The 56,065-nt window shown below is 56.8% G+C and carries 55 protein-coding genes and 1 tRNA gene (2 of these 56 cut by a window edge); 30 read left to right on the top strand and 26 right to left on the bottom strand.

The features are described 5' to 3' along the window. On the bottom strand, window positions 1–615 hold the start of the coding sequence (locus tag N879_RS16745) for a hypothetical protein (protein ID WP_022983487.1). 2,034 nt of this gene lie to the left of the window's left edge; only the first 615 of its 2,649 coding nucleotides appear in the window; the start codon lies at window positions 613–615; its stop codon lies off the left edge, out of view. Window positions 616–723: 108 nt separating this feature from the next. On the opposite strand from N879_RS16745, the gene N879_RS16740 reads away from it, so the two are divergent. Beyond that, window positions 724–1,536 carry a TOBE domain-containing protein gene (locus tag N879_RS16740; protein ID WP_009461326.1) on the top strand — a complete coding sequence of 271 codons (813 nt, stop codon included), beginning with the start codon at window positions 724–726 and terminating at the stop codon, window positions 1,534–1,536. On the opposite strand, the gene N879_RS16735 is transcribed toward N879_RS16740, so the two are convergent. From N879_RS16735 to modA, 3 genes are read right to left on the bottom strand one after another with little or no spacing between them, the layout of a single operon-like run. Then, on the bottom strand, window positions 1,526–2,227 hold the full coding sequence (locus N879_RS16735; RefSeq protein ID WP_022983485.1) for a sulfate/molybdate ABC transporter ATP-binding protein: 702 nt from the start codon (window positions 2,225–2,227) through the stop codon (window positions 1,526–1,528). The two genes, N879_RS16740 and N879_RS16735, sit on opposite strands and share 11 nt — an antisense overlap. After that, a complete protein-coding gene (gene modB / locus N879_RS16730) occupies window positions 2,224–2,904 on the bottom strand; it encodes a molybdate ABC transporter permease subunit (RefSeq protein WP_009461324.1) in 681 nt (226 codons plus the stop codon). The genes N879_RS16735 and modB overlap by 4 nt, the downstream gene beginning before the upstream one ends. Window positions 2,905–2,922: 18 nt before the next feature. After that, the gene (gene modA / locus N879_RS16725) at window positions 2,923–3,672 is read right to left on the bottom strand and encodes a molybdate ABC transporter substrate-binding protein (protein ID WP_009461323.1); all 750 of its coding nucleotides are present in this window, start codon (window positions 3,670–3,672) and stop codon (window positions 2,923–2,925) included. Window positions 3,673–3,848: 176 nt separating this feature from the next. Here modA and xerD point away from each other — a divergent pair, with 176 nt between their 5' ends. The 3 genes from xerD (at window position 3,849) to N879_RS16710 (ending at window position 6,764) form a co-directional block, all read left to right on the top strand. Next, entirely contained in the window at window positions 3,849–4,745 is an 897-nt protein-coding gene (gene xerD / locus N879_RS16720) for a site-specific tyrosine recombinase XerD (protein WP_009461321.1), read from the top strand. 15 nt (window positions 4,746–4,760) lie between these two features. Beyond that, the gene (gene ybaK / locus N879_RS16715; RefSeq protein ID WP_009461319.1) at window positions 4,761–5,255 is read left to right on the top strand and encodes a Cys-tRNA(Pro) deacylase; all 495 of its coding nucleotides are present in this window, start codon (window positions 4,761–4,763) and stop codon (window positions 5,253–5,255) included. A gap of 285 nt (window positions 5,256–5,540) precedes the next feature. After that, window positions 5,541–6,764, top strand: coding sequence for an MFS transporter (locus N879_RS16710; protein WP_022983484.1), 1,224 nt, complete (start codon window positions 5,541–5,543; stop codon window positions 6,762–6,764). 221 nt (window positions 6,765–6,985) lie between these two features. On the opposite strand, the gene N879_RS16705 is transcribed toward N879_RS16710, so the two are convergent. Together N879_RS16705 and N879_RS16700 are read right to left on the bottom strand one after the other, a co-directional pair. Then, window positions 6,986–7,465, bottom strand: a complete 480-nt coding sequence (locus N879_RS16705) for a nuclear transport factor 2 family protein (protein WP_031232991.1) — start codon at window positions 7,463–7,465, stop codon at window positions 6,986–6,988. A gap of 16 nt (window positions 7,466–7,481) precedes the next feature. Further along, window positions 7,482–8,093: an NAD(P)-dependent oxidoreductase gene (locus N879_RS16700; protein ID WP_009461315.1), complete on the bottom strand. Its 612-nt coding sequence runs from the start codon at window positions 8,091–8,093 to the stop codon at window positions 7,482–7,484. 151 nt (window positions 8,094–8,244) lie between these two features. Between N879_RS16700 and N879_RS16695 the strand changes: the two genes are divergently transcribed. Continuing rightward, a complete protein-coding gene (locus tag N879_RS16695) occupies window positions 8,245–8,634 on the top strand; it encodes a winged helix-turn-helix transcriptional regulator (protein WP_009461313.1) in 390 nt (129 codons plus the stop codon). Between the two features lie 62 nt (window positions 8,635–8,696). Here N879_RS16695 and N879_RS16690 read toward each other — a convergent pair whose 3' ends face one another. Then, complete coding sequence (locus N879_RS16690; RefSeq protein ID WP_009461311.1) at window positions 8,697–9,122, bottom strand: PACE efflux transporter; 426 nt, start codon at window positions 9,120–9,122, stop codon at window positions 8,697–8,699. Between the two features lie 325 nt (window positions 9,123–9,447). On the opposite strand from N879_RS16690, the gene N879_RS16685 reads away from it, so the two are divergent. Then, a complete protein-coding gene (locus N879_RS16685; protein ID WP_009461309.1) occupies window positions 9,448–10,059 on the top strand; it encodes a hypothetical protein in 612 nt (203 codons plus the stop codon). Window positions 10,060–10,086: 27 nt separating this feature from the next. Here the strand turns inward: N879_RS16685 and N879_RS16680 are convergent, their stop codons facing one another. Next, window positions 10,087–10,566, bottom strand: coding sequence for a low affinity iron permease family protein (locus N879_RS16680; RefSeq protein ID WP_009461307.1), 480 nt, complete (start codon window positions 10,564–10,566; stop codon window positions 10,087–10,089). Window positions 10,567–11,532: 966 nt separating this feature from the next. Next, window positions 11,533–11,607: transfer RNA gene (locus N879_RS16675), tRNA-Arg, on the bottom strand. A gap of 552 nt (window positions 11,608–12,159) precedes the next feature. Here N879_RS16675 and dctP point away from each other — a divergent pair. The 6 genes from dctP to N879_RS16640 are packed head-to-tail and all read left to right on the top strand — an operon-like array spanning window position 12,160 to window position 18,165. Next, window positions 12,160–13,218: a TRAP transporter substrate-binding protein DctP gene (gene dctP, locus N879_RS16665; RefSeq protein ID WP_022983481.1), complete on the top strand. Its 1,059-nt coding sequence runs from the start codon at window positions 12,160–12,162 to the stop codon at window positions 13,216–13,218. 26 nt (window positions 13,219–13,244) lie between these two features. Beyond that, complete coding sequence (locus N879_RS16660) at window positions 13,245–13,766, top strand: TRAP transporter small permease subunit (RefSeq protein WP_009461299.1); 522 nt, start codon at window positions 13,245–13,247, stop codon at window positions 13,764–13,766. Continuing rightward, on the top strand, window positions 13,763–15,082 hold the full coding sequence (locus N879_RS16655) for a TRAP transporter large permease (protein ID WP_009461297.1): 1,320 nt from the start codon (window positions 13,763–13,765) through the stop codon (window positions 15,080–15,082). Before N879_RS16660 ends, N879_RS16655 begins: the two co-directional genes overlap by 4 nt. Before the next feature lie 24 nt (window positions 15,083–15,106). Further along, window positions 15,107–15,757 carry a GntR family transcriptional regulator gene (locus N879_RS16650; protein WP_009461295.1) on the top strand — a complete coding sequence of 217 codons (651 nt, stop codon included), beginning with the start codon at window positions 15,107–15,109 and terminating at the stop codon, window positions 15,755–15,757. Between the two features lie 35 nt (window positions 15,758–15,792). Further along, a complete protein-coding gene (gene dapA / locus N879_RS16645) occupies window positions 15,793–16,680 on the top strand; it encodes a 4-hydroxy-tetrahydrodipicolinate synthase (RefSeq protein ID WP_009461293.1) in 888 nt (295 codons plus the stop codon). Beyond that, on the top strand, window positions 16,681–18,165 hold the full coding sequence (locus tag N879_RS16640) for an aldehyde dehydrogenase (protein ID WP_009461291.1): 1,485 nt from the start codon (window positions 16,681–16,683) through the stop codon (window positions 18,163–18,165). 218 nt (window positions 18,166–18,383) lie between these two features. Here the strand turns inward: N879_RS16640 and N879_RS16635 are convergent, their stop codons facing one another. Then, window positions 18,384–19,361: a LysR substrate-binding domain-containing protein gene (locus tag N879_RS16635; RefSeq protein WP_022983480.1), complete on the bottom strand. Its 978-nt coding sequence runs from the start codon at window positions 19,359–19,361 to the stop codon at window positions 18,384–18,386. A 167-nt stretch (window positions 19,362–19,528) separates the two neighbouring features. On the opposite strand from N879_RS16635, the gene N879_RS16630 reads away from it, so the two are divergent. After that, a complete protein-coding gene (locus N879_RS16630; protein WP_009461289.1) occupies window positions 19,529–21,817 on the top strand; it encodes an NADP-dependent malic enzyme in 2,289 nt (762 codons plus the stop codon). 71 nt (window positions 21,818–21,888) lie between these two features. Here N879_RS16630 and N879_RS16625 read toward each other — a convergent pair whose 3' ends face one another. Next, entirely contained in the window at window positions 21,889–22,827 is a 939-nt protein-coding gene (locus tag N879_RS16625) for a tripartite tricarboxylate transporter substrate binding protein BugE (protein ID WP_022983479.1), read from the bottom strand. A gap of 208 nt (window positions 22,828–23,035) precedes the next feature. Between N879_RS16625 and N879_RS16620 the strand changes: the two genes are divergently transcribed. From N879_RS16620 to N879_RS16610, 3 genes are read left to right on the top strand one after another with little or no spacing between them, the layout of a single operon-like run. Beyond that, the gene (locus tag N879_RS16620) at window positions 23,036–23,932 is read left to right on the top strand and encodes an AEC family transporter (RefSeq protein ID WP_009461286.1); all 897 of its coding nucleotides are present in this window, start codon (window positions 23,036–23,038) and stop codon (window positions 23,930–23,932) included. 9 nt (window positions 23,933–23,941) lie between these two features. After that, window positions 23,942–24,442, top strand: coding sequence for a bifunctional alanine racemase/tRNA (adenosine(37)-N6)-threonylcarbamoyltransferase complex ATPase subunit type 1 TsaE (locus tag N879_RS16615; protein ID WP_009461285.1), 501 nt, complete (start codon window positions 23,942–23,944; stop codon window positions 24,440–24,442). After that, window positions 24,406–25,773 carry an N-acetylmuramoyl-L-alanine amidase gene (locus tag N879_RS16610; RefSeq protein ID WP_009461284.1) on the top strand — a complete coding sequence of 456 codons (1,368 nt, stop codon included), beginning with the start codon at window positions 24,406–24,408 and terminating at the stop codon, window positions 25,771–25,773. The genes N879_RS16615 and N879_RS16610 overlap by 37 nt, the downstream gene beginning before the upstream one ends. Before the next feature lie 627 nt (window positions 25,774–26,400). Here N879_RS16610 and N879_RS16605 read toward each other — a convergent pair. Then, window positions 26,401–27,051, bottom strand: a complete 651-nt coding sequence (locus tag N879_RS16605) for a VTT domain-containing protein (RefSeq protein WP_009461283.1) — start codon at window positions 27,049–27,051, stop codon at window positions 26,401–26,403. Window positions 27,052–27,196: 145 nt separating this feature from the next. Between N879_RS16605 and mutL the strand changes: the two genes are divergently transcribed. Further along, complete coding sequence (mutL, locus tag N879_RS16600) at window positions 27,197–29,068, top strand: DNA mismatch repair endonuclease MutL (protein ID WP_022983478.1); 1,872 nt, start codon at window positions 27,197–27,199, stop codon at window positions 29,066–29,068. Beyond that, on the top strand, window positions 29,065–30,003 hold the full coding sequence (miaA, locus tag N879_RS16595; RefSeq protein ID WP_009461282.1) for a tRNA (adenosine(37)-N6)-dimethylallyltransferase MiaA: 939 nt from the start codon (window positions 29,065–29,067) through the stop codon (window positions 30,001–30,003). Before mutL ends, miaA begins: the two co-directional genes overlap by 4 nt. Before the next feature lie 102 nt (window positions 30,004–30,105). On the opposite strand, the gene N879_RS16590 is transcribed toward miaA, so the two are convergent. Both N879_RS16590 and purM read right to left on the bottom strand, forming a co-directional pair. After that, window positions 30,106–31,566, bottom strand: a complete 1,461-nt coding sequence (locus N879_RS16590) for an NCS1 family nucleobase:cation symporter-1 (protein ID WP_022983477.1) — start codon at window positions 31,564–31,566, stop codon at window positions 30,106–30,108. 285 nt (window positions 31,567–31,851) lie between these two features. Further along, window positions 31,852–32,901, bottom strand: a complete 1,050-nt coding sequence (purM, locus tag N879_RS16585; protein ID WP_022983476.1) for a phosphoribosylformylglycinamidine cyclo-ligase — start codon at window positions 32,899–32,901, stop codon at window positions 31,852–31,854. Between the two features lie 54 nt (window positions 32,902–32,955). On the opposite strand from purM, the gene hda reads away from it, so the two are divergent. The 4 genes from hda to folK are packed head-to-tail and all read left to right on the top strand — an operon-like array spanning window position 32,956 to window position 36,231. Continuing rightward, window positions 32,956–33,654, top strand: coding sequence for a DnaA regulatory inactivator Hda (gene hda / locus N879_RS16580; protein ID WP_022983475.1), 699 nt, complete (start codon window positions 32,956–32,958; stop codon window positions 33,652–33,654). Window positions 33,655–33,657: 3 nt separating this feature from the next. Continuing rightward, complete coding sequence (locus tag N879_RS16575; protein ID WP_009461280.1) at window positions 33,658–34,359, top strand: HAD family hydrolase; 702 nt, start codon at window positions 33,658–33,660, stop codon at window positions 34,357–34,359. 10 nt (window positions 34,360–34,369) lie between these two features. Then, window positions 34,370–35,749, top strand: a complete 1,380-nt coding sequence (gene pcnB / locus N879_RS16570) for a polynucleotide adenylyltransferase PcnB (RefSeq protein WP_009461279.1) — start codon at window positions 34,370–34,372, stop codon at window positions 35,747–35,749. A 29-nt stretch (window positions 35,750–35,778) separates the two neighbouring features. Next, window positions 35,779–36,231 (top strand): 2-amino-4-hydroxy-6-hydroxymethyldihydropteridine diphosphokinase, encoded by a 453-nt coding sequence (gene folK, locus N879_RS16565; protein ID WP_039942399.1) that lies wholly within the window; start codon window positions 35,779–35,781, stop codon window positions 36,229–36,231. On the opposite strand, the gene N879_RS16560 is transcribed toward folK, so the two are convergent. From N879_RS16560 to N879_RS16540, 6 genes are all read right to left on the bottom strand, one after another. Beyond that, complete coding sequence (locus tag N879_RS16560; protein WP_022983474.1) at window positions 36,215–37,735, bottom strand: UdgX family uracil-DNA binding protein; 1,521 nt, start codon at window positions 37,733–37,735, stop codon at window positions 36,215–36,217. The genes folK and N879_RS16560 overlap by 17 nt on opposite strands. Before the next feature lie 52 nt (window positions 37,736–37,787). Further along, a complete protein-coding gene (locus N879_RS16555) occupies window positions 37,788–38,993 on the bottom strand; it encodes a putative DNA modification/repair radical SAM protein (RefSeq protein ID WP_009461276.1) in 1,206 nt (401 codons plus the stop codon). A 139-nt stretch (window positions 38,994–39,132) separates the two neighbouring features. Then, window positions 39,133–39,411 carry a hypothetical protein gene (locus N879_RS16550; RefSeq protein WP_022983473.1) on the bottom strand — a complete coding sequence of 93 codons (279 nt, stop codon included), beginning with the start codon at window positions 39,409–39,411 and terminating at the stop codon, window positions 39,133–39,135. Between the two features lie 219 nt (window positions 39,412–39,630). Then, window positions 39,631–40,284, bottom strand: a complete 654-nt coding sequence (locus tag N879_RS20815; RefSeq protein WP_022983472.1) for an MFS transporter — start codon at window positions 40,282–40,284, stop codon at window positions 39,631–39,633. Continuing rightward, on the bottom strand, window positions 40,272–40,796 hold the full coding sequence (locus tag N879_RS20810) for an MFS transporter (protein ID WP_022983471.1): 525 nt from the start codon (window positions 40,794–40,796) through the stop codon (window positions 40,272–40,274). The genes N879_RS20815 and N879_RS20810 overlap by 13 nt, the downstream gene beginning before the upstream one ends. A gap of 24 nt (window positions 40,797–40,820) precedes the next feature. Continuing rightward, the gene (locus N879_RS16540) at window positions 40,821–42,023 is read right to left on the bottom strand and encodes an MFS transporter (RefSeq protein ID WP_022983470.1); all 1,203 of its coding nucleotides are present in this window, start codon (window positions 42,021–42,023) and stop codon (window positions 40,821–40,823) included. Window positions 42,024–42,156: 133 nt separating this feature from the next. Between N879_RS16540 and N879_RS16535 the strand changes: the two genes are divergently transcribed. Beyond that, entirely contained in the window at window positions 42,157–42,744 is a 588-nt protein-coding gene (locus N879_RS16535) for a TetR/AcrR family transcriptional regulator (protein ID WP_009461272.1), read from the top strand. Window positions 42,745–43,070: 326 nt separating this feature from the next. Here N879_RS16535 and N879_RS16525 read toward each other — a convergent pair whose 3' ends face one another. The 3 genes from N879_RS16525 to N879_RS20680 are packed head-to-tail and all read right to left on the bottom strand — an operon-like array spanning window position 43,071 to window position 45,694. After that, entirely contained in the window at window positions 43,071–44,591 is a 1,521-nt protein-coding gene (locus tag N879_RS16525) for a fumarate hydratase (RefSeq protein WP_022983469.1), read from the bottom strand. 39 nt (window positions 44,592–44,630) lie between these two features. After that, window positions 44,631–45,398, bottom strand: coding sequence for a crotonase/enoyl-CoA hydratase family protein (locus N879_RS16520; protein ID WP_022983468.1), 768 nt, complete (start codon window positions 45,396–45,398; stop codon window positions 44,631–44,633). 50 nt (window positions 45,399–45,448) lie between these two features. After that, on the bottom strand, window positions 45,449–45,694 hold the full coding sequence (locus N879_RS20680) for a hypothetical protein (RefSeq protein WP_162089543.1): 246 nt from the start codon (window positions 45,692–45,694) through the stop codon (window positions 45,449–45,451). Between N879_RS20680 and glyQ the strand changes: the two genes are divergently transcribed. The 7 genes from glyQ to N879_RS16485 all read left to right on the top strand — a co-directional run bounded on the left by glyQ (window position 45,641) and on the right by N879_RS16485 (window position 52,661). Then, entirely contained in the window at window positions 45,641–46,546 is a 906-nt protein-coding gene (gene glyQ, locus N879_RS16515; RefSeq protein WP_026485201.1) for a glycine--tRNA ligase subunit alpha, read from the top strand. The two genes, N879_RS20680 and glyQ, sit on opposite strands and share 54 nt — an antisense overlap. Continuing rightward, window positions 46,546–48,678, top strand: a complete 2,133-nt coding sequence (glyS, locus tag N879_RS16510) for a glycine--tRNA ligase subunit beta (RefSeq protein ID WP_009454971.1) — start codon at window positions 46,546–46,548, stop codon at window positions 48,676–48,678. The genes glyQ and glyS overlap by 1 nt, the downstream gene beginning before the upstream one ends. Continuing rightward, entirely contained in the window at window positions 48,678–49,217 is a 540-nt protein-coding gene (gene gmhB, locus N879_RS16505) for a D-glycero-beta-D-manno-heptose 1,7-bisphosphate 7-phosphatase (RefSeq protein ID WP_009454972.1), read from the top strand. Before glyS ends, gmhB begins: the two co-directional genes overlap by 1 nt. Window position 49,218: 1 nt before the next feature. Continuing rightward, complete coding sequence (locus N879_RS16500) at window positions 49,219–49,968, top strand: lysophospholipid acyltransferase family protein (protein WP_009454973.1); 750 nt, start codon at window positions 49,219–49,221, stop codon at window positions 49,966–49,968. Beyond that, entirely contained in the window at window positions 49,934–50,815 is an 882-nt protein-coding gene (locus N879_RS16495; RefSeq protein WP_009454974.1) for a M48 family metallopeptidase, read from the top strand. Before N879_RS16500 ends, N879_RS16495 begins: the two co-directional genes overlap by 35 nt. 29 nt (window positions 50,816–50,844) lie before the next feature. Beyond that, complete coding sequence (gene gloA, locus N879_RS16490) at window positions 50,845–51,240, top strand: lactoylglutathione lyase (protein WP_009454976.1); 396 nt, start codon at window positions 50,845–50,847, stop codon at window positions 51,238–51,240. Window positions 51,241–51,431: 191 nt separating this feature from the next. Then, complete coding sequence (locus N879_RS16485) at window positions 51,432–52,661, top strand: nucleoside recognition domain-containing protein (protein WP_009454978.1); 1,230 nt, start codon at window positions 51,432–51,434, stop codon at window positions 52,659–52,661. 162 nt (window positions 52,662–52,823) lie between these two features. Here the strand turns inward: N879_RS16485 and rsmA are convergent, their stop codons facing one another. The 3 genes in view from rsmA to N879_RS16470 are tightly spaced (at most 8 nt apart) and all read right to left on the bottom strand, a layout consistent with a single transcriptional unit that may run on beyond the window. Beyond that, entirely contained in the window at window positions 52,824–53,615 is a 792-nt protein-coding gene (gene rsmA / locus N879_RS16480) for a 16S rRNA (adenine(1518)-N(6)/adenine(1519)-N(6))-dimethyltransferase RsmA (RefSeq protein WP_009454985.1), read from the bottom strand. A gap of 8 nt (window positions 53,616–53,623) precedes the next feature. Next, window positions 53,624–55,075: a peptidylprolyl isomerase gene (locus N879_RS16475; RefSeq protein WP_009454990.1), complete on the bottom strand. Its 1,452-nt coding sequence runs from the start codon at window positions 55,073–55,075 to the stop codon at window positions 53,624–53,626. Then, window positions 55,068–56,065, bottom strand: the 3' portion of a protein-coding gene (locus N879_RS16470) for an LPS-assembly protein LptD (RefSeq protein WP_235484327.1). The gene runs 1,360 nt beyond the window's last position; 998 of the gene's 2,358 nt are visible here — the last part of the coding sequence; the start codon falls outside the window, past its right edge; its stop codon occupies window positions 55,068–55,070. Before N879_RS16470 ends, N879_RS16475 begins: the two co-directional genes overlap by 8 nt.

The following is a 56,065-nucleotide window of genomic DNA, read 5'->3' as shown; positions in this document are numbered from 1 at the left end:
CTCTACCCCCATGTCCTGCAAACCACTCAACAAACTTTGCAGGCGCGGCGAATATTCATGAAAACCATGCAGCACCATATGGCGATGACGCATGTGCAAGGCGCCTGCCTGCACCGCTTTGAGCACACGCTCCGCAGCCAGGTTTGCATCATCCAGATCTGCCTGCTCCAGGCTTTGCCGGTAGTGAGAGCGCCATTGCATGAAGCGTTCAAAATCCACGCTGGCCTCGCCGGGTTTCAGCTCGATATTCCACTCATCCAGCAAGGTATCGGCTTCACAAGCCAGACGCGCCGCCTGACCGACATCCAGAAAATAGCCCTCTTCCTCGCATTGCTCGATGCTGTGTTCCCAACGCTGCAAGGCGGCAAAGCGATCCATCTGGTGCGCGGCTGGTTGCCACTGTTCGGAAAAGCAGAGCTGATCACTGGCCTGCGCCAGCCAGGCGCCCAAAGGCACAATTTCCGGTACGGCAACTGTCCCGCCAGCACCCGCCAGACGGGCCGACAAATGTCCCAGCAGGCGGCGCGCATAGCGCTTGTTCACGGTCAAGACAACCGTCTCGGCACTATTGAGCTCCTGCAATTGAGCCATGGAAACAGCAGGGGTGTCGTACATAGAAAAAACCAGTTAAGGTTGCAAGAAAACAGAACGGCCAGCAGCGCTGATCCGGCCATTGTACCGGCGCTCTATCCCTAGTTTGTTCCCGCCCTTACACTTATCACCATGTCTAGTTCAAACACCCCCAATACCGAATTAACCGGCAGCCTGTCGCTGCGCACTGGCGACCATACCTGGGGTAGCGCCCGCCGTATGGCCTTGCTGGCCGCCATTGCCGAGCAGGGCTCGATCTCTGCCGCTGCCCGTCATATTGGCATCAGCTACAAGGCGGCCTGGGACGCCATCGACATCATGAACAATATGGCGGGCGAACCTCTGGTGCTGCGCAGTACGGGCGGTCATCGTGGTGGCGGTGCCACCCTGACGCCCAAAGCCGTCGAACTGCTGGAGCTGTATCAAACCTACGACCGGCTGCATCAACGCTTCATGAGCCGTATTGGTCGTTTAATGCCTTCCGTGGCGACTCAAATGGAGTTACTCCAAACCATGATCATGCAAACTTCGGCTCGCAACCAACTGCCCGGTATCGTTACCACGATTAAAACGGGAGCCGTCAACGACGAAATTCATGTGGATATTGGCCAGGGCCAAATCGTGGTCGCGTCCATCACACGAGAAAGCACGGAAAACCTGGGCCTGCGTGAGGGGCAGAAAGTTCTGGCCTTTCTGAAAGCGTCCTCGATCATGATTGGCACGGGCGACACCCGTAACTCCCTGTCCGCACGCAATCAACTGCCCGGCACGATTACCGATGTCATTACCGGTGCCGTCAATGCAGAAGTACGTCTGGAACTGCCACAGGGCCTGACAGTCACCGCCAGCATCACCCTGGACAGCACACAGCGCTTGCACCTGGAAGCAGGCCAGTCCGCCTATGCACTGTTCAAGGCATCCAGCGTGATGATCGCTACGCTGTAAGAGCTTCCAGATCCGCGCTGGTACAGCATTCGATAATGCATCCATCGCGAATACGATAGACCTCTTGGGCCAGGGCCCTGGCATCCTCAGGATCGTGCGTGATCAGGATAGTGGGAATATCGATCTGGCTTTGCAACTGAGCCAGTTCAGCCCGCAAACGCGCACGCAAGTCCTGATCCAGGGCCGCCAAAGGCTCATCCAGCAAAAGCAGCTGAGGTTCAATAGCCAAGGCTCGCGCCAAGGCACAACGCTGCTTTTGCCCGCCCGACAGTTGGGCGGGATAGCTGCTTAATACCGACTCCAGCTGAAACGCTTCTACCCAACGCTGGGCAGCCGCAGGCATGTCTCGCACGGAGCGGTTGAACAAGCCCGTGTTCAGACCAAAGCAAATATTCTGTGCTGCGGTCAGATGCGGGAACAGGCCGTAGTCCTGAAACAGGTACGCCACCCGACGCTCGCGTGGTTTCAGGTTGATGCCTTTTTCAGAATCAAAATAGACCTGATTGCCAATTTGAATGCGGCCATGGTCGGGCCGCAACAAGCCCGCCACGCTTTGCACCGTCAAGGACTTGCCCGAACCCGAAGGCCCGTACAGGGCAATATGACGGGCTTCGGTTTGAATCTGAATGTTCAAGTCGAAATGACGGGCCTCGCTGACCACGGTGCGTTGAATCTGTACAGTCAGGCTCATTGCATCCCTCTTTTACGGCGTACGTGACGGGGTGACAAGGCACTGGTACTCCACAGGACCAGCACACAAGTAATCGAAATAATAGCGACCAGCACCAATGCCTGCTGATCCTCCCCTGCCTGGACTGCCTCGTAAATGGCGATGGACATGGTTTGGGTGCGCCCCGGTATGCTGCCCGCGATCATCAACGTAGCGCCGAACTCGCCCAAAGCGCGGGCAAAGGCCAGCAAAACGCCTGCCATGATGCCACGCGCTGCCAAAGGCAGGCTGACACGAAAGAAGATGGCCAAGGGCTTCAGACCCAGCACGCTGGCCGCATTTTCCAGGCGGGGGTCCACATCCTCAAAAGCCGCACGCGCGGCCTTCAAAATCATGGGAAAAGCTACGACAGTCGCGGCAATCACCGCGCCCTGCCAGGTAAAGACCAGTTCAATCCCCATACTGGAGAGCCATTGCCCAAAGGCACTGCGCCGACCCAGCAAGACCAGCAGGTAATAGCCGATGACGGTAGGCGGCAAAACCATGGGCAAGGTCAAGATGGAATCAAGCAGATCACACCAGCGCGACTGCCAGCGCGACAAGGCATAGGCCACTCCTATACCCAGCACACAGGCAAACAAGGTCGCCCAACCGGCGACCTTGAGCGATAAGCACAGAGGAATCCAAAGTGAAGTCATCCGACGATCAAAATCCTGTCAAGGCTTGGCAAAACCGTATTTTGCCAGCACTTGCTGTCCGGATTCAGACATGACGAAATCCTGGAAAGCCTGAGCCTTGTCATTACGGCCTTCGCGCTGCACCAAGGCAATCGGGTAAGTGACAGGTTCCGTGGTCTTGAGCACTTCCAGCACTTCCACCTTGTCTTTCATGATGGCCGCGTCGGTCGCGAACACGAAACCGGCTTCCACTTCACCACGAGCGACATAATCCAGCACCTGACGCACGTTCTGGCCCAGAATTTCACGCTGTTTCACCGCATCCCACTGACCGGCCTTCTCCAGAGCGGCCTGAGTATAACGACCCACAGGGACGACAGTCGGATTACCCAAAGCAACGCGTTTAACTTCCGCCTTGCCTAGATCGCCAGCGTTCGTAACCCTGGCAGGGTTGTCGCTAGGCACAATCAGCACAACCTGATTCTGCACAAAATTCTTGCGGGTGGCAGGATCCACAGCCTTGGCCTCTTCGGCCTTGTTCATGGCTTTCTGATCTGCCGAAGCAAACACATCCACAGGAGCGCCATTGACGATCTGCTGCAACAGCACGTCCGATGCTGCAAAACTGGTCAGCACTTTGGTGCCCGGATGCTCTGCCTCAAACTGGCCAGCCAGTTCCTTGAAGGCGTTGGTCAGACTGGCGGCGGCGGCCACAACCAATTCATCGGCTTGCGCGGCGCCTTGCAAGAACAGGGATAAGGCAGCGACCGATACGACACGTTTGAACATTGTTTTCTCCTCCAAGGGCAGGTGTAACGAATTAGTATAATCAGGAAATATATATAGGTATATAGCGTAAATCTACCCGTCTGCTGAATGAAGCTCATCATCCCGGAGTGATAGCATGATGGCTTTCCAGCTTCATTCCGGCTGCCAAAAGCACGCTTTACGACTCTTCCATCCTCATGACGCAAGCCAGTCTGATTTCCGATTTCATCACCATGCTCTGGTTGCAGGACGGCCTGTCTGCCAACACCCAACAAGCGTATCGGCAGGATCTGGAACGCCTGGAGGAATGGGCTCAACAAGAGCGCGAAGGCAAAGCGCTGGAGCAGTTGGAAGCCAAGGATTTGCGGGAATGGATGGCCAGCCAGGCAGATCAGAGCAAGGCCAGCACAGCCAATCGCAGGCTGGCCACCTTACGTCGCTTTTACAACTGGACAGTGCAAGAAGGCATGCGGCAGGACGATCCCTGCCTGGAATTGAGCAGCGCCCGACAGGCCCCACGCGTCCCGCACACCTTGTCCGAAGAACAGGTAGAACGCCTGCTGGCTGCCCCGGACATACATAATCCCTTGGGGCTGCGCGATCGCTGCATGCTGGAAACCTTGTATGCCAGCGGTTTGCGCGTCACGGAACTGACTGAACTGCCCTTGCAGAACCTGAGCCTGAGCGATGGCGTGCTGCGCATCGACCAGGGCAAGGGGGGCAAGGACAGGCTGGTGCCCTTGGGGCAGGAGGCCCTGCACTGGATCGAACGCTATATGCAGGAATCCCGCCCTGCCTTGCTGGGCCAGCGCCGCAGCGATTTTGTCTTTATTACCGGGCGCGGCACCTGCATGAGCCGCCAATCCTTTTGGTTGATCGTCAAGAAATATGCGGTTCAGGCCGGTGTTCTGGCCCCCTTGTCGCCGCACGTTTTACGTCATGCTTTCGCGACCCATTTGCTCAACCACGGCGCCGACCTGCGCGTGGTGCAAATGCTCTTGGGACACGCCGACATTTCCACGACCCAGATTTATACTCATGTGGCACGTGAGCGCTTGAAAGCCTTGCACGCAGCCCATCATCCACGCGCCTGAGCGCACTACCAAGATATGGCTAAAGAAAAACACGTTAGCGAAACACCGGCCACACAGTGGCTACGTAAAAATGGCATTTCCTTTACCGAGCATAGCTACAACTATGTCGATCATGGCGGAGCCATGGAAGCGGCAGCCCAGCTGGGTCTGGATCTGCACCGGGTGGCCAAGACCCTGATAATGGAAGATGAAAGCGCCAAGCCCCTGATCATCGTGATGCACGGCGACCGTGAAGTCTCCACCAAGAATCTGGCCCGTCAGACCGGCGCGAAAAAGATCGCCCCCTGCAAGCCGGAGGTGGCCCAGCGTCATTCCGGCTATATGGTTGGCGGCACCTCGCCTTTTGCCACCCGCAAGGCCATGCCGGTGTGGCTGGAAGAAGAACTGCTGGAATTCGACACCATTTACATCAATGGTGGCCGACGAGGCTATTTGCTGGGCATCAATCCCCAGGTTCTGATCGACAAGCTGGGGGCACGCCCCGTACAGGCTGGCCTGGAAAAAGGCTGATTTTACTTGGCAGCAGGTATAAAAAGACGGCGCAGTCAGCCCGTCTTTTTTTGTCCCGCACTTGCTTGAGCCATCAAACGCCGCAATAGACAGCCTGGTTCTGCTCCCTGCACTTCCTGCTACGCGCAGCCACCACCTCCTCCTCCTCCTCCCTCTCCCGCAACTGGACCTGGATAGCAGCGGACTACAACACTGTCCGCTCCATCGCTCTTCACAAACGCAGGTGATTGCACCTCTTTGGCATTTCGCCAGATAATTCAAACCTGAATAATAAGAGGGGCCCCCATGTTTCAATCCTTGCGCCAGCCCGCCATCATGACGGTGACTTTGGCGGCTGCTGGCATCCTGATGGTTACCATGGGGATACGCCAATCCTTTGGCCTGTTCGTCGGCCCCGTTGATAAGGCAACCGGCATGGGCATCATGTCCATCAGCTTTGCCATGGCCGTGGGCCAGCTTGCCTGGGGGGCCATCCAGCCTATTGCCGGTGCCTGCTCCGACCGCTGGGGCCCGGACCGGGTTCTGATCGCGGGCCTTCTGATTCTGGCACTGGGCTGTGCCGTAACACCATTTATTGGTACCGGGCTAGGGCTGACCCTGACGCTGGGCCTGCTGGCCAGTATTGGCTCGGGCGCGGCCAGTTTCTCCACCTTGATTGGCGCTGCCGCCCAACGTATTCCGGATCACGCCCGCGGTCAGGCCTCGGGCCTGATCAATGCCGGCGGCTCCTTCGGGCAGTTCGTCTTTGCCCCCGTGGTGCAAAAGCTGATCGGCTGGGTCGGCTGGATGTCGACCTTTTGGGTTCTGGCCCTGACCGCCCTGCTGACCCTGCCTCTGATTCGCAAGCTAAGTCCGGGCAGCAAGCCCGAAAAAGCCGCAGCCACCCCAGCCCCTGTTGTCAGCGGTCCCGGTCTGGCCGAGACACTGAAAAGCGCCATGAAGGATCGCAGTTACTTGCTGCTGAGTCTGGGCTTTTTCACCTGCGGTTTTCACATTGCTTTTCTGGTCACCCACTTACCGGGGGAAATTGACTTGTGCGGGCTGCCACCTTCGGTAGCAAGCTGGTCGCTGGCCTTGATCGGCCTGGCCAATATCTTTGGCAGTATTGCCGCCGGTTCCTGCATTGCCCGCTGGCGCAGCAAATACGTGCTGGCCCTGATGTATGCCTCGCGCGCCGTGCTGATCCTGTGGTACTTGATGATGCCTAAAACCGATCTGGTGTTTTACATCTTTGCCATCGGCCTGGGGCTGACCTGGCTGGCTACCGTGCCCCCTACCGCCAATATCGTCGCCAAGCTGTTTGGCACGCGCTATCTGGCAACCCTGTTTGGTCTGGCCTTGTTCTCGCACCAGATCGGCGGCTTTCTGGGCGCATGGCTGGGGGGTATCGCCTTGACCCGCTTTGGTGACTACAGCTGGATGTGGTGGGCTGATATTGCCTTGGCCGTACTGGCGGCCATCGTCAACCTGCCGATTCGCGAAGCCAGGATCAAGATGCAAACAGCTTAGACAACTCGCAATCGAAACTTCGCCAAGCAACAGCACAAACGGTTGCCCAAAGAAGAACTCCGTTTACCCCTCATCAAAAAGACCCGCCATGGCTGGCGGGTCTTTTATTTGGCGTAAGCATAAGTCCTCGTTATAACGGGGCAAAGTCTCGCCCCCCTTTCGGCGCCGCGCAAGGCTGCTGCCGTATCGGTGGTAAAGAACGGGTTGCCCGAATAGTGAGCTTAGAACATGGTATTGCTATTGGCCGCCTGCTCCGGCACGGCCTGAATCACATCCCAGTGCTCCACAATCTTGCCGTCTTGCACCCGAAAAATATCCATCACAGCCTGCCCGCGATCGGCCTTGCCATTGGTCGAATGCACATGCAGATAAACCAGATCGCCGTCTGCGGCACTACGCACAATCCGTGCGCGAGACTGCGGGTTCTCTTTGAAATAGCCATCAAAATACCCCACGAAAGGCGCTTTTCCGTCCGGCACCTCCGGGTTGTGCTGGATATAGTCCTCAGCTACGACCGACGCCGCTTCCTGCACCTGATGCTTGTTAAAGAAGCTGTCGTAAAAATCGACCACCAGCTTGCGATTGCTCTCTTCCTGAGCCACATCACGAGTCGGCGAATTGGCAGCCAACGCTGCATTTGTGCTCAACAAGAAAGAGCCCACTAATAAAACTGGAGATACCCATCGGATTAAACCTTTCATCAGTCCCACTCCCTATTCAATAACCTACGGTGAAGCGCTGGCGCGAATGGGCAGGACGTTCAATCTCGTCCACCAAAGCGATGGCGTAATCCTCATAAGAAATCTTGCTGCCTTGGTCGGAGACCAAAAGGCTGTCTTTGCCGATACGGAATTTGCCTGTGCGCTGGCCGGGGCCAAACTCTGCCGAGGGCGACAGGAAAGTCCAATCCAGTTCTTTTTCCTGACGCAACTGATCCAGAAAGGCAATGCCACCCAAGGCCTCGGTCCGGTAAGCGTCCGGGAACGCAGGCTGATCAATCAATCGCTGACCGGGGGCCACTTCAAGGCTGGCGGCACCGCCTACCACCAGATAACGCGGCACACCGGCCGCACGAACCGCCGTAATCAGCTTGGAAGGATCTGACGACGCAAAACGAACCGCACTAATTGCAATATCGTGCCCTTTCAATAGCGCAATCAAACCATCCAGATCATTCACATCGCCCTGAACTGCGGTGACATTGGGCAGGCTGGCAATTTTTTCAGTATGGCGAGCAATCGCTGTCACCGTATGACCGCGATCCGAGAGTTCTTTCAAAAGGCGCGAACCGACTTCGCCAGAAGCACCTATCAATGCAATACGAGACATAACAGCTCCTTGTGTGCTCAAATAAAGACTTGGTCTAGAAAGTAGACCATTAAGCGTGATGCTAGACAGTTTTTTGACCGTCCACAAGAAGTCACGCAGGCCATACCAGGTCACACGGAAGTGACTATTGAACACAGGAAAGCAAGCCGCCATGTCCTCATCAAGCTCAGCCACACTGGCTTCCAGCCCCATACAGGAAGAATTTGAGCAACCCTGTCCCATCCGGGATGTACTGGATCGGATTGGCGACCAATGGAGCCTGCTGATCCTGGAGTCGCTGGCACCGGGCACCCTGCGCTTTAATGAGCTGGGCCGGGAAATCGGCGATATTTCCCGTCAAATGCTCTCACGCACACTCAAGCGGCTGGAAACTGATGGATTTGTACAACGGACCTTATACGCCGAAGTACCGCCCCGCGTGGAATACACGCTGACCGAATTGGGGCAGTCTTTTCTGGTACCTATGCGAGAACTGGTGAAGTGGGCAGACGTACACCACGCCCGTATCTGTCAGGCGCGGCGGGAAGCTCAGGTGCAGTGAGAAAGCCAATCCAGCAGAAACAAAAAAAGCCGCATTACGCGGCTTTTTCTTGGACGACGGGGTCAAGCCGCACTGGCCGGCAAACCGAATACCCGGTCAAAGGTCCAGCTGAAAATAAAGGAATAAATCAGAAAGAACACCAGAATGGCTACTTCCATACGCAAGGCTTCCAGCAAGCCGACCTGATACCACCACATATACAAAGGCACGATAGCAATCACCAGGCCAGCCTCAAAGCTGATGGCATGCACACTGCGGCGCAACAAACTGCGGCCTTTGACAGCTTGGCGGGATTCCCAATGTTCGAACGCCGTGTTGAACACGTAGTTCCAGACAATCGCAATCACCGAGATCGCCACAGCAATGGGCGCGGACTCTGAAGCCTCCCCACCGGCAAAGTACGCCAGCAAGAAAGAAGAAAAAACAATGGCAAAAAACTCGAACAAACCCACGTAAAAAACGCGGCGTTTCCAACCCTGGAGTGTCATGACTACCCTGCTGCGGTGCATCAGCCTGGCACTGAAAGAGATTCAGCCGGACGAGACGATGCGTTCAAAAATGGAGTGGCAAGTCCGATGCACAGGCCCTCAGCCCGCATCAAAGCTGCAATAAAGCGCACAATCCTACCACAGGCAAGCAGACGGTTTGCAGGGCAGCTCCAATAACCCTTTTCAAACCCTATCGGGCGATATTGTTACCCAAGCCTTACGTCATTCACAGCCCGTATCACTCCTCATCAAATCGCATAATCTGTACGCGTCACAGCATTTATGGTGTCAGTTCCAACCCTCAACCTCTGGACTGGAGCGAACAATGACATCACATAAAGCCAACACCGAACAGCTGCATGAACTCTTGTATCAAGCCCTGGAAACCGAATTGGGCGGAGAGCAAGTCTATAAAGCAGCCATTTCCTGTGCCAATAACGCGGACCTGAAAAAAGAATGGGAAGGCTACCTGGAAGAAACACTGACACACCAACAGGTGCTGAAAAGTATCTTTGAGGAGCTGGCACTGGACCCCGCCAAACAAACACCCGGCCGACAAGTACTGAAACAGATCGCCTCGGCACTGGTCAAGGCCATGGAGTTGGCCAAACAGGCAGGGGATCCGAAAGCGGCAGAGCTGGTCGCATCCGAATGTGTCATTCTGGCCGAAACCAAAGACCATCTGAATTGGCAGTTGATTGGCCTGGTTGGCGAGCAGAGCAAAGACAAGAAACTGGCGACTTTACTCAAACAGGCTCATGACGCCGTCGCTCCCGATGAGGGCCATCACCTCTACCATACCCAGGGTTGGTCTCGCGAGCTGTGGATTCAATCCTTGGGATTTCCTGCCGTGCTGCCCCCGCCAGAAGAGCAAAAGCAAGTCGAAACGCCGATCGGGGCCTCGCGGGCCGAGCAGCAACGCAACAAGATGCTGTAAAAAAAGGGCCGCAAGGCCCTTTTATCTTTATGTATCGTCGTCCAGACGTCGGCGTGCTTTCAACGCGATGGAGGAATAATAGGCCTCCAATTTCTTGAGCTGCTTTTCATCCAGTTCCTCAACATCAATCAAGCGCTCATTGGCATCGGTCAGTGAAATAATCAGCTCATCAAGTTTTATATGCAGTGCCTTGCTATCTTTATTCTGATTTTGCTGAATTAAAAACACCATCAAGAAAGTAATAATCGTGGTTCCGGTATTGATAATTAACTGCCAGGTCTCCGAATAATTAAAATAAGGCCCAGACAAGGCCCAGACCAGCACGGCTAAAACAGCAACAGAAAACATGATGGGCGAGCCGGCAAAGCGGGTCACGGTCTTGGCAAAGCAGTCAAACAAACTGTCTACAGAATCTGGCTTGCAAGGTTTGACCACGGGTGGCTCCTCCTGTCTGCACGCAGAGGAGGAAAACGGGTCTTTTTCCAAGGAACGCTTGTCGTTTTTCATGGCAAATTCCTTATAAATAAAAGCAGTTTAGTCGGGAGCACGCCTCATATATTTCAAATAAAAACGAAACTGGGCAAAATTCAAACACAGCTCGATCAAGGACACACCAGATTTTCCTGCCATCGACTTGAATCACACCGACGACAAGCCAGCCAAACGATTTGCCCAAGCCTTATCCCCTTGCCTGATGCAAGGATAGACAAGAACTCCTCTGTTTTTTTTACGGGTATTTGCGAACGAAATATCCTTTTACAGCTGACACTACCCAAGCCCCGACAAGATTTGTAAGATGCGGGCTGACTATCTTGCTTTCAGTTTGATAGTTTTTGTAGAAAGTACATTGCTGTCTTTTTTTAAACACGCTATTTCCCATAGCCTTTATTTAAAAAGGAGCAAGAAGTGGGCAAGATCGACCATAAAACCATGTGTATTTTGTGCCAGACTCTGCCGCTTTCCAAAGCGCACACACCTAAGCATGCTTATATGGAACGCGTCACCAAAACAGAGGACTATGGAGACCAGGGAGCACAGAGCCTGTTTCGCTGCTCCGTTTGCCAAACTCACTGGCTTTATCAACAAGACAAATGGAAAAGTTGTCTGGGATTCAAGCTCTGGACCGGGAGTGTGGATGACTATCTGTCCTCAACAAGAAATCCCGTCAAAGCCTGGGGCCACCAACAGACCTCCAGAAGCTCATCTCCGGGTTTTGACAATCGACCGTTCCATTAGCGCCTCCTGCATTCCATAGCACGCATGACTCTTGAATTGTCATCACGAGCGATTAGTCAGGTGCTCAAGCCAGCCTTGTTGCTCAAGACAGGGCTGGCTCAAGAAAAGAAAACGAGCAGGCACGAACAGCACTGCGCAAAAAGCACAGGATGCTAATCATCAAGTGGGATATCAAAGCTCGGCCTATCAGAACGAGCCTTCAGGACCATGAAGCCGGGCAGGCGTCATGCATAAGAATGGCGGGCCCAGCAGGAATCGAACCTGCAATCTTCCCTTAGGAGGGGAAAGTTATATCCATTTAACTATGGGCCCGGTGGCTTGTCTGCGCAGTGGGCCCAGGCGGGCCAGACGCCACATGCACCGCAGGAATCCAGGCTTTACAACACGCAAGAGTAGATTCGACGCCCTCTCTTGTTCGTAAACAACCAGCTATTTTCCTGCCTGCTGCTACCGAAAGTGCTACAGCAAAAGAACGGTCCAAAGACCCTGTCCTGCCGCCGTGCGCTTCTAAAAAAGCAGTCGCAAAGTGTACCAGCTAGACCGCGGGGACGAAAGGATTGAAACAGCTCAACAAGGCTGCCCCGCAGTGCTTCAAACAAGCATGAAAAAATCCGCATCACGAATGATTTCACCGCTGAAAATCCGCGTCAAAACCAGGTCTGGAACGTCCTTCCCCTGTCCTTCCACCATCCAAAAAGAACACCGAAACCCAATCAGCAAGCCACCTCCGGCGCTTTCTAGGACAAACCCCAATCTAAATATGTTGTTAATATATTTAGAAAATATTAAGATCCATCCCATGCTTTGACGCTGGCCGCCAGCCTGCGACGGAGCTGGACTATAAAAAAACCACCGGAGACAAACATGAAATCCAAACTTGTTGCATCCACCCTGGCCGGCCTGTTTCTGCTGGGCAGCATGGCCTCGGCGCAAGCGGCCGAAATCAGTTGGCGCGTACCAACTTCCGTACCCGAAGGCTCCCCGTTTTATCAGAATTTTCTGGAGCGTTTTGCAAAGAACGTGAAGCTCATGACGGGGGATCGTGTCGAGATTCAGCCCTTTGGAGCAGGTGTTATTGTTCCCGCCCTTAAAGTTTTTGAAGCGGTAGAGACCGGCGTGGTAGAGGCGGGGCACTCCACCTCCAGCTACCTGGTCAACCAGGACCCGGCCAATGCCATTTTTGCTGGCTACCCCGGTGGTATGGGACCTGATGCTTACCGCGTCTGGCTGTATGAAGGCGGCGGCAAGGAAAAACTGCAGGAGCTGCGTTCCAAAAACGGTCTCAAAACCATGATTGTCGGTTTGGGTTCGACGGAAGTGCTGGCCCACTCCAACACCCCCATCCGAACTGCAGAGGACTTGAAAGGCCTGAAATATCGCACTTCCGGTGCCTGGGCGGACGTAATGAAAGACTATTTCGGTGCCGTTCCCACCGTGGTGCCACCCGGGGACACGTACACCCTGTTGCAGCGCAAAGGGGTCGATGCGGTGGAATGGGCTACCCCCTCCTCCAATACCCCCGAAGGTTTTCATCAAGCCGCCAAATACATTGTGGTCCCTGGCGTGCATCAGCCCACCTTTATGTGGGAAGTCGTCCTGAAGCAGGAAACCTGGGATAAAGTGCCGGCCGATTTGCAGCAACTGATCGAGGCCGCTGCCGAACTGACCACCCACCAATCCCTGGACTACTTCTACAACGCCGACATCAAAGCCATGGAGAAGTACCGCCAGGGTCGCAATGAAGTCATCACTCTGGACCCGGCCTTCATCAAGCAATTGGCGGATGCCGGCAATGACTGGGTACACAAGAAAGCCGAAGCGCAAGCGCAATCGGGCAACGACTACATGAAGAATTTGCTGACTGATTACGACGGATTCCTGAACCGTTGGCGCAGTGAAAGCAATTACCTGATCCGAGACTAAGTCCCACTTTCTGAAGGAGAGCTGCCATGCTGCAGCCTATTTCAAAACTGATCGACTTTATCGCTCTTGCAAGCGCTCGGCTGGCGGAAATGGCGGCGGCAATCCTGGTCACCGCCATGGTATGGGAAGTCTTTGCCCGTTATGTTCTGCATGCCCCCACCGTCTGGGCCTTTGATGTGGCGTACATGATGAATGGGGCTATTTTTCTGCTGGGCATGGCCTGGGTGATGCGTCAGAACGAACACATCAGCATTGATGTGGTTCGCAAGCACTTGCCCAAGTCCCTGGCCCGTATGTCTGACGTGCTCCTGTACCTGCTGGTGCTGTTTCCGCTGTTTGCCATCTTGAGCAAAGTCGGGATACAGAAAGCCTGGATGGCCTGGAAGCTGAACGAAGTCGAAATGGTCAGCCCCTGGGCCCCGGTGATGTGGCCCTTCTACGCCTGCATTGCGATTGGCCTGATCGCCTTTACCTTGCAACTGCTGGCCCATGGCTTGCGCTGTGCGGTCAAAGAACAGAACACTGCTGACGTCGAGGTGAGCCCATGAATTTATGGATCGCCGGACTGATGTTCCCTGCTCTGTTCCTGCTGATTTTTCAGGGCATGCCCGTGGCTTTTGCGCTGATCCTGCCCGCTTTTCTGGCCGGTTGGTACGCCTTTGGCCCCATGGTCTTTGACCAGATGTATGGTGCTTTGTATGGAGCGGCCACCAACCATATCCTGTCAGCGATTCCCATGTTTGTGCTGATGGGAGCCCTGCTGGAGCGCTCGGGCATTGCGGCACGCCTGTTTCGCACCATGCAGTTATGGCTGGGCGGCCTGCCAGGCGGGCTGGCCATTGCCACCATCGCCATGGCGGCGACCTTTGCCGCTGCAGCAGGCGTGGTTGGCGCGGTAGAAATCATGGTGGGGCTGATGGCCATCCCGGCCATGAAGCGCTTTCGCTACAACAACTCACTGATCGCGGGCACGATCTGCGCCGGGGGTTCCCTGGGCACCATGATTCCTCCCTCGGTGGTCGCGGTCGTCTATGCCTCCCTGGCACAGGTTCCGGTTGGCGAGCTGTTTGCTGCCATGCTCTTTCCGGGCCTGTTGATGACCACGCTCTTTGTGGCCTATATCCTGATCGCCACCACGCTCAAGCCGGAGCTGGGCCCACGGGCAGATGACGAGGATATGCGCCGACCTTTGGGGGAAAAAATCAGTATCACAATGCGTGGTCTGGTTCCCATGATGCTGCTGATCATCGCTGTTCTGGGCTCCCTGATGAAAGGGATCGCATCGCCCACCGAGGCAGCCGCCTTGGGCGCTACCGCCGCCGCTGTTCTTTGTATCTTCTACCGTCAGTTCAACTGGGAAGTTTTCAGTGGAGCCTTGCGAATCACGGTACGCATTACGGCAATGATCATGCTGATCGTGGCGGGAGGCACCATGTTTACCGGCGCCTTCGCGGCCAATGGAGGTGCCAAGCTGGTACAGATGCTGACCAGCGACTTGGGACTGGGCAGTACAGGTACGATCATTCTGTTCCTGGGCATCGTCTTTGTGCTGGGCTTTGTACTGGACTGGACAGCGAACGTGCTGATTTGCGTTCCGCTTTTCCTGCCCTTTATTGTGGCAAGCGGGCTGGACCCCTTATGGTTTGGCGTGATGGTGATCGTTGTCATTCAGACCAGCTATCTGACACCGCCTCTGGCCTCTTCCATTTTCTACCTGCTGTCCATTGCCCCGAAAGACATGACCTACGGACAAGTTTGTCGAGGTGTAGTGCCGTTTATTCTTGCTCAATTGCTGACCCTGCTGATCGTCGCCCTGTTTCCGGCGATTGCAACCTGGCTACCCCAGCAAGTGTCCGGCTTTTAACGCAATTTTTATATTGGAGTCTCCGTGAGTAGCGCCCCCACCCCCTCTTCTCGTGCCGCTGAAATCGCCTATCAAGCGATTGAGCAGTTAATTGCCACTCTCAAACTGGAGCCTGGTCAGGCCATTGTAGAAAGTGATCTGGTGGAAATGACAGGTTTGGGACGCACCCCCTTGCGTGAAGCCCTGATGCGCATGGTGGCCTTGGGATTGATCGAGCAACAGCCCCGCCGCGGCCTGCGTGTCAGTGAAATCCGTGTGGCTGAACATCTGACTCTGATTGAAACGCGCCGGGTTCTGGAACGCCTGATTGTGCAGGGAGCCGCCCGCTGGGCGACCCCAGCCCAGCGCAGCGCCTTGCTCGGTCACGCCCAGGCCATGGTGGATGCTGCTGACACCAAGGATATCGACGCCTACATGCTGGCCGACCAGCATCTGGACGAAGTCATCCACCAGGCCTGTCGCAACACCTTTGCTGTGCAAGCGGTCACTCCCTTGATCGTTCAGTGCCGACGGTTCTGGTACGCCTATCAATATGAAGGGGACCTGGAGGCCGGAGCCCAGGCTCATCTGACCCTGGCCGAAGGCATCCAGGATGGAAACCCCGAACAGGCCTTGCAGGGCTCCGAGACGCTGATGGCCTACCTCAGCGCCTTCACCCGCAAAGTCATTGAATAAACCGATAGATCAACTATTAATAATCTGGAGACATCATGAATCTGAACGGAATCCTCGTTCCCATCGTTACCCCCTTTGACGCCAACAACCAGTTAAACGAAGCTGCGCTGGAACGTCTGGTTGAGTGTTTTATTGAAGCCGGAGTAGGCGGCATCGTGGCTTGTGGAACCACGGGCGAATACTACGCGCTCAGTGCACAGGAGCGTCGCCGCGTGCTGGAGATTGTTGCCAGAACTGGCCGTGGCCGTACAACACTGATTGCCGGCGTGAACTCCATGTCGCCTGCCGAAGCCATCAGCCGAATCCGTGAAGCGGAAGAGCTAGGGTATGAGGCGCTGATGCTCTCTCCCACCCCTTACAGCCTGCCCGGCCAGAATGAAGTGGTGGCGTATTTCAAGGAGGTCGCCGCGGCCACTGAACTGCCCATCGTCATGTACAACTTCCCGGCACGCATTGGCATCCAGATCGAGCTTGAATCCGTTTACGAACTGGCCAAGGTCAAGAACATTGTGGGCATCAAGGAGAGCAGCGGCAACTTCAGCCGGGTGGTTGCCATGGTCAATGCCAATCTGCCCGACTTCCAGGTTGTTTGCGGCTGCGATGACCAGGCGGCCGATTTCCTGTTCTGGGGAGTTCGTAGCTGGATCAGTGGCGGGGCCAATGTGTTTCCTGCCGAGCAGGTCCAAATGCTGAAAGCCGCCGAGCAAGGAGACTGGGACACGGTACGTCGCATGATGGCCGCCATGTTGCCCGCCATTGCCGCCATGGAGTCCGGCAACTACAACCAGAAAGCCAAACTGGGCTGCGTGCGTCACGGCATTGATGTCGGTTCGGTACGCTTGCCTCTGCTGCCAGTCGACGCGCAGGAACGAGATGACTTCCTGGCCCAGATCAACGCTTATCAAGTAGAACAGGAGGCTTGAATGCCCACGCAACAAGAGACTGTCTTTGAGTTGGCCCGCGCCGGAAAGCTGCACGCTTCCCATTTGATTCCTGGCTATCAAACCACGGCTTCGGCCCTGCTCGATAACGTCAGCCCTATCGACCTGGCCGTAATTGGCAACATCGCTGCCGGCCAAGCCTCGGATGTAGAAGCGGCGGTGGCTGCCGCACGCGCAAGCTTTGAGTCCGGCGAATGGTCTGAGTTGTCTCCGGCAGAACGCAAAAAAATCATGCTCAAATGGGTGGCCTTGCTGGAGCAACACGCCGAGGAACTGGCCGCACTTGATTGTGTGGACGCAGGCAAGCCCATTACTGAATGCCTGAACACCGACATGCCCGCCACCATCGATACCTTCAGCTGGTATGCAGAGACGGCCGATAAATGCTTTGGTCGAATTTCCCCAACCGGCTCCGACGCGCTGGGCTTGATCACCAAGGAACCCATTGGGGTCGTGGCGGCCGTCCTGCCCTGGAATTTCCCGGCTCAAATGTACGCCTGGAAAGTTGCGCCTGCGCTGGTGTGCGGCAATTCGGTCATTGTGAAACCGTCCGAGCTGACCAGCCTGAGCGCCTACCGCATGACACAGCTGGCACATCAGGCAGGCATTCCCGCAGGAGCCCTGATCCTGATCACAGGCACAGGCGAGGAAGTCGGAGAGCCTTTGGGCCGGCACGGGGACGTGGACATTGTGTCGTTTACCGGCTCCACCGAAGTGGGTCGCCTGTTTCTGAAGTATTCCGCAGAAAGCAATCTGAAGGAGGTCGTGCTGGAATGCGGCGGGAAAAGCCCCCAGGTCGTTTTTGAGGATGCCCTGCTGGACGAAGCAGTTCCGTCCATCCTGGCGGCCGCATTCTGGAACATGAGCGAAAACTGCAGCTGCGGCTCCCGCCTGATCGTACACAGCAGCCTGAAAGACACGCTGCTGCAAAAACTCAAACAGGGGCTGAGTTCCTGGAAAGTAGGTCTGCCTACGGATCCGGACGTGTCTATCGGGCCGATGGTAGAACAAGCGCACTTTGAAAAAGTGGCCAGCTTTCTGCAGAACCCCGGCAAAAACGCCAAGTTGGTTCATGGGGGGCGCATTCACAGTGACCTGGGCAGTGGTTGGTATATCGAGCCCACCATCTTCGATCACATCACCCCGGAAGACCGCCTCTTCCAGGAGGAAGTGTTCGGCCCCGTTCTGGCCATCACGACCTTCGAGACAGAAGAGCAAGCCATCGCCTTGGCAAACGATACCCAATATGGCCTGGCCGCCTCCCTCTACACGCTTGATGTACGGCGGGCGCAGCGTGTCTCGCGCAAAATCAAGGCAGGCACCGTTTCGATAAATGGCTTTTCCGAAGGCGACATCACCGCCCCCTTTGGCGGCTTCAAACTGTCCGGTTTTGGCGGCAAGGACAAGGGAATGGAGGCCCTGGATCAGTACCAGCAAACCAAGGCCATCTGGTATGTGAACCAGTAAGCCACTGCTTGCATAGCCCCGGCATCAATAAACCGGGCGCTGCACACCGCCCCCCTTCCAGACTCCTGGGCATACAAGCGGGGGGTGGTTCTTACCACTGAGCTGCTCCGGTTTTTTGAGCAGGTATGACATCCTGCTTCCAGCTCTTGCCCGGCCCGCTCAGCATAGTGCGCTCACGGTGTAACACTAGCAATCAGCCCGCAGCAGACAGAACGACATTAGTAGAAAAAAGCCCCCCGCTCCAAAGGTACCGTCTTATCAGTACACACCCGTTTCAGCTCCTGCGCGAACAGCTTGTCTACCGGACGCTGCTGACCGGCCACCCGAGTAAAAAGCGCGATAGGCGACAAGCCCCACTCAAAGGAGTACGGCACAATCGCCACGCCGGACACGCGTACCAATTCTTCAGCAATTTCGGTCGGGACCACAGACACAGCACGGGAGTGATTCACGATCAGTTCACCGATCAGCTTGGGTGAAGAGGTTTCCACACTGGGCACCGGCTCCAACAAGCCTGCCCGTAAAAACAGGTTCGCCACCTGCCGCCGCATCGGGGTATTGCGCGGTCCCAGAATCCAGTCCAGATCCTGCAATTGCGCCCAGTCCAGCTTGCGTCGGCCCAATCGCCCCGCCAGTTCCCGGCTGGCAATCAGGCGTGGTTGCTGCGCGTACAAGGCGTCATGGCGCAGCCCTTTCATATTCAGGTCCGGAGAGCTGCGCGCCACCACTGCATCCAAGGCGTGATCACGCAGTTGTTCCAGCAGCGTTTCCGTTAGCCCCTCGGTGATGCTGACGGACACTACCTGCCCTTGAGGGCGAGTTGCCCGCAAGGCCGTGGAAACCAGCTTGCCGGACACCAGGGGAATCACCCCCAGCCGCAAATGTGCTTGCCGCCCCATGCTGTGCGCCTGCAAGTCCAGACTCAACAACTCCATGTCCTGCACCATGGCCCGAGCACGTGAAATCACGATCTGCCCTTGCGCTGTTGCCTCCATACCACGCGATGAACGCAGGAATAGCGGTGTGCCAAAGACTTGCTCCACCTCGGCCAAGGCTTGAGTGACCGCAGGCTGAGTCATCGCCATTAAATCCGCCACTTTGGTCAGCGAGCCCAAGCGGTCGATCTCGATCAGCAGAGCCAGGTGACGCAACCTGAGTCGTTGTACCAGGCGATGGGCGATATCGTTTGTTTCCAAGCCTTTACCCTTATCTATAAGTATTTACTAATAGGGCAATAATAAGCCCTAATAGTGCGGACTGTTTAATTATCTACACTTGTTGAAAGCTGGCGCTGGCGCACTATTCGCCACGCCTTCCCTGGATTTCACCAAACACCTGTTTGGCGCCTGAGCAAGAGGACACGATGAGTTCACCTGTAGATCGACAAGCCGCCCTGGATTACCACGAGTTCCCCATTCCCGGCAAAGTCACCATTGCCGCGACCAAACCCCTGGTCAGCCAACGTGACCTGGGCCTGGCCTATTCCCCTGGTGTTGCTGCCGCCTGCGAAGAAATCGTGGTCGACCCGAAAAACGCCTTCCGCTACACCGGCCGGGGCAATCTGGTGGGCGTGATCTCCAACGGTACCGCTGTGCTGGGTCTGGGCAATATTGGTGCCTTGGCCTCCAAGCCCGTGATGGAAGGCAAGGCCGTTCTGTTCAAGAAATTTGCTGGCCTGGACGTGTTTGACATCGAGATCAACGAAACCGATCCCGACAAGCTGGTGGATATCATCGCCGGTCTGGAGCCCACCTTCGGTGGCATCAACCTGGAAGACATCAAGGCACCCGAGTGTTTTGAAGTGGAGCGCAAGCTACGCGAACGCATGAACATCCCCGTCTTTCACGACGACCAGCACGGTACCGCCATTTGCGTGACGGCGGCTTTCCTGAACGGCCTGAAAGTGGTCGGCAAAGATATCAAGAAGATCAAGGTTGTGACCTCCGGTGCCGGTGCGGCCGCACTGGCTTGCCTGGACTTGATGGTGGACATGGGCCTGCCCGAAGAAAATGTCTGGGTCACCGACATTGACGGCGTAGTCTACAAAGGCCGCCCTGGTCACCAGGTTCCTGAACTGGCCCGTTTCGCCAAAGAAACCGAAGCACGCAAGCTGGCTGATGTGATCGACAACGCTGACGTGTTCGTGGGCCTGTCCGCCGGTGGCGTACTGAAAGCTGAAATGCTGCAAAAAATGGCAGACCGTCCCTTCGTGATGGCGCTGGCCAACCCTACCCCCGAAATTTTGCCTGAAGTCGCCAAAGCCGCTCGCGATGACGTCATCATGGCAACCGGCCGTTCGGACTTCCCGAATCAGGTCAACAACGTGCTGTGCTTCCCCTACATCTTCCGCGGTGCGCTGGATGTGGGCGCCACCACGATTACCCGTGGCATGGAAAAAGCTGCTGCCCGCGCGATTGCGGCTCTGGCTGAAGAAGAGCAGGACGAAGCGGTGGCCGCAGCCTACGGTGGTTACGGCCTGAGCTTTGGCCCCGACTACCTGATTCCCAAGCCATTCGACCCACGTCTGATCGTGCGCATCGCCCCCGCCGTGGCTCAAGCCGCCATGGAAGAAGGCGTGGCAACCCGCCCTATCGCTGACCTGGAAGGCTACATCGCCAAGCTGCAACAGTTTGTCTACCACTCTGGCGCGTTCATGAAGCCCGTGTTTGCCGTAGCCAAGCAATTGGTGCGCGAAGGCGGCAAGGCTCGCATCGTCTTTACCGAAGGTGAAGAAGAACGTGTGCTGCGCGCCGTGCAAGTGATTGTGGACGAGAAGCTGGCCCACCCGATTCTGGTTGGCCGTCCTGCCGTGCTGCTGTCTCGCATCAAGAAATTTGGTCTGCGCCTGCGCTTGGGCGTGGATGTGGAAGTGACCAACCCCGAGTCTGACGACCGTTTCCACCAGTACTGGACCACGTACTGGGAAAAAATGTGCCGTCGCGGTATCAGCAAGGAAATGGCTCGCGTGGAAATGCGTCGCCGCCTGACCCTGATTGGCTCGACCATGGTGCACCTGGGTGATGCCGACGGCATGATCTGCGGCACGATCGGTTCCTACCACAACCACCTGCGCTATATCGACGAGATGATCGGCCGCAAGCCCGGCTCCAGCGTCTACGCTGCCATGAACATTCTGCTCCTGGGCGAGCGTACGGTTGCCTTGACCGACACACACGTCAACGACGATCCGAACGCACAGGAAATTGCGGAATACACGATTGAAGCCGCCCGCATGTTGAGTACGCTGAGCCTGGAACCCAAGGTGGCCCTGCTGTCGCGCTCCAACTTTGGTACCGACTCGGCCACTTCCGGACCCAAAATGCGTGAAGCCCTGCGTTTGATTCAGGAGCAAGCCCCTGACCTGGAAGTAGACGGTGAAATGCATGCCGACTGCGCTCTGGACGAAAGCTTGCGCAATCGTACCTTGCCCAACTCCTCGCTGAAAGGCTCGGCCAACCTGCTGGTCTGCCCGAACGTGGACGCTGGCAATATCAGCTACAACCTGCTGAAGACTGCTGCTGGCAGCAACGTGGCCATCGGTCCTTTCCTGATGGGCGCCAATGCTCCTGTACACATCCTGACTTACAGCTCCACCGTACGCCGCATCATTAATATGACGGCCTTGACCGTGCTGCAAGCCAATCGTGGCTAGGCCTTAGGGCAGAAATGAAAAACCGGCCTGTGCAGGCCGGTTTTTTATGGCTGACATTTAAAGTCCAAGGCTTATTCCAGCTTGATATTGCCTTTCTTGACCACGTCGTGGGCCCAGTCGTACTGCTCCTTGATTTCCTTGGCGAACTCTTCAGGCGAGTTACCCGACGGAGTCGCACCCTGCTTTTCCAGAGCCGAAATAATTTCGGGCTTCTTCAAGGCTTCCGCAGCAGCGGCATGCAGCTTGGCAACGATTTCAGGCGGCGTACCCTTGGGAGCCAGCAGACCATACCAGGCCGGGCTGTTCAGCTGCGGGTAGCCTTCTTCGGCCAAGGTCGGCACATCTTTCAGAGCAGGCAGGCGCTCGGGCCAGGCAATAGCCAATGCGCGCAAGTTGCCAGCCTGGATCTGGGCCATGGACGACGGCAGGTTATCAAACATGGCATTGATCTGGCCACCGACCGCATCCGTTACAGCCGGGCCGGCACCACGGTAAGGCACGTGCACGATATCAGTGCCGGTTTCCAGCTTGAAGGCTTCGCCAAACAAGTGCAGCACCGAGCAAGTGCCCGAGCTGCCGTAGGAATACTTACCTGGATTGTCTTTCAGTTGCTGCACGAACTCCTTGAAGTTCTGTGCCGGGAATTTGGGGTTGACCTCGATCACGTTGGGCAGGTTGGCAAAGTTGCTGACCGGCACAAAGTCTTTCAAGGGGTCGTAAGGCAAATCATTGGGGCGGCAAGCGGGATTTACTGCCAGAGTCGAAATGGTGGCAATTGACAAGGTATAGCCGTCAGGTTTGGCGCGAGCCGCTTCTGCCGCTCCAATAGCGCCACCGGCACCACCCTTGTTTTCTACCACCATGGACTGGCCCAGCACTTCGCTCATGCCCTTGGTCACAATGCGCGCCACAATATCGGTGGAGCCGCCTGGCGCAAAAGGAACAATGACGCGAATCGCTTGATTAGGATAATCCGCTTGAGCATGAGCGACATTAGCCGTGCCGATCATGGACAAACTTGCACAAAGGGATAGCAGCGCAAATTTCTTGGGAAACTTCTCTATCATGGGAACATCTCCTCTTTAGTCTTTTTGTAGATCCATCCCCTGGGTAAGGGGAACTAACCAATAATAGCGCAGCTACTCCTCATCAATTGTTAATTCTGAAAGCAGATACCTACAGGGGATATACCTATATCTGCTTCTATTTACCCTCATCATGGCCACAATATTCCCGCTGATTCTGCCCGACTTCCTGTTAATTGCACTGGGGGCTTTACTGCTGCATCGCTTTCATTTCAGCCGGGATTTTTTCCAGGGTGCGGAGAAGCTAGTCTATTACGTCCTGTTTCCAGCCCTGCTGTTTGATTCCATTACCCGCATTCCGCTCAATCTGGGCGATACCTGGCCTTTATTGGTCGCTGCGGCTGTTTTAATTGCCGTAGGCACGGTTCTGGCCTGGCTGGCCCTGCCCATTCTGAAACCCGAACATTTGCAGCACGCGGCCCTGACTCAGTGCGCCTTTCGCTTCAATACCTATTTGGGGATGTCTCTGGCCAGTGCGATTGCCGGACCATCGGGTGTCGCTGTCATGGCTTTACTGGTGGGCTTTTCTGTTCCCATGGCCAATATGGTGGCAGTGACCGTGCTGGCGCGGGGGCAGCAAGGCCGTATCGCCATCGAGCTGCTTAAAAATCCCCTGATTCTGTCTACTGTTGCTGCACTGGCCTGGAATCTGGCTGGTTTGTCCGTACCAGGCCCGGTTCAATTGGCCTTTAGCCGCTTGGGGGCTTGTGCCTTGGGGATTGGTTTGTTGTGTGTAGGCGCCACCTTGTCCCTGCAAGGCTCGCGGCGTGCGGGGGCCTTGATCGGCTGGATTACGGCCATCAAGCTGCTGGCTTTGCCCTTGGCGGCCCTGGCAATTGCCTGGGTGTTGGATATGAGCACATTGGAGCGCCAGATGTTACTGGTATTTGCTGCCCTGCCTACGGCCTCTTCTGCCCACGTACTGGCTGCCCGCATGGGAGCCGATAGCCGTCTGGTCGCGCTGACCATGTCGATCGGCACTATACTAGCGGGCTTGACCATTCCATTGTGGTTATCCCTCGCTACCTGATCCAAGCCTATGAATCCGCAAGCTTTAACCCTGTCCTTGCCTGACGAGGACGCCACCACCGCCTTGGCCGAGCGCCTTGCCCCGCTGCTAAGCGGTCAAGTTCCCGGTGTGCCTGTGGGTGGCCGAATTCATCTTCATGGTGATCTGGGCGCCGGTAAAACCCACTTTGTTCGGGCCCTGTTACGGGCTTGTGGCGTTACCGGTCGTATCAAAAGTCCTAGCTACGCTTTGCTTGAAAGTTATAAAGTTTCTAGCTTATACTTCTATCATCTTGATTTTTATAGATTTAGCGACCCACGAGAATGGGTCGACGCAGGTTTTCGCGATATTTTGCAAGACAATGCTGTTGTGCTGATCGAATGGCCCGAAAAAGCAGGGGATTTATTGCCCGAGCCCGATCTGGATTTACACCTGGATTATTGCGGTGACGGTCGTTTGGCCACCCTGGATGCACGCAGCGCCAAAGGAACGCTATGGATTACGACACTCGCCCCCAGCCTGCAGAAGTAGCCCCAGCCGGCAAGGCCCGTCGCCGATTCGTCGCCACGGCCACCACCCTGTTCCTGCTTCCCGTCATACCGCGGCTGGCGAACGCCAGCACCATCGTGGCCGTCCGTACCTGGCCGGCAGACGAATACACCCGCGTCACCCTGGAAATGGATAGCGAGCTCAAGGCCGAGCACTTCACACTGGAGAACCCCCATCGCATGGTGGTGGACATCCAGGGCCTGACCATGAACCGCACCATCGAGGAGCTGGTTTCCAAGGTCCGCCCCAATGATCCCTACATTCGCTCCGTGCGCGTGGGCCAGAACCGCCCCGACGTCGTGCGGCTGGTGCTGGATCTGAAACAGGCCGTCGCTCCCCAGATTTTTACGCTCAAGCCCGTTGGCGAATACAAGTACCGGCTGGTGCTGGACTTGTACCCGCGCGTGGCGCAAGACCCGCTGCTGGCCTTGCAAATTCAGGACGATAACGACCCCCTGGCTTCCGTCCTGGAAAGCCTGGCTCAAAACTCGCCTGACGCCCCTGTGCCTACGGTACAAGGGCAAACCTTGCCGCCCGTCGCTCGGACGCCGCCTCCTGTCACGACTCCACCGCGCTCTCCTTCGCCTGCGGCCACGCCGGGTACTCCCAATCGTCCTTTGCTGATTGCGCTGGACCCCGGCCACGGTGGAGAGGACCCCGGTGCCATCGGCCCCGGTGGTACCCGTGAAAAAGATGTGGTGCTGAATATCGCCCGCCGCTTGAAGCGTCTGATTGATGCTCAGCCCAATATGCGTACTTATTTGACGCGTGACTCGGACTTCTTCGTACCGCTGCAAGTGCGTGTACAGAAAGCGCGTCGGGTGAAAGCGGACCTGTTCATCAGTATTCACGCTGACGCCTGGATCAAGCCTAGTGCGCGTGGCTCGTCTATCTACGCCCTGTCTCAAAACGGTGCCACCAGCTCGGCTGCTCGGTGGCTGGCCAAGAAAGAGAACGATGCTGACTTGATCGGTGGTCTGAACCTAGGTTCCCACAACCGTCAGGTCGCACAGATTCTGCTGGACCTGTCCACAGCCGCACAGATTAACGATTCGGTGAAAGTGGGTTCGCGCCTGCTGGGCGAGATCGGCAAGATCAACCGCCTGCACAAGCGCAATGTTGAACGCGCTGGTTTTGCTGTGCTGAAAGCACCCGATATTCCATCGATTCTGATCGAAACGGCATTTATCAGTAATCCGGAAGAAGAGCGTCTGCTGCGTAGTTCTTCACATCAGGACAAGATTGCCCAAGCCATTCTGACCGGCATCCGGGGATATTTTGCCGAGTTTCCGGCACTGGCCAGCCGCAGCTAACTATCTGCTTGGTTCGATGAAAAAAGCGCAGCAAAAAATGCTGCGCTTTTTTTGTTTCTATAGAGTCTGAAGCTGTCCAGAAAAGAGAGCATCTTTGGGCAAGGACCTGTTTGAACCTGAATCGGTGTGGCCTTTTCTTGAGGGGGAGCCGCTAGTCGGAGGGCGAGTCAGGGTTCTGGCCGCAGGCTCTTGAGCTATCCAGGATACAAGCCCCGTGCTGTTTGAGCGCGACGCTTATAGCTCGTCCGGGGGACGAGCTATCGCGCGAGTTCACGGGGCGCCTGGATAGCTCAAGAGACAAGGGTACCCGTGCGCAGCACGGGCCAGGGCCCCGCCTGCCGACTAGCGGCTCCCCCTCAAGAAAACTGAGGCATTCTTTACTAAAGGCTGAAACAGAGGCGGTTTTTTAAAAATACGGAGAGTGCCAATAGTTACCTTGAACACTTGAACACTTGAACACTTGAACACTTGAACACTTGAACACTTGAACACTTGAACCCAGATTTTGCGACGGCTTTTACCCCCTCGCCAACAACAGCGATATCTGACAGGTTCCCGAAATAAAAAAGGACGCCTACTGGCGTCCTTTCCTTAACCTTTAACAAGCAAACAATCCAATCTCAAATCCTACAAAGTCGCATTACCCTTGCTCTTGCGCTTGAAAATCTTCCACAAGGCCCCAGCCACGACAGGCACCGCGGCAGCCGCAATACCAATCAGCACGATGGTATTCAAATGCGCCTTGATGAAAGGCACATTGCCAAAGAAGTAGCCCAAGGTAATCAAGCTGCAAATCCACAGCACCGCGCCGGTAATGTTGTACATCTGAAAGCGCATGGCATTCATATGGCCCACACCCGCTACAAAAGGCGCAAAAGTACGGAACAAAGGCAGGAAGCGGGAAATGACGATGGTCTTGCCACCATGCTTTTCATAAAAAGCATGGGTTTTGACCAGAGCACGACGATCCAGGAATCGGGATTCCTGGGTAAAGACTTTCGGGCCTATATACCGCCCCACGTGATAGTTCACGGTATTACCCAGCACGGCTGCCACGATCAGCAGGCCACCCAGCATGACCGGGTCCAACATGCCCGAAGCGCCAAAGGCCCCGGCAATAAACAGCAGAGAATCGCCCGGCAGGAAGGGCAAAACCACAAGCCCGGTCTCGCCAAATATAATCAAGAACAGAACAAGATAAATCCAGGCTCCATACTGCTCGACCCACACACCCAGGTACTGGTCAATATGAAGGATCATGCTGAGTAAATCGGGCATAGTTCCACACCAAAATAACAATCCAGCCAGTCCAATACTGGCCAGACCGACACCATAGAGCAAGCGGTTAAAATAAGCCGCTACCGTTTGAAACCCGTTGAACGTGTAATGTTCAACCCTGAATACACACAAGGCCAGCCGCCCTATGTCATCAAGACGCCGTATTATCCCACTCCCGGACCTGCTTGTAAGCCAAATTGCGGCCGGTGAAGTTATCGAGCGCCCGGCATCTGTCCTGAAGGAATTGCTGGAAAACGCGATTGACGCCGGAGCCAGTGCCATCGAGATTCGCCTGGACGGCGGCGGCATACGCCGCATCTCTGTCAGCGACGATGGCCACGGCATCACCCAGGAAGAACTCCCCTTGGCCCTGCTGCAACATGCCACCAGCAAGATTCGCTCGCTGGAAGAGCTGGAGTCCGTGGCCTCCATGGGCTTTCGGGGGGAAGCCCTGCCCTCAATTGCCTCGGTAGCCCGTCTGACGATCAACTCGCGCACTCAGGACGACCCGCACGCCTGGGAGTACTCGCTGGGCCAAGCTGAACCCCAGCCCGCCTCCGGGCAGATTGGCACGCATGTGGATGTACGCCAGCTGTTTGACGAGATCCCCGCCCGTCGCAAGTTTTTGCGCACGGAAGGCACGGAGTACGGCCACTGCGTGACCGCGCTGGAGCGCATCGCCCTGGCGCAGCCGCAAATCGCTTTCCGCCTGTTTCACAATGACAAGCCCCAACGCCACTGGCGCAGCGGCACACTGGAGCAACGCCTGCTGGATATCTTGGGCAAAGAGTTTATTGAGCAAAGCCTGCCTGTCGCCCAGGAACAAGGCCTGATCAGCTTGCGCGGTCTGGTGATTCACCCCGCCCATGCTCGCCCCAGTGCAGACAAACAGTTCCTGTTCGTGAATGGCCGTTTTGTGCGTGATCGTACTGTGTCACATGCTATACGCAGTGCTTATGCCGATGTACTGCATGGAGATCGCCAGCCTGCCTATGCCTTGTTTCTGGACATTGCCCCATCCACGCTGGATGTGAACGTACACCCCGCCAAGCACGAGGTTCGCTTCCGTGACAGCGGTGCCGTCTACCGCTTTGTGCTGCAGTCTGTTGGACAAACCCTGGCGCAAGGTAGCATGGCCGGGGAAACGCCAGTTGCCGCCATGCCTTTGCCTGAAGGCGCTACCCAGCCTCCTGTAACGGGCACACCCTACCCTTCGGCCACGCCTGGCACACCCAGCAGCTCCTACACCAGCAGCGAACCCGCCATGCCGTATAGCCATCCGGCCCGCCAAGGCTGGCAATCCAGTTTCAGCCTGCGCGAGCCATCTGGTGGCGGCAATGTCGACTGGAAAAGCATGTATCGCCCGATTGAACCTGCTCCCAGCAACACGCCAGTCACCAGCTATCAAAGCGAGGCAGACAGCACAACGGACGAGTTTCCCTTGGGCATGGCCCTGGGGCAGTTACACGGCATCTATATTCTGTCCGAAACCCGTCAGGGCATGATTCTGGTGGACATGCACGCCGCACATGAACGCGTGGTCTACGAACAATTGAAGCAGGCTCTGGATGGCCGCGAACTGCCTCGTCAGGATCTGCTGGTGCCGGTCGTATTCAGTTGCTCGGAAAGTGATATCGCCTTGCTGGATGAGCATCAGGAAACCCTGGCCGATCTAGGCCTGAGCATGAACCCGGCAGGCCCCACCACCATGGCCGTGCGTGCCGTCCCCGCCCTCCTGGCCCAAGGCGATATCGAATCGCTGGCCCGTGCCGTACTGCGCGATCTGGCCCAGGTAGGCTCGTCACGCCACCTGGATGAGCAACGCAACGAACTGCTCTCCACCATGGCCTGCCACGGCGCCGTACGCGCCAATCGTCGCCTGAGCATCCCCGAGATGAACGCCCTGCTTCGCAAGATGGAACAAACTGACCGGGCCGACCTGTGTAATCACGGCCGCCCCACCTGGTTCCAATGGAAGCTCAGCGAGCTGGACAAACTTTTTATGCGTGGACAATGAACGATTTACCCATTCTGTGCCTGGCTGGCCCGACGGCCAGTGGCAAAAGCGCAAGCACGCATATCCTGGCGCAACACTGGCCGATTGAAGTGATTGTGATGGACTCGGCCACGATTTACCGTGACATGGACATTGGCACCGCCAAACCCAGCGCCGAAGAACAAGCCGCTATCCCCCACCACTTGCTGGATATACGCGACCCGGTAGAGAGTTACTCAGCCGCAGAGTTCGCCACCGACGCAACCCGTCTTATTCAAGAAATCCGGGCGCGCGGGCATTACCCTGTGCTATGTGGCGGCACCATGCTGTATTACAAAGCCTTGCGCGAAGGCTTGAACGATTTACCGCAGGCAGACCCTGCCATTCGCCAGCAACTGGATGAGCGTGCCCAGGAAATTGGCTGGCCCGGCATGCACGAGGAACTGACCCGCATCGACCCGGTGACAGCTGCCCGGCTGGCTCCCCGCGACAGCCAGCGCATTCAACGTGCGCTGGAGATTTTCCATATCAGCGGCAAGACCATGAGCGACTGGCTCAAGGACAAAGCCCAGCCGCAAGAAGAGAGCCACCAGTACGTCACCATGAGCCTGGAGCCAGAAGATAGATCCTGGCTGCATAAGCGCATTGCGGCTCGCTATCACGACATGATCGCGCAAGGGCTGCTGCAGGAAGTGGAGAAGCTGTACCAGCGCCCTGATTTACATCCCGGTCTGCCCTCCATTCGCTGTGTGGGCTATCGGCAACTGTGGTCGTATCTGGACGGCGAAGTCAGCCTGGACGTGGCGATCGAACAGGCGATTGCCGCGACTCGCCAACTAGCCAAACGTCAATTGACCTGGCTACGCTCCGAACCCGAGCGTCTGCAATTCAACTGCCAGAGCCCGCAAGCCGCCGAGCAGATTGTGCAAGCGGCACGCCAGATCTGGCCAGCCTGATACATCAGGCTCGCTCGTAGGAACGGCCCCTTGACGGCCGGATGGTATCCGACTGCCAAGGGGCCCCGTTCAAAGAAACCGTTTTTTTACCCGAGACGCCTCTTACACCGAAGCGCTGCTCAGCTTGGGCAAGACTTTGGTACGCATGGCCACGTATTGGAACGCCCCCCCCAACAAAGCGCCGATCAGCCAGCCGTAACCTGCCATATTCGCCAGCGCAGGCACCCAGACGGTCGCTACCGAGAACACCGCCGCCAGGAAGAAAGCGGCCATTGCACGCTTGTTCCAGCCATTCTGGAAGTAGTAGGTACCGCTTTCTGCCAGACTGAACAGATCCGACACCACGACACGCTGTTTGCGGATCAAGTAGAAGTCCACAATCATGATGCCGTACAAGGGAGCCAGCAAGGCGCCCAAGGTATCCACAAAACCCGTAATGCCGATAGCGCTGATCAAGGGCAGCCACAAGGCACCGATAAAGAAAGCAATTACGGCTGTCAGAATGCCGCCCATCTTGGCAGAGATCAGCTCGGGCTTGAGGTTGGCCAAATCAAAGGCCGGTGGAATGAAGTTCGCCACCAGGTTGATACCCACGGTTGCGGCAAAGAAGGTCAAAGCCGCGATCACCGTTAAAGCCAGACTATCGACGCGATCCACAATATCGGTAGGGTTGGTCAAGGTTTCGCCAAACAACACAGCTGTACCGGCGGTAATGAACAAGGCCAGGAAGGAGAACACGGCCAGGCTGACAGGCAAGCCCATGAAGTTACCGATACGCATGCTGCGCTCGTCTTTCACAAAGCGCGAGAAGTCGCCGTAGTTGATCACAACGGCAGCAAAGTACGCCACCATAGTGCCCACCACCGCACCAAAGGCCATCAAGGGTCCGCCTTCGTAAGAACCTTTACCGGCAAAGATCTCGCCCACTTTATCGAGCAAACCACCGCCGGCCTTGTACCAGATCACGGCCAGCAAGGCGAACATCACCAGATACACCAAAGGACCCGCCCAGTTCAAGAAGCGCGTAATCCACTTCATGCCCATCAGGAAAATACCCAGCTGCAGGATGCAGACCACCACGTAAGACACCCAGCCCACCCAATCCAGCCCCAGGAACAAGGCTCCGCCAGGGTGGTCCAGCAAGGCATTGAACAACAGAGCCAAGGCCGTGGAGGCAAAGTAAGTCTGCACGCCGTACCAGAAGATAGCCACAATCCCACGCACCAGGGCAGGGAACTTGGCGCCCTTCACCCCCATGCTGATACGGGCAATCACAGGATAGGGAACGCCATACAGCACGCTGGGTTTACCGCTCAGATTCACCAGCCCCATCACAATAAAACCGGCCAGCAAGATGCCAGCAAATACGGCCCAACCATTCAGACCATAAGAAATGAACAAGGTGGCGGCCAAGGTGTAGCCAAACAGACTTTGAATATCGTTCGACCAGACGTTGAAAATCTCGAACCAGCCCCACAAGCGTTTTTGTCGTGGCAAAGGCGCCAAGTCTTCGTTGTGCAAAGCAGGATGCGGGTCTTTCAAGGATAAATCGCTGTGCTCCATTTTCTTCCCCCTAAGAAATTGCTTCTAACATTTCAGCTGAAATTTCTATGTGCTTGCCGCTACTGTAGGAGCCTTGCTGATCGGGGAACATTATGGAATGTACGAGTAATACCTAAATTCGGATTAGCTCGAAAAACGACATAATCAAATCCATATAATATTTATTTGAAAATCAAATACATCAGATTCGATGCGGTAATACAGGGCAATTCAAAGCAGGAGGCAGGAATAAAAAAAGCCAGCTTGATGAGCTGGCTTTTTTACTGACGGAAAGATCAGAGGTTTTTAGACCACTTCGGTCTGTGCCTGACCTTCCTGACGCTCCAGGATTTCGCCCAATTGGTAGACGGTTTCGCCTTGCTCGGACAAAGTGGCGCTGATGGCGTCTGCCTTGTCTGCAGGAACAATGATGATCATGCCGATACCGCAGTTGAACACACGGTACATTTCTTCGTCGGCCACGTTACCGTTGCTTTGCAACCACTGGAACAAGGCAGGCATGGTCCAGGAATCGCGCTTCAGACGGGCAGTCAGGTGCTTTTGCAGAATGCGTGGCACGTTTTCCAGCAAGCCGCCGCCCGTGATGTGAGCCAGGCCCTTGATGTCCGCACCGTGGGCAGCCAAGGCAGCCAGTACGGATTTCACGTAGATGCGGGTGGGTTCCATGACCACGTCAGCCAAAGGACGGCCATCAAGCTCGTCGGTAGGCTTGGCGTTGGCGTGCTTGAGAATCTTGCGAATCAGGGAGTAACCGTTGGAGTGGGCACCGCTGGAAGCCAGACCCAGAACCACGTCACCAGGAACAATGGACTTGCCATCGATAATGCGCGATTTTTCTACCGCTCCCACTGCAAAACCGGCCAGGTCGTACTCGCCTTCGGGGTACATGCCGGGCATCTCTGCCGTTTCACCACCGATCAGGGCACAAGCGGACAGTTCACAACCCTTGGCAATGCCGCCAACTACTTGAGCAGCCGTGTCGACCGACAGCTTGCCGCAGGCAAAGTAATCCAGAAAGTACAAGGGTTCTGCGCCCTGGACTAGAATGTCGTTGACACTCATGGCCACCAGGTCTATACCCACAGTGTCGTGGCGCTGCCAGTCAAATGCCAGGCGTAGTTTGGTACCAACACCGTCGGTGCCGGACACCAGAACGGGCTCTTTAAGGTGGGTAGGCACTTCAAACAAAGCGCCAAAGCCTCCGATTCCAGCCATGACGCCTGCACGCATGGTTTTGGCAGCCAGTGGTTTAATACGATCGACCAGGGCATCGCCCGCGTCGATATCCACGCCTGCATCGCGGTAGGTCAAGGAAACAGAAGTAGTGTTTTTCATGGGAAAAGCCGTGGGATATGTGAAAATTGCGAGTTGGACGAAATTGTACGACACATGACCGAGCAACTGATTCTGGATATATCTCCAGCACCGCCTGCCTCTTTGGACAACTTTGTTGCCGGAGCGAATCAGGCTGCGTTGCAGGCTCTGCGTCAATGCAGTCCAGGACGCGCGGTTTACCTGTGGGGACCGCCCGGCGCAGGTCGAACACATCTGCTGCGGGCGATGGCCAGTCAAGACGACAGCCGCTATTTTAGTTCAGATACACCCTCCCAGCCCATCTTTGACATCGCCACGGATGACAAAGCTCCTCCAAGCCTGCTGGCCATCGACGATATCGAACGTTTTGACGAGCACGGACAGGCTGCCGTATTTGCACTGTACAATCGCTGGCGCGAGTCGGCCACCCGGCCTGACGCCTTCACGCTGCTGGTCTCCGGCGACCGGGCCCCCAAAACCATGTCCGTGCGCGAGGACTTGCGCACTCGCCTGGGCTGGGACCTGGTATTCAGGCTGGAATACCTGTCGGACGCCCATCGGGCCGAAGCCATGCAACAGCGAGCCGCTGCCCGCGGTCTGCAGCTGCAAGCGGAAGTGCTCAGCTGGATACTGACTCACTACGATCGCGATATGAACCGCTTGAGCGCACTGATCGATGCGCTGGACAATTATTCACTGGTAAAGAAACGCCCCATCACTTTACCCCTGCTCAAAGAACTTCTGGCCAACAGCCAGACCCAATCTTCTAGTTGAGTCATGACTGCTTCTTCTTTTATTGCCCTGTTTGATCTGGACCACACTCTGCTTCCTTTAGATAGCGATTACCAGTGGGCTGACTTCCTGGCCCGTACCGGCCGCGTCGGTGACCCCGCTGAAGCCATTCGTCTGAATGAAGACCTGATGGAACGCTATAACCAGGGATTGCTGACGGCCGAGGAATCGGCCGAATTCATGTTGGGCCTGCTCACCAATGCCAGCCAGGAAGAGTTGCTGGCCTGGCAGGACGAATTCATGCAGGCCGTGATCCTGCCCTCGATCAGCCCCGCTGCACGCGAACTGTTGGCCCAGCATCAGGACCAAGGCCATCTGGTGGCGATCGTGACCGCTACCAACGAATTCGTGACGCGTCCCATAGCGGCTGCATTGGGCGTAGACCACCTGATCGCGACCACCCCCGAAATGAAAGACGGCCGCTACACCGGCAAGATCAGCGGCGTGCCCAGCTTTCAGGCTGGCAAGATCACCCGTGTAGAACAGTGGCTGCAAACCATGGGCAAAACTTTGGCCGACTTCGAGCGCAGCTGGTTTTACAGCGATTCGCCCAACGATCTGCCCCTGATGGAAGTGGTGACCGACCCCGTGGCAACCAACCCCAGCGACAAGCTGCGTGCCGTGGCCACCGAACGTAATTGGGTCGTCATCGATTTGTTCGCTGACATGATGGACAGCAAATCGTAAAATCAGACGCATGCTCAAGCGAACAATAAAAACATTTGTCGACCGGCTGCTCAAACCAGCCAAAAGCGCGCGTCCCAAAGGGCCGCGCCGCTACACACGAGAAGAACATGGCATAGACCGGCGTCTGGTCTCGCGTCATGCCATCAAAGTGTGCGAGGTCCTGAACCACGAAGGCTATCAAGCCTATGTCGTGGGCGGCGCAGTGCGCGATTTGCTGGTGGGCCTGGAGCCCAAGGACTTTGACGTGGCGACCAACGCCACACCCGAGCAAATCCGCCCCCTGTTCCGTCGTGCCCGCATCATTGGCCGCCGCTTCCGCCTGGTTCACGTGGTGTTTGGCCAGGAAATCATCGAAACCTCGACTTTCCGGGCCGATGATAGCGGCAAGCAAACGGACGAACATGGCCGCATCCTGCGCGATAATGAGTACGGCACCATCGAAGACGATGCCGCACGCCGCGACTTCACACTGAACGCGCTGTACTACGATCCCCTGACTGAAACCGTCATCGACTACCACAACGGGGTAGCCGATCTGAAAGACCGTCAGGTACGCATTATTGGTGATGCGGAAACCCGCTATCGCGAAGACCCGGTGCGCATGCTGCGTGCCGTGCGCTTTGCCTCCAAGCTGGATGCCACCATTGAACCGGCAACGGATGCGCCCATTCGTTCCTTGTCGCGTCTGATCGAGAACGTACCCGAGTCCCGTCTGGCTGACGAAACACTCAAGCTGCTGAACTGCGGCCATGCCATGGACTGCATCCAGCGCCTGCAGGCGCTGGGTCTGCACAGCAAGCTCTTGCCCATGGTGGAACCGGTTCAACGCCTGCCCGGTGGCTCTGAATTCCTGGATATGGCCCTGGCCCGCACCGACACCCGCGTTCGTGCTGGCAAATCGGTCAGCCCCAGCTTTATCTATGCCTGCCTGCTCTGGAAGCTGGTCAAGCAAGAGTGGGAACGACGCAGTGCCCAGGACATGCATCCCCAGCAGGCCTTGCTGGAAGCCGCCGACCTGATCCTGGAAAAACAAAGCCGCATCATGCCGATTCAAAAGCGCTTCCAGTCGGATATGCGCGAAATCTGGTTCATGCAGCCCCGTTTTGAGCGCATCGCCAATCGCGCCATCTGGCGCATGACGGAACAACCTCGTTTCCGTGCCGCTGTGGATTTTTTACAACTACGCGCCGAAGCCAAAGAGGTGGATAGCGTGCAGGCGCAGTGGTGGATGGATCTGGCCGATGCTGGTGACGAAGAACGCAGCAATATGATTGCCGTGCGCAAACCTGCTGGCACCGCCGCTACCGGCTCGCGCAGCGGTCAGCGCCGTACCCGCCGCCGTCGCTCCAACGCCAAGCGCAGCAACGCAACGGGTGGAAGCGAATCGTGATTCCAGGCAGCACCACCGTTTTCGTCGCCATGGGCGCGAATCTGGGCGAAGCACGACAAACCCTGGAAACAGCAGCGGCTGAACTGGCCGCTACTGCTGGCATCCAGGATCTGACGCTGGCCCATTTCTACAGCACGGCTCCCGTCGATTCCAGTGGCCCGGATTACGTCAATACAGTCGTTCGCTTCACCTGCACCCTGGCTCCCGAGACCTTGCTGGACCGTCTGCAACACATCGAGCAAGAGCACGGCCGCACGCGCCTGTACCGTAATGCCCCCCGTACCCTGGATCTGGACTTGCTGCTTTACGGGCAAGAGCAGATCAACACGGAGCGGCTAATCGTACCCCACCCCCGCATGCATGAACGTGCTTTTGTGCTGGTACCGCTGGCTGATCTGGCTCCTGAACTTGAACTGGCCCAAGGCCACATCAGGGAGTTACTGATCAACGTGCAAGATCAGGAAATCAAGCAGCTGAGTTGATACCCGCGGCCAGGCCTGCGTCCGTAGCGGAGCCTGTCGCCAGCCGCCATCCCATTTGCAAGACCTGGGTAATACTGCTGACAATTTCCTCGCGGCGGGCCGCAGAGTCCACACGCAGCGCATACGAAGGATGCCAAGCTGCAATTACCCACGTCTGCCCCAAAAGAAACGGCTTGGCCAAATACTGAGCAAGCGGCACTTGGGTTCCCAGCAAAGCAGATAAGGCCGTCGCTCCCAAGGTGACGATGACAGCAGGTTCAAGACGCGCCAGCTCTTCTTGTAACCAGTGCCCACATGCCTGCACTTCGGCTTGAGAGGGGCTGACATGCAAACGCTGCTTGCCTCGCCCTTTCCATTTGAAATGCTTGACGGCATTGCTCAGATACAACGCATTGCGTTCAATACCGGCACGCTGCAAAGCCTGATCCAGAACCCGCCCTGCAGGACCGACAAAGACACGCCCTGCCAAATCCTCGTAATCACCGGGTTGCTCGCCCAGCAACATCATACGCGCTGTTGCCGGGCCTTCTCCCGGCACTGCTTGCGTAGCGTGCTCCCAAAGGCCGCAGCGACGACAGGCTTCCAGTACAGACGGTTCACTGCGGTAAGGCTGTGCGCTGTGGGCCTCCACCGCGACTGACTTGCCCGGCATCCGGGCTACCGCACTAAACTGCCCCACTCGCCGGGCGCCATTACGGGCCTCGCTAATCATGGCGGGAATCAAGCTGGCTTCGGGCAGGCCTTTCCAGAATCGCACTGGCATGCTCTGCTGGAGAGCGGTTTCATTCAGCCGAGCGGGATTGAAAATGCTTTGGTAATAGCGCAGCCACAAGGCCTCCACCTGATCATCGGCCGGGCCAGCCCGTAACGCCTCTATATTGTCAGGGGCATCCTGCAGCTGCAGATTCCGACCATCCCACAGTGCAAGCCCTTGCGGCGTCGCGATACACCACGACGTGCCCCCCATGCGTTTGGAGAAATAGTCTGCAATCCACTCCAGCACATCATGCTCGGGTTCAAACCAGGCCCAGTACTCGGGCTGCATGCCCTTGCCACAATGGCGGAACCGTACATAAGCCATCATGTCGTGTTTTTCCTTGCGTACCGCTTTGGCCATCTCGTACAGACGGGCACCATCTTCGTCTGCTACAGACTCCACACTGCGATCACCCTGATGCCAGCGCCACAGGACACGGTAAAGCAAAGCCCAACGCGCCGGCGCACGACACAGGGCCGCATCCTGCAGCAAGGCAGCCAGCCCTTTGGAAATACGCACAGACACACTGGAAACGGGCTGCTGCGCCTGGGGCTCTTGCAAGGAAACAGGCGGGGAAAGCGGCGTATGGAGTGCTTCATACTCCAACCCGATTTGCTGCCCTTGCCGCCCCGAAGCCGGGCTTGCTTCTGCCCAACAAAGCTCCTCCGGCGACCAGCCCTCGGCCAACGCGCGTAATGCCTGCTCGCGCCAGGCCAGATAACCGCCGTTCACCATCAGAGTCATCATGACTGTTGGCTCCTGCTGCCAGAAAGAAGCAAGGTCGTCACACAAGGAGGATTCATAGCAAGCTCAGTTGCTGCGGATTGCTCGAGAGCATGCGTCGCAGCTTGTCTGACGCGGCTTCAGCAAGGCCGGGACGGTAATCCTGGACCACTACAAACGGCTGCAATGTTTTGATGGAACAACGCAAACGGATCAAGTCCTGATATCGGATCGCCCGCATCTGACGAAGCTCGACCAGGCGCTTGGCATTGCGTATGCCTATACCCGGAACACGCGCAATCAGACGCTCGGGCGCCCTATTCAGATCTACCGGAAAAACCGCTCGATTGGACAAGGCCCAAGACAGCTTGGGATCAATATCCAAGGGTAAATCGCCCTTATCCTGAAACAGCTCCTCGGCCCGGAAACCGTAGCTACGCAGCAGGAAATCGGCCTGATAAAGACGATGCTCCCGCAAGAGCGGCGGCGGCTGGGCTGGCAGCGCCGACGAACTGTCCGGGATGGGGCTGAATGCCGAGTAATACACCCGCTTGAGCTTGTAGGCTCCGTACAAGGTCTGCGCCGTTTGCAAGATATTGCGGTCATCCGCTGCATCCGCACCGACAATCATTTGTGTACTTTGCCCGGCAGGCACTTTAGGCCGCTTCTCCTCCTGAGCCTGTTCCTGGGACAGACGAATGACGCCCATGGCGCGCTTGATCGTATGCCCACTTTTCTCGGGCGCAAGACGGCTCAGGCCAGCGTCTGTGGGAAGCTCGATGTTGACGCTGAGGCGGTCTGCATAAAGACCAGCCAACGTAATCAGCTGGGGATCTGCATCAGGAATGGTTTTAAGGTGGATATAGCCGCGAAAATGGTGATCTTCGCGCAAGGAGCGCGCCACCTCGACCAGGCTCTCCATGGTGTAGTCCGAACTTCGTATGATGCCCGAGCTCAGAAACAGACCATCTATATAATTACGCCGATAAAAATCCAGCGTCAGATCAACCACTTCGGCAGGCCGAAAACGCGCGCGTGGCACGTTGCTGGAGCGCCGGTTCACGCAATACAGGCAGTCATACTGACAAAAATTGGTCAGCAGTATTTTGAGCAGCGATACGCAGCGCCCGTCAGGCGTAAAGCTATGACAGATGCCGGCCCCCGTACTGGCCCCAAGACCCGTACGCCCACGGGAATCCCGTTTGGGCGCGGCACTGCTGGCGCAAGAGGCATCGTACTTTGCCGCGTCGGCCAGAATTTCGAGTTTGCGCGATAGCTCCATGATCGAAATACTGTATATAAAAACAGCATTATACAGTTTTCGCTCAAGGCGTCACTTATCCAGAAAACGTTCAAAGAGGGCAAGCGGCCTGGCCTGTCCGGCAAAGGACAAGCCAGGCAAACCAGCTCAAGCTAAAGGATCACGCGTCCAAAAGCTTGATCAAGGCCTCTTGATGATTGGATCGAGCTTCCAGCAATTGCCGCCCTTCTTCGGTCAACATGGCTATCAGGGGAGCGGGGAAAGGGGAAGGAGTCTGCGTCGTTTGCGGGATGGCTTGGACTAATCCCAGCGACTGTAATTGTTCAAAAACTGCTTGTTTCTTGTGCCAGGGGGTTTGGCGTAAGCGCACGAGCTCAAGAGTGTTCCAGATTGTGGGGTTGAGCTGCGGAATAGTGATGGAGCGCTGAAGTTGCGTCATACAAGGCCCTTAATTAAGACCACCCATACCGACGTTGTGTGCCCATAAGGGAGGTCAGCCAGAAAGCATCCCTATACCGTACAACATAACGATGTACAGAATATTTCAAGGAGTTCTGACAGACATCGTCGCAGCGCTCCTCCAAGACTCCAATAAGCAATAACCCGCGCTTGCGCCCTGGCAAACCCGGAAAAATCAGTCCGGGCCCGTTTTTTCTGCTCATTTTTTTTGATGCAAAATTGTTCCGAAAAGCAGCAAAAACACAACAAACGATCCGGCTCCAGCCAACCCCAGATTCGCGCTTAAACCGTAGGCATCCACAGTCTGCCCGCCCAGCCAGGAGCCAAGCGCTATGCCGATATTGAACACAGCCACGTACAACGACGTAGCCACCTCAACAGCATTGGCAGCGGCCTTCATCATCCAGCTCATCAGCCCTACCGACACCCCGCCATACGCCAGGCCCCAAAGCAGCAAAATCGCACCTCCACTCAGCGGTGATCTACCCACTGTCAAGAAAAGCAAAGCAGTGATGCTTAGACCCAACGCTATCGCCATCAAGCTGGCTTCAGTGCGTTTGGCTGCCGACATCCCGATCAGGAAATTGCCCACAATCCCGGCCACTCCATAAGCAAACAACAAGGCTCCTATCCATTGAGCACCTATGCCGGAAACAGACAGCAAAAGAGGACGCACAAAGGTAAATGCGCTGAAATGCCCCGCGACCAGAATCAGGGTCAAGAGCAAACCAAACCATAACTGCCGATTGCCAAACTGCTCGGCGAACTGACGCCATGTGGTCGAGCGCGACACGGACAGGGGCGGAATCACGGCCAGATGGAAGATCAACACCAAAGCGCTCAGCAGCGCCATCCAGCCAGCTCGCCCATCAAGGCGCCCAGTGGCACGCCCAACACAGAAGCGGCGGCAACCCCACCGAAGATGATCGAGGTTGCCAAACCTACAGACCGAGCCGGAACCAGACGGGATGCCAAGCCACCTGCAATGGCCCAGATGCCTCCCATACAAAAACCAACCAGAACACGGGCGGCCAGCATCCAGGCGATGCTGGGAGCCAGGGCGGAGGCTATATTGGCCATCACCAGCAAGGCCAGCAAACCGCACAGAATGCGGCGTCTGTCCACGCCACCAGAGGCCAGCACCACCAGAGGCGCAAACAGGGCTGCCAACAAGGCAGGCAAGGAAATCAGCAAAGCAGCCGTCCCCGTGGAAGTCTGCAAACTGTCTGCAATAGGAGTCAGTAAACCTACGGGCAGCATTTCCGTCGTGACCACGGAAAAAGTGGCTAGGCCAACGGCGATAACGGCCAGCCAGGACTGCCGCTTGCTGGGCTGCCCGGTCATGGATAGAGAAGAGGTATTCATCGCTACATGCTCAAAGAAAGAAGTCTAGACAGCGCAGGAGCGGGCTACTACGGGTGCGCGCAAACTTTGATAGCTGCACAAGGCAAGCAAGACGATCAGGGCAGCGGCATAGAGCGCAACCATAAAGCCGGAACTGGCTCCGCCCTGATCCACCATCCGCCCCGAAGCGGCAGCCCCCATAGCCACACCAATATTCAGACCAGCCAGCAGCCAGGTCATGCCCTCGGTTAATTGCTGCTCCGGCACCACACGCTCGACCAGCGACATGGCCACAATCATGGTGGGGGCGAAAAACAGACCAGCCAGCAAAACCGCCCCTGCCAGCTGTGCCACGCTGGCCACCAGCAATAAAGGCAAGGTCGTGGCGGCGGTAGCCAAACCGCCCAACAGCAGCAGGCGATGCAAAGGGATGTTCAGCTTCAAACCACCAAACACCAGACCTGCTGCGCAAGAACCCAGGGCGTAAGCCGACAGCACCAGGCTGGCCGCCCCCGGCTGCCCCATTTGCTGTGCAAAGGCCACGCTGACAATATCCACGGTGCCCACGATCACGCCCATGGCGACCATCAGCAATGCCAGCAAACGCACACTATTCAGACGCAGGACCGAAGGGCGGCTGCCCTGCTCCTGCGCTTGGATCGGCGGCTCAGTCCCCTTTTGCAACAACAGAGCCGACACACCGGCAATCAGCAGTAGCGCGGCAGCCAGCACACCGGCTTGTGGAAACACCAGGACCGCCAAACCCACCGACAAAGGCGGCCCGGCAATAAAGGTGACTTCATCCAGCACGGTTTCCAGCGAATACGCTGTTTGCAAGCGATCCTGCCCACGATAAATCGCCGTCCAGCGAGCACGCACCATGGCCGACATGCTAGGCATGAAACCGGCCAGCACCGCGCCTGCAAACAAGGTCCAGTCAGGCGCTTGCCACCATGTCGCCCCCAACAAGAGCAACAAGCCCAGAACACTAATGGCTGTTGCTAGCGGCAGAACACGGCTTTGCCCACGCCGGTCCACCCAACGGGACACTTGTGGCGATAGCAGCGCATAGCTCAATACAAAGGAGGCGGAAACCGCCCCCGCCAAGGCATAGCTGCCCCGCAGTTGCGACAGCATGGTGATGATTCCTATCCCTATCATGGGCAGCGGAATCCGGGCCAGCAGCCCGGCCAGGGCGAATCCCCGTGTGCCAGGCGCGGCAAAAAGTTCTCGATAAGGCTGAGCCATTACATTCTCCGTGAGCGCCCGCTTGCCACGACACGGTGATGCGTCGACAATACATACAAGGCGTATGTTTAAAATGATATATACATACGCCACGCATGTAAATATACATTCAGCTCGTATGTAAGGAGAAACTATGGCACGCCGTACCCGCGCCGAGATGGAAGAAACCCGCGCCACGCTGCTGGCCACCGCTCGCACGTTCTTTGCGGAACGTGGCTATGCCGACACATCCATGGACGAGTTGACGGCGCAAGCGGGCCTGACACGTGGTGCGCTCTACCATCATTTCGGTGACAAAAGGGGTTTGCTGGCGGCGGTGGTCGACCAGATCGATGCGGAAATGGACGAGCGCCTGCAGGCTATTTCAAACAATGCCGAGGACGCCTGGGACGGGTTTGTACGCCGCTGCCATGCCTATCTGGAAATGGCGCTGGAACCGGAAATGCAGCGCATTGTCTTGTGTGATGCCAAGGCCGTACTGGGGGGCGCATCACCCGAATCGCATCAGTACTGCGTGGGTTCCATGGAAGGCTTGATTCAGGCACTGATGGATCAAGGTCGGATTGAACAGGCAGATCCCCACGCCCTGGCTTCCCTGATTTACGGCAGTCTGGCCGAAGCCGCCTTCTGGATTGCGCAGGGAGAGGATGGGGATGCCCGCTTGGTAAAAGGGCTGGCTGCACTGGATTTATTACTGCGCGGCTTGCTGATCAAGTCCTGAACGGGCGATGCTGAAAAAGCCAGTGTCCAGGCAAAGAGCGGGCCTGAGATCATCTGCTTCTAGCGGCAGGCAGATCAACAGATCGAATTCTTGTTTACGCGACCTCTTGAGCCGCCAGAAATATACGGTCCTGGCATCTGTGGCGGTAATGAGCCTCTCCTGAAACCAGAACATTCAGGCAGCCAAGCAAAGCTCATACAAACGACAGACATAAAAAAAACCCGCATTGAATGTTGTGCTGACGCTGCTATTACAAGCAGACCAGAAACACTCAGGCGGGTTTTGTATCGATAGCGCCGGGAAGCCCAAGCTTCCCGTTTGACGTCTTACACAGCGACCAACGAGATCTCTGCGATACGCTTGCGCCACTCGGCAGGACCGGTGTTATGCACGGATACGCCTTGCGAGTCCACAGCCACGGTCACGGGCATGTCCTGAACTTCGAACTCGTAAATGGCTTCCATACCCAGGTCCTCAAAAGCCACCACTTTCGCATTGCGAATGGCCTTGGAAACCAGGTACGCGGAACCGCCCACAGCCATCAGGTAAGCCGATTTGTGAGCACGAATCGCTTCAATCGCGGTTGGGCCTCGCTCGGCCTTGCCGATCATGGAAATCAAACCGGTTTTGGCCAGCATCATCTCGGTGAACTTGTCCATGCGAGTGGCGGTGGTCGGGCCTGCTGGACCAACGGCTTCGTCACGCACAGGATCAACCGGGCCCACGTAGTAAATCACGCGGTTGGTGAAGTCCACAGGCAAGGATTCGCCCTTTTCCAGCATGTCCTGAATACGCTTGTGAGCAGCGTCACGGCCAGTCAACATCTTGCCCGACAGCAGCAAGGTCTGGCCCGGCGTCCAGGAAGCCACTTCTTCAGGAGTCAACTCGTCCAGGTTCACCTGGCGGGACTTGTTGTAGTCCGGCGCCCAGTGAATGTCAGGCCAGGCCGACAGCGGTGGAGGTGCCAGCTCGGCGGGGCCATTGCCGTCCAGCGAGAAATGTACGTGACGGGTTGCCGCACAGTTGGGGATCATGGCCACAGGCTTGGACGCCGCGTGAGTCGGGAAGGTGTTGATCTTCACGTCCAGCACGGTCGTCAAACCGCCCAGCCCTTGAGCGCCAATACCCAGAGCATTGACCTTCTCGTACAGCTCGATACGCAGCTCTTCCAGCTTGCTTTGCGGGCCGCGTTGCAGCAGCTCGTACATATCGATGTCTTCCATCAGGGCTTCCTTGGCCATCAGCATGGCTTTTTCAGCCGTACCGCCCACGCCAATACCCAGCATGCCCGGAGGACACCAGCCAGCGCCCATCGTAGGAACCGTCTTGAGCACCCAGTCCACCAGAGAATCGCTGGGGTTGAGCATCACGAACTTGCTCTTGTTTTCCGAACCACCGCCCTTGGCGGCCACTTGAATGTGAACCTGATCCCCAGCGACCAGTTCCACATTCACAATACAGGGTGTGTTATCGCGCGTGTTTTTACGGGTGAACAAGGGGTCGTTCAGGATGGAGGCACGCAGTGGATTATCCGGATTCAGATAACCGCGACGCACCCCCTCGTCACAGAGCTCCTGCAAGGAGCGCTTGGTATCAAAGCGCACACCCATGCCCACTTTCAGGAATACGTTCACCACCCCGGTGTCCTGACAGATGGGGCGATGGCCCTCGGCACACATGCGCGAGTTGGTCAGGATCTGGGCGATGGCATCTTTGGCCGCCGGGTTCTGTTCGCGCTCATAAGCGCGGGCCAGATGTTCCAGATAGTCGGTGGGATGGTAGTAACTGATGAACTGCACCGCATCAGCGATGGACTGAATCAGATCGTCTTCTTTGATCGTGGTCATGGTGGCGTCTATATAAAAAACGGGATGAACAAGGGGAAACTATTTGCCCTGCCAGACAGGCTCGCGCTTCTCGGCAAAAGCCGTCGCGCCTTCCTTGGCGTCTGCAGAGGTAAAAATGCCGGCGATACGGGGGCGCTGCAGATCGAACAGATCCGACTGACGCCAGTCGCGCGACTGGGAAATAATGCTCTTGGCGGTTTGCACGGCCAAAGGACCGTTGGCGGCGATCTGCTCGGCCAGTGCCAGCGCCTGCTCGGTGGCTTTTCCGGGTTCGGCCAGACGGCTGACCAGACCCAGTTCGGCCATGCGGGCTGCAGGGTACATACCACCGGTCAGCACCATTTCCATGGCCATGTGGTAAGGAATACGGCTAGGCAAGCGCACCATGCCGCCCGATCCGGGGACAATGCCGCGTTTCACTTCAGGCAGGCCGAAGTTGGCGCTGTCGGCCGCAACAATCAGGTCGCAGGACAAGGCAATTTCAAAACCACCGGCCAGGCAGTAGCCTTCCACAGCAGCAATCAGAGGTTTGGCAGGTGGACGCTCGCAAATACCGGCAAAGCCGCGGTCGCCTACATAAGGGCGCTGGCCAGTCTTGGCAAAGGCTTTCAAATCCATACCGGCGCAGAAGGTATTGTTGGCCCCTGTCAGCACGCCTACGGCAATGCTGGGGTCGGCATCGAACTCATCCAGAGCCTGGGCCAGCGCCTGCGCGGTTTCCAGGTTGATGGCATTGCGTGCCTCGGGACGGTTCAAAGTAATCAACAACACCTTGCCGATACGTTCAAGCGTGACAAGTTCACTCATGGACCTAGCCTCCTTTAGACTGCCGCCCGAGATTCTGTTTCAAGATCAGGTCAGCAAATAAGCAGTATTTGGACAAACGCATATGATACGTCTAAAAACAACCTGACCGCCCGGTACACAGCGGCCTTGCCCATGGCCCGGACGGCCAAAATAGCCCATTGCGGGCGCTTTTCTGCTGCAAGGGCGCAGTTCACGCTAAAATAGAAAAATTTTGCAGATTCTCGCTTTACTGGCCATTGCTCATGCTCACCTTTCAGCAAATCATACTTACGCTCCAGCAATACTGGGACAAGCACGGATGCGCTCTGCTTCAGCCCTACGATATGGAAGTCGGTGCCGGAACCTCTCATACGGCAACCTTTTTGCGGGCCATCGGCCCTGAACCGTGGCGCGCTGCCTATGTGCAGCCTTCGCGCCGCCCCAAAGACGGGCGTTACGGGGACAACCCCAACCGCCTGCAACACTACTACCAGTTTCAGGTCGTGCTCAAGCCCGCACCTGAAAACATTCTGGACTTGTATATCGGCTCGCTGGAAGCCTTGGGCATCAACCCCAAAGCGCACGACATCCGTTTTGTTGAAGACGACTGGGAAAACCCGACACTGGGCGCCTGGGGTCTGGGCTGGGAAGTCTGGCTCAATGGCATGGAAGTCACCCAGTTCACCTACTTCCAGCAAGTAGGCGGTCTGGACTGCACGCCAACCACGGGCGAGATCACCTACGGTCTGGAGCGTCTGGCCATGTACTTGCAAGGCGTGGAAAGCGTCTACGATCTGGTCTGGACCGAAGGTCACAACGGCCAGCGTATTTATTACCGCGACGTGTTCCACCAGAACGAAGTGGAGCAATCCACCTACAACTTCGAGCACGCCAGCACCGATGTACTGTTTGCGCATTTCAACGACTACGAAGCCGAAGCCAAACGCATCATTGACGTGCCGCTGGCCCTGCCCGCTTACGAGCAAACGCTGAAAGCTGCCCACACCTTCAATATGCTGGATGCCCGCGGCGCCATCAGTGTGACCGAGCGCGCTGCCTATATTGGCCGTATCCGCAATCTGTCCCGCGCTGTCGCACAGGCTTACTACGACTCCCGCGAACGCCTAGGTTTCCCCATGCTGAGCAACAAATCCTCGGAGGCCAAGTAATGAATGCCTCCACGACACAGCCTTTGCTGATTGAACTGTTCACCGAAGAACTGCCCCCCAAAGCGCTGCAACAGCTGGGGCAAGCCTTTAGCGAAGGTCTGCAAAAAATATTGGGCGAGCAAGCCCTGCTGGCCCCGAACTGTGAAGTGCGCGCCTATGCTACGCCTCGCCGTCTGGCTGCCTGGTTCAGCGCTGCGTACCAGCAAGCCGAAGACCAGCCTTATACCGAAAAGCTGATGCCCGCCCATATTGGCCTGGATGCCAATGGTGAGATCGCCCCGGCACTAGCCAAGCGCCTGGCTGCCAAAGGCCTGGAGCATCTGAAGGCCAGCGACCTGCTGCGCGAATCCGATGGCAAGCAGGATTACCTGTACGCCAGCGGCATTGCCACTGGCGCCGCCCTGAAAGACGGGCTGCAAGAAGCTCTGGAATGGTCCATTACGCACCTGCCCATCCCTAAAGTGATGCGCTATCAGTTGGCCGATGGTGTCAGCAGCGTGCGCTTTGTACGCCCTGCTCACGGCCTGGTCGCCCTGTGGGGGTCGGACATCGTTCCCGTCAGCGCCCTGGGCCTGCAAGCCGGTCGCCAGACACACGGTCACCGCTTCATGTGCGATGCCCCCTTCGACATCCGTGATGCCGATAGCTGGGCCGCACAAGTCCAGGAGCAAGGCTGGGTGGTTCCTTCCTTCGAAGTTCGTCGCGAACAGATTCGCACCGACCTGGAAGCTGAGGCCAAACGCCTGAACTCCACCTTGGGCAACGATCCCGAAGTGGAAGCCCTGCTGAACGAAGTCACCGCTCTGGTCGAATACCCCACCGTGTACGTGGGCCAGTTTGACGAGCAATTCCTGCAAGTGCCTTCCGAATGTCTGATTCTGACCATGCGTCTGAATCAAAAGTATTTCCCGCTGTTTGACCCCGCCACACAAAAGCTGACCAATCGCTTCCTGATCGTCAGCAATATGAAGGTGAACGATCCCAGCAACATCATCGAAGGTAACGAGCGTGTGGTCCGCCCCCGTCTGGCGGACGCCCAATTCTTCTTTGAAACCGATCGCAAGCAAACTCTGGCCGAGCGTGTTCCTACGCTGGCCGGTAGCGTGTACCACAACAAGCTGGGTTCGCAGCTGGACCGCATCGAGCGCCTGCAATCCGTGGCTGGCTACATTGCCAAGCAACTGGGCGCGAATGAAGAGCACGCTCGTCGTGCCGCTTTGCTGGCCAAGGCGGACTTGAACTCCAATATGGTGGGCGAATTCCCCGAGCTGCAAGGCGTGATGGGCGCTTACTACGCCCAAGGCGATGGCGAGCCCGAGGACATCGTGCTGGCTATTCGCGAGCAATACCGTCACCGTCTGGACCAGGCTGTCACAGATGCCAGCCTGACCCAAGCCATTCTGTTCCTGGCCGAGCGCGCCGAAGTTCTGGTCGGTATCTGGGGCATTGGTCTGGCTCCAACTGGCGAACGCGACCCCTACGCCCTGCGCCGTGCGGCTCTGGGCCTGATCAGCGCCTACGAACAACTGCAAGCCGGTTCCCAATTGAAGGCCAATAGCCTGAATCTGGATACGCTGCTGAACACCACCGCTTCCTTCTTCAAGGACGGGGTTCTGGCCGATGACACGGTCGATGCGGTTCAGACCTTCATCTACGAGCGTTACCGCAATCAGCTCAGCAACGATTACGAGCGCAGCGTGGTCGATGCCGTGCTGGCCCTGCGTCCACCGCTGGAACAGGTTCACGCCCGCATTCAGGCTTGCGCCTCTTTTGCTCAACGCCCTGAAGCCGAGAGCCTGGCTGCCGCCAACAAGCGCGTCAGCAATCTGCTCAAGAAAGCCGAAGGCGAACTGGCAACTCTGGACGACCAACTGCTGGTCGAGCCCGCCGAGCGTGAGCTGGCTACCAAGATTCAGGAATTGCAGCCCGTTGCCCAGGCCCAGTTTGAAGCCGGTGAATTTGACGCTTCCCTGGCCACGCTGGCCCAGGCCCGTGGTGCCGTGGACAACTTCTTCCAGGACGTCATGGTCATGGCCGAAGACCCTGCCATCCGTGCCAATCGCCTGGCCTTGCTGGCCAAGCTGCATGCACTGATGAACCAGGTTGCGGATCTTTCCAGGCTGGCTAACTAGTGAAACTTGCCATCATTGATCGGGACGGTGTCATCAACCATGACAGCGATGCCTTTATCAAAAGCCCACAAGAGTGGGAGGCTATCCCAGGCAGTCTGGAGGCCTTGGCTCGCCTGACCGAAAACGGCTGGAAGGTGGTCATTGCCACCAACCAGTCCGGTCTGGCGCGTGGTTTGTTTTCCATGACCACGCTCAATGCCATCCATGCCAAGATGCGCCGTGAATTGGCCTTGCTGGGTGGCTTTATCGATGCCATCTTTATTTGCCCGCACGGCCCGGATGATGGCTGCACCTGTCGCAAACCGGCCCCCGGCATGTTTCGCGACATTGCACATCGCTATGAAGTGAACCTGCAAACCGTACCCTCGGTGGGCGATTCCTTGCGCGATCTGCAAGCGGCCAGCCAAGCCGGTTGTGCCCCCTGGTTGGTCCAGACCGGCAAAGGCATGCGTACCCTAGAGAAAGGCGGCTTGCCCGAAGGCACGCGCGTCGAGGCCGATCTGGCCGCTGTTGTCGACAAATGGCTCCACGGAAACTGATATGGGCATTATCCGCGCATCACTCTATCAACTCTTTTTGTTGATTACCGTTATCCCCTACGCCTTTGCCTGCCTGATTATTGCGCCACTGCCCCTGGATATACGCTATCGCTTTACCACTGGCTGGCCACGTCTGGCTGTCTGGGGTGCGCGCACGATCCTGGGCATACGCTGGCAGACCAAGGGCTGGGAAAACCTGCCCGATGGCAAGGCCATCATCCTGTCCAAGCACCAGTCGGCCTGGGAAACGCTGTTCTTTCCTTCTTACATGCCGCGTCAGGTGTGCTTTGTGTACAAGCGTGAACTGCACAAAGTCCCTTTCTTTGGTTGGGGGCTGGCTTTGCTGCGCATGATTCCTATTGATCGTGCCAAAGGCCGGGATGCCTTTGAACAGGTCATCAAGATCGGGCAGCAGCGCATTGACGAAGGCCGCTGGCCCTTGTTGTTTCCCGAAGGCACCCGTACCGCCCCAGGCTCTACCGGCCGCTACAAGATGGGTGGCGCCTTGCTGGCCAGCCGTACTGGCACGCCCATTATTCCCGTAGCGCATAATGCGGGCGAATGCTGGCGTCGCAATGCCTTTATCAAGACGCCGGGCTTGGTTACTATCTCCTTTGGTCCTCCCATTGATCCTGCCGGGCTGACCCCTGAAGAAGTAAACCAACGCGTACAGACATGGATTGAAACCGAAATGCGCGTCTTGAATCCGGAACGCTATGACGGTCCCCCCACAACTGGCTCTGTTTCCTGACACGGCCTTTCCCCACCCGGCGCAGCGGCAAGAAAAGCCGCCCGCCGGTTCTGCTCTGCCCCCCAAAAGTGCCCTGACTGTCCGGCCCGAAAGCTTGCCGGAAGGTGTGCAATGGCAGCAGGTGGAGCTGGATGGCCACACCATTGGCTATCAGCTCAAACGCTCCCGCCGCCGGACTCTGGGGTTGACCATTAACGACAGTGGCCTGACCGTTGCCCTGCCCTCCTGGGTCAAGATCAGTCAGGCCGAGCAGGTGCTGCACAGCAAAAGCGCCTGGATACTGCGCAAGCTGCGCGAATACCAGCAGCGTCGTGAACAACTGGCCTTGCAAAGCCTGCAATGGGTCGATGGCGACACCCTGCCCTTTATGGGCGAGCCCATCCGCCTTAGCCTGAACCCGCAGATTCAGCAGGTACATTTCGACGGACGAGCCGGTCAGGTTCAAGGAGGTCAACGCCTGTCCCTACCCCTACCCGTCGATGCCGAACCACAACGTGTTCAGGAACTGACCCAGGCCTGGCTGCAAAAACAGGCCAAGCAGTGGTTTGAGCAGCGGCTGCAACATTATTTGAACCTGTCGGGCTTGAGTGCCAGCAAATTGCGACTGGCGGCCCCCGCCAAACGCTGGGGCTCCTGCAACAGTGACGGCATCATCATGCTGAACTGGCGCCTGATACACTTTCACCCATCTATCATTGATTACGTCGTCGCTCACGAGGTCGCGCATCTGCAAGAGATGAATCACGGCCCACGTTTCTGGGCCTTGGTCGAAACGCTCTACCCTGATTTTGTCAATGCGCGCAATCAGTTACGACAATATGATCCAGGCACCCTGCCCCTGCTTTAAGGCAGGTTGAACTCTAGGAGCTCTACCTTATGCGTATCCTGCACACCATGCTGCGTGTCGGCAATCTGGACCGTTCTCTGGCCTTTTACACCGAAGTGCTGGGCATGAAATTGCTGCGCCAGTCCGACTACCCGGACGGCCGCTTCACCCTGGCTTTTGTTGGCTATCAGGACGAGTCCGAAGCCGCCGTATTGGAGCTGACCCACAACTGGGACACCCCCTCCTACGATCTGGGCGACGGCTATGGCCACATTGCACTGGAAGTGCCTGATGCCTACAAAGCCTGTAAGGACATCAAGGCTCGTGGCGGCAAAGTCGTACGCGAAGCCGGCCCCATGAAGCACGGCACCACTGTGATCGCCTTTGTGGAAGACCCGGACGGCTACAAGATTGAACTGATCCAGGCCAAAGGGCGCGTGGATTAAAGCAAACAGAACCGGCCTTAACTGGCCGGTTTTTTTATGCACCCCTGATGATTCAACTTGGCACAAAGGTGCCTGAATCATATTTTGCGACTATTTGTGCCGCTACCCTTACATACCGTAGCCGCTAAAACCCGCCTGTATTCTGCGACAATCTAGCTTGGCTTTTCACTGCCCTGTTTTCTGCCAACACTATGCTCAATACTCTTTGGCTGTTTTTCTTCCTGATTGCCGCCGTCAGCGGGTTTTACCAGTGGCTGGTCGGGGGAAATAGCGAAATTTTTGCGCAGATGGTGCGCAGCCTGTTCGATATGGCCGCCCTGTCCGTGCAACTGATGCTGCTGCTTTTTGGCACGCTCACCCTGTGGTTGGGTTTCTTGAAGATTGCCGAGAAGGCCGGGCTGATCGACACCCTGGCCCGCTGGCTAGGCCCCTTGTTCAGCCGCCTGATGCCCGGCGTGCCTGCCGCTCACCCCGCTCTGGGGCTGATCACTCTGAACTTCGCGGCCAATGGCCTGGGTCTGGACAATGCCGCCACGCCCATCGGCTTGCGGGCCATGAAATCGCTGCAAACGCTGAACCCGCATCCGGACACGGCCACCAACGCCCAGATCCTGTTTCTGGTGCTGAATGCCTCGTCGCTGACGCTGATCCCCATCAGCATCTTCATGTACCGGGCTCAACAAGGTGCACCCGATCCTACAATGGTGTTCCTGCCCATTCTGCTGGCCACCACCGCCTCTTCCCTGGCGGGCTTGCTCAGCGTTGCCCTGGTTCAGCGCCTGCGTTTATTTGATCCCGTTCTGATGCTGTGGTTCGGCGTTTTTGCGCTGATCCTGGGCTCTTTCATGGCCTTGCTGGCAACACTCAGTGCGGCAGCCATCCAGTCGCTGTCCTCTCTGATGGGCAACCTGACCTTGCTGTCCATCATCTGGCTTTTCCTGCTGATGGGCTGGCGACGCAAGATTCCTCTGTATGAGGCCTTTGTAGAAGGTGCTAAAGAAGGCTTTGGCGTCGCCAGGGATCTGTTGCCCTATCTGGTGGCCATGCTGTGCGCTGTGGGCGTGCTACGCAGCTCTGGCGCTCTGGATATCGTGCTGGACGTGATCCGCTGGCTGGTGAACCTGACCGGACTGGATACGCGTTTTATTGATGCCTTGCCTACAGCTCTGGTCAAACCCTTTTCAGCCGGTGCCGCTCGTGCCCTGTTGATTGAAACCATGCAGCATCACGGCGTGGACAGCTTCCCGGCCCTGCTGGGTGCGACCGTGCAGGGCAGCACAGAGACAACTTTCTATGTGCTGGCGGTCTACTTTGGTGCGGTCGGCATCCAACGTGCCCGCCACGCGGTTTCCTGCGCCTTGATTGCTGATCTGGCAGGCGTACTGGCCTCGATTGCGGTCTGCTATTGGTTCTTTGGCTAGGAGCCAGGGCTCTGCATGAGGGCAGGAAACTCTGCCACTGCAGACTCAACCAGGAATGGCCGATCATTCCGTATGGCCTCAACGGTGTCCCTCATAAAAAAACACCCCAAAACGGAATCTATATCCTGTTTTGGGGTGTCGTTCATTATGGAGTTTTGTCTATCAGGCGGCTTGGATAACGCCCTTATCCATCAGGTGATCGGCCAGGGCAATGTACTGTGCCAGGGACAAATCAGCCGGACGGCTGGTAGGTGCAATTTCCAGCGCCTCCCAGTCGATATGAGCCGTCCAGTCACCCAGGCCACCGCGCAACATCTTGCGTTTTTGCGAGAAGGCCCGCGCCACAACCTGACTGAATACACGCGCATCACGCGCCTGGGGACGATCTGCCGCCAAAGGCACCATACGCACGACTGCCGACACAACACGCGGTGGTGGGTTGAATGCCTCGGGCGGCACTTCAAACAACTTCACCATGCGATAGCGTGCCTGCAGCATCACCGACAGGCGGCTGTAGTCTGAAGAGCCGGATTTGGCGACCATGCGATCAATCACTTCGCGTTGCAGCATGAAGTGCTGATCCACCACGGCATCGGCATAGTCCAGCAAATGAAAGAGCAAGGGGCTGGAGATGTTGTACGGCAGATTACCCACAATACGCAGATTCGGGCCTAAAGCACCGAAGTCCACACTCAAGGCATCAGCCTCAATGATTTCCAGCTTGCTGGGCGAATAGTGATTACGCAGACGGGCAGCCAGATCACGGTCAATCTCGACCACACGCAAACGCTCCAGCGCCTGCGTCAGCGGTCGGGTCAGGGCCGAGAGGCCCGGACCAATTTCCACCATATTATCGACAGGCCGAGGGCCAATCGCACGGATGATCTGGTCGATGATGGCCTCATCTTCCAGAAAGTTCTGTCCAAAGCGCTTGCGCGCCTGATGCTGGGCCATACTTATCCTTAGCGACGGCGGGTGCTGGACTCGGGGTCCAAACGGTTATCAATGTAAGCGCGGCCGCGCAGGCTGTTCAGCCAGTCCTCGAAAGCTGGCTCGGCACGCTGCTGGAACAGAGCCTGACGGGCCTGCATGCGCTTGTACTCACCTTCCATATTGCGGGTACGGCGCTCGATCACCTGGATCAGGTGCCAGCCAAACTGGGACTCCACCACGGCGGTATCGTTGCCGGGTTGCAGCTTGTCCATGGCTTGCTCGAACGGAGGCACTGTCTCACCAGGCGAGAGCCAACCCAAATCACCACCTTGTGGTGCGCTGCTGTCTTCCGAGTAACGCTTGGCCAGATCCTGGAAGGACTCGCCATTGCGCAAACGCACTTGCAGTTGCTCAATGCGCTGACGAGCCTGCTCGGAAGTCATAACCTTGGACAGCTTGACCAGAATATGGCGAGCATGAGTCTGGGTCACCATCATGGGACCGGACTGCGCCGATGCCGCACTGGGCACAGGCGAAGTATTGCCAGGCGCAGCACCGCCTCGCTCCAGCACCTTCAGAATATGGAAACCTTGACCACTGCGAATCAGGTCGGAAACCTGGCCGGGGGCCAGGTTATGGACAGCTTGTGCAAATAAGTCAGGCCAGTCGGACAAGGAACGAGTTCCCAACGCACCACCGCTCAGAGCCTCTTGACCATCCGAGTTGGAGGCAGCCAAACCGGCAAAGTCTGCGCCGGAACGAACCTGGGCCAGCAGGCCCTCTGCTTTGGTCCGCAAACGCGCTTCTTCGCTGGAGTTCGCGCCTTCAGGCACTCGCACCAGGATCTGCGCCAGACTGACAGGTGCATTTTGCGCCTGTGCCGCCGATTGCCCCAAATTGCCCAAACCTGCGCCACCTTGAGAGCGCAGGTAAATATCAATGTCGGCGTCCGTAATATTGATGCTGCTGTCGACCGCACGCATGCGCAACTGATCCAGCAGGATTTCCTGCTTCAGATTGGCACGGTACTGCTCCCAGCTAATGCCATTCTTTTCAATCTCGGCTCGCAACTGGGCTTCGGTCATATTGTTGCGCGAAGCAATCATGCGCACACCTTCATCCACTTGCTGTGGACCGACTGAAATCCCCATGGCGCGAGCTTCCTGCTGCTCCAGGCGCTCATTGATCAGCCGTTGCAAAACCTGTTTGCGCAAGATGTCATGATCAGGAGCAGGAATTTTCTGCTGCTTTAACTGTTCCAGCACCTGTGCGGCTTCCAGATCAACCTGACGCAGGGTAATCACCTCGTCATTGACCACGGCAGCAATGCCATCCACAAACTGGGAGGAAGCAGCGGGTGCCGCCTTGGCTGCAGCGGGCTTGGACTGCGCCTGAGCCATTTGAGCCGTGCCCAGCCCCATGACGGCCATCAAAGCCAATGACAGGGTACGGTTTTTCAAGCTGAAACGCATATTATTCATACCTCTCATGAATCATTTTTTCCTGTACGGGATTGGTGACGGGTTCATAGCCAATCACACGGTCACGCAGCATTTTGATAGGGTCGTTGCCAATTCCGCCCAAACCGGATAGCTCCAGCTGGAAGAACAGGGCCTTATTGGTTTCCCTGGCCGAAACCGCATAGCGTTGCATCACCACACGAGCCGCCCAACAACAGTCGCCTTTATACTCCAGCCCCAGCACCGTTTGCGTGCCACGGCTTTCCTGGATGGAATAATCGTAACGTCCCACAGCGTACACCTTGTTGCTCAACGGCCATTGGCCCGTCATGGAGACGTATTCCTTGCCACGATGATCTTCATCAGTCGGCGTGAAGTTGGGGTCAACGACTTGACGGGGGTCACGCTCATAACGATAGTTCACACCCAGTGTTGCCAGGCGTTTAGGACGCCAACGAATACCGGAGGCCAGACGGTTGCGGCGTTTTTCGTCTGGATTGAACTGCGCATCGAAGTTGACCGAGAACGTATTGGTCAAAGCCGCACTGGCACCGACCAGATAGTCTGAGCGGGTGCTGGTACGCGCTTTTTCAGCGCCCAGTGTTACGGTTTGCTTATCAAAATACAAGCGCTGAGCAGCCTGCAGAACCAGACGCTCATAGCCCGTGTCAGCATCCAGCCAGCGGGACGTCAGGCCGACGGTGACCTGGTTTGCATTGGAGATACGGTCCCAACCACCGGAGAAAATGTTTTCACTGAAAGCCTGGGCAAAGTTGAAACTGGCCAGACTGGTGTCGTACAAGGGCAGCGAGGATTGGTCGCGATAAGGCACGTACAGATAGTAAACACGCGGCTCCAGGGTTTGAATGGAGTCGTTGCCAAACAAGGTGGTGTCACGCTCGAAGGTCATGCCGGTATCCAGGGACAGGATAGGCAAAACACGACTTTGCGTACGGGCCCGGTCCGCGAAACGCGCCATATTAGGATCACCCACATACCAGTCTGTCTGGT

It is taken from the genome of Alcaligenes sp. EGD-AK7, from assembly GCF_000465875.3.
Lineage (GTDB): Bacteria > Pseudomonadota > Gammaproteobacteria > Burkholderiales > Burkholderiaceae_B > Alcaligenes > Alcaligenes phenolicus.
Note: the sequence above shows the minus strand (reverse complement) of the source record. Positions and strands in the feature narration are given on the sequence as shown.

What these genes read in the sequence shown, in the direction of transcription:
- N879_RS16740 (WP_009461326.1), top strand. Translation starts at nt 724, where the DNA reads ATGTCTAGTTCAAACACCCCCAATACCGAATTAACCGGCAGCCTGTCG.
- N879_RS16735 (WP_022983485.1), bottom strand. Translation starts at nt 2,227, where the DNA reads ATGAGCCTGACTGTACAGATTCAACGCACCGTGGTCAGCGAGGCCCGT.
- modB (WP_009461324.1), bottom strand. Translation starts at nt 2,904, where the DNA reads ATGACTTCACTTTGGATTCCTCTGTGCTTATCGCTCAAGGTCGCCGGT.
- modA (WP_009461323.1), bottom strand. Translation starts at nt 3,672, where the DNA reads ATGTTCAAACGTGTCGTATCGGTCGCTGCCTTATCCCTGTTCTTGCAA.
- xerD (WP_009461321.1), top strand. Translation starts at nt 3,849, where the DNA reads ATGACGCAAGCCAGTCTGATTTCCGATTTCATCACCATGCTCTGGTTG.
- ybaK (WP_009461319.1), top strand. Translation starts at nt 4,761, where the DNA reads ATGGCTAAAGAAAAACACGTTAGCGAAACACCGGCCACACAGTGGCTA.
- N879_RS16710 (WP_022983484.1), top strand. Translation starts at nt 5,541, where the DNA reads ATGTTTCAATCCTTGCGCCAGCCCGCCATCATGACGGTGACTTTGGCG.
- N879_RS16705 (WP_031232991.1), bottom strand. Translation starts at nt 7,465, where the DNA reads ATGAAAGGTTTAATCCGATGGGTATCTCCAGTTTTATTAGTGGGCTCT.
- N879_RS16700 (WP_009461315.1), bottom strand. Translation starts at nt 8,093, where the DNA reads ATGTCTCGTATTGCATTGATAGGTGCTTCTGGCGAAGTCGGTTCGCGC.
- N879_RS16695 (WP_009461313.1), top strand. Translation starts at nt 8,245, where the DNA reads ATGTCCTCATCAAGCTCAGCCACACTGGCTTCCAGCCCCATACAGGAA.
- N879_RS16690 (WP_009461311.1), bottom strand. Translation starts at nt 9,122, where the DNA reads ATGACACTCCAGGGTTGGAAACGCCGCGTTTTTTACGTGGGTTTGTTC.
- N879_RS16685 (WP_009461309.1), top strand. Translation starts at nt 9,448, where the DNA reads ATGACATCACATAAAGCCAACACCGAACAGCTGCATGAACTCTTGTAT.
- N879_RS16680 (WP_009461307.1), bottom strand. Translation starts at nt 10,566, where the DNA reads ATGAAAAACGACAAGCGTTCCTTGGAAAAAGACCCGTTTTCCTCCTCT.
- dctP (WP_022983481.1), top strand. Translation starts at nt 12,160, where the DNA reads ATGAAATCCAAACTTGTTGCATCCACCCTGGCCGGCCTGTTTCTGCTG.
- N879_RS16660 (WP_009461299.1), top strand. Translation starts at nt 13,245, where the DNA reads ATGCTGCAGCCTATTTCAAAACTGATCGACTTTATCGCTCTTGCAAGC.
- N879_RS16655 (WP_009461297.1), top strand. Translation starts at nt 13,763, where the DNA reads ATGAATTTATGGATCGCCGGACTGATGTTCCCTGCTCTGTTCCTGCTG.
- dapA (WP_009461293.1), top strand. Translation starts at nt 15,793, where the DNA reads ATGAATCTGAACGGAATCCTCGTTCCCATCGTTACCCCCTTTGACGCC.
- N879_RS16640 (WP_009461291.1), top strand. Translation starts at nt 16,681, where the DNA reads ATGCCCACGCAACAAGAGACTGTCTTTGAGTTGGCCCGCGCCGGAAAG.
- N879_RS16630 (WP_009461289.1), top strand. Translation starts at nt 19,529, where the DNA reads ATGAGTTCACCTGTAGATCGACAAGCCGCCCTGGATTACCACGAGTTC.
- N879_RS16625 (WP_022983479.1), bottom strand. Translation starts at nt 22,827, where the DNA reads ATGATCGGCACGGCTAATGTCGCTCATGCTCAAGCGGATTATCCTAAT.
- N879_RS16620 (WP_009461286.1), top strand. Translation starts at nt 23,036, where the DNA reads ATGGCCACAATATTCCCGCTGATTCTGCCCGACTTCCTGTTAATTGCA.
- N879_RS16615 (WP_009461285.1), top strand. Translation starts at nt 23,942, where the DNA reads ATGAATCCGCAAGCTTTAACCCTGTCCTTGCCTGACGAGGACGCCACC.
- N879_RS16610 (WP_009461284.1), top strand. Translation starts at nt 24,406, where the DNA reads ATGGATTACGACACTCGCCCCCAGCCTGCAGAAGTAGCCCCAGCCGGC.
- N879_RS16605 (WP_009461283.1), bottom strand. Translation starts at nt 27,051, where the DNA reads ATGCCCGATTTACTCAGCATGATCCTTCATATTGACCAGTACCTGGGT.
- mutL (WP_022983478.1), top strand. Translation starts at nt 27,197, where the DNA reads ATGTCATCAAGACGCCGTATTATCCCACTCCCGGACCTGCTTGTAAGC.
- miaA (WP_009461282.1), top strand. Translation starts at nt 29,065, where the DNA reads ATGAACGATTTACCCATTCTGTGCCTGGCTGGCCCGACGGCCAGTGGC.
- N879_RS16590 (WP_022983477.1), bottom strand. Translation starts at nt 31,566, where the DNA reads ATGGAGCACAGCGATTTATCCTTGAAAGACCCGCATCCTGCTTTGCAC.
- purM (WP_022983476.1), bottom strand. Translation starts at nt 32,901, where the DNA reads ATGAAAAACACTACTTCTGTTTCCTTGACCTACCGCGATGCAGGCGTG.
- hda (WP_022983475.1), top strand. Translation starts at nt 32,956, where the DNA reads ATGACCGAGCAACTGATTCTGGATATATCTCCAGCACCGCCTGCCTCT.
- N879_RS16575 (WP_009461280.1), top strand. Translation starts at nt 33,658, where the DNA reads ATGACTGCTTCTTCTTTTATTGCCCTGTTTGATCTGGACCACACTCTG.
- pcnB (WP_009461279.1), top strand. Translation starts at nt 34,370, where the DNA reads ATGCTCAAGCGAACAATAAAAACATTTGTCGACCGGCTGCTCAAACCA.
- folK (WP_039942399.1), top strand. Translation starts at nt 35,779, where the DNA reads ATGGGCGCGAATCTGGGCGAAGCACGACAAACCCTGGAAACAGCAGCG.
- N879_RS16560 (WP_022983474.1), bottom strand. Translation starts at nt 37,735, where the DNA reads ATGATGACTCTGATGGTGAACGGCGGTTATCTGGCCTGGCGCGAGCAG.
- N879_RS16555 (WP_009461276.1), bottom strand. Translation starts at nt 38,993, where the DNA reads ATGGAGCTATCGCGCAAACTCGAAATTCTGGCCGACGCGGCAAAGTAC.
- N879_RS16550 (WP_022983473.1), bottom strand. Translation starts at nt 39,411, where the DNA reads ATGACGCAACTTCAGCGCTCCATCACTATTCCGCAGCTCAACCCCACA.
- N879_RS20815 (WP_022983472.1), bottom strand. Translation starts at nt 40,284, where the DNA reads ATGGCGCTGCTGAGCGCTTTGGTGTTGATCTTCCATCTGGCCGTGATT.
- N879_RS20810 (WP_022983471.1), bottom strand. Translation starts at nt 40,796, where the DNA reads ATGAATACCTCTTCTCTATCCATGACCGGGCAGCCCAGCAAGCGGCAG.
- N879_RS16540 (WP_022983470.1), bottom strand. Translation starts at nt 42,023, where the DNA reads ATGGCTCAGCCTTATCGAGAACTTTTTGCCGCGCCTGGCACACGGGGA.
- N879_RS16535 (WP_009461272.1), top strand. Translation starts at nt 42,157, where the DNA reads ATGGCACGCCGTACCCGCGCCGAGATGGAAGAAACCCGCGCCACGCTG.
- N879_RS16525 (WP_022983469.1), bottom strand. Translation starts at nt 44,591, where the DNA reads ATGACCACGATCAAAGAAGACGATCTGATTCAGTCCATCGCTGATGCG.
- N879_RS16520 (WP_022983468.1), bottom strand. Translation starts at nt 45,398, where the DNA reads ATGAGTGAACTTGTCACGCTTGAACGTATCGGCAAGGTGTTGTTGATT.
- glyQ (WP_026485201.1), top strand. Translation starts at nt 45,641, where the DNA reads ATGCTCACCTTTCAGCAAATCATACTTACGCTCCAGCAATACTGGGAC.
- glyS (WP_009454971.1), top strand. Translation starts at nt 46,546, where the DNA reads ATGAATGCCTCCACGACACAGCCTTTGCTGATTGAACTGTTCACCGAA.
- N879_RS16500 (WP_009454973.1), top strand. Translation starts at nt 49,219, where the DNA reads ATGGGCATTATCCGCGCATCACTCTATCAACTCTTTTTGTTGATTACC.
- N879_RS16495 (WP_009454974.1), top strand. Translation starts at nt 49,934, where the DNA reads ATGACGGTCCCCCCACAACTGGCTCTGTTTCCTGACACGGCCTTTCCC.
- gloA (WP_009454976.1), top strand. Translation starts at nt 50,845, where the DNA reads ATGCGTATCCTGCACACCATGCTGCGTGTCGGCAATCTGGACCGTTCT.
- N879_RS16485 (WP_009454978.1), top strand. Translation starts at nt 51,432, where the DNA reads ATGCTCAATACTCTTTGGCTGTTTTTCTTCCTGATTGCCGCCGTCAGC.
- rsmA (WP_009454985.1), bottom strand. Translation starts at nt 53,615, where the DNA reads ATGGCCCAGCATCAGGCGCGCAAGCGCTTTGGACAGAACTTTCTGGAA.
- N879_RS16475 (WP_009454990.1), bottom strand. Translation starts at nt 55,075, where the DNA reads ATGAATAATATGCGTTTCAGCTTGAAAAACCGTACCCTGTCATTGGCT.